The 57,671-nt window shown below is 64.7% G+C and carries 50 protein-coding genes, 1 tRNA gene and 3 rRNA genes (2 of these 54 only partly in view); 35 read left to right on the top strand and 19 right to left on the bottom strand.

From position 1 onward, the window contains the following. The 9 genes from atpB to ACZ46K_RS22510 all read left to right on the top strand — a co-directional run. Positions 1-130 carry the 3' end of a F0F1 ATP synthase subunit A gene (gene atpB / locus ACZ46K_RS22550; protein WP_464744880.1) on the top strand. The gene continues 719 nt to the left of window position 1, outside the view, so 130 of the gene's 849 nt are visible here — the last part of the coding sequence; its start codon lies beyond the left edge, outside the window; the stop codon is at positions 128-130. 90 nt (positions 131-220) lie between these two features. Continuing rightward, the gene (locus ACZ46K_RS22545; protein WP_054806060.1) at positions 221-472 is read left to right on the top strand and encodes an ATP synthase F0 subunit C; all 252 of its coding nucleotides are present in this window, start codon (positions 221-223) and stop codon (positions 470-472) included. A 13-nt stretch (positions 473-485) separates the two neighbouring features. After that, entirely contained in the window at positions 486-1,049 is a 564-nt protein-coding gene (locus ACZ46K_RS22540) for a F0F1 ATP synthase subunit B (RefSeq protein WP_464744878.1), read from the top strand. Positions 1,050-1,054: 5 nt separating this feature from the next. Continuing rightward, a complete protein-coding gene (locus ACZ46K_RS22535; protein WP_054810034.1) occupies positions 1,055-1,870 on the top strand; it encodes a F0F1 ATP synthase subunit delta in 816 nt (271 codons plus the stop codon). A gap of 60 nt (positions 1,871-1,930) precedes the next feature. Then, a complete protein-coding gene (gene atpA / locus ACZ46K_RS22530) occupies positions 1,931-3,574 on the top strand; it encodes a F0F1 ATP synthase subunit alpha (protein WP_464744876.1) in 1,644 nt (547 codons plus the stop codon). 48 nt (positions 3,575-3,622) lie between these two features. After that, the gene (locus ACZ46K_RS22525; protein WP_464744874.1) at positions 3,623-4,597 is read left to right on the top strand and encodes a F0F1 ATP synthase subunit gamma; all 975 of its coding nucleotides are present in this window, start codon (positions 3,623-3,625) and stop codon (positions 4,595-4,597) included. Positions 4,598-4,603: 6 nt separating this feature from the next. Continuing rightward, complete coding sequence (atpD, locus tag ACZ46K_RS22520; RefSeq protein WP_054810032.1) at positions 4,604-6,052, top strand: F0F1 ATP synthase subunit beta; 1,449 nt, start codon at positions 4,604-4,606, stop codon at positions 6,050-6,052. Positions 6,053-6,058: 6 nt separating this feature from the next. Beyond that, entirely contained in the window at positions 6,059-6,424 is a 366-nt protein-coding gene (locus ACZ46K_RS22515; protein WP_054806059.1) for a F0F1 ATP synthase subunit epsilon, read from the top strand. A 50-nt stretch (positions 6,425-6,474) separates the two neighbouring features. After that, positions 6,475-6,897: a DUF2550 domain-containing protein gene (locus ACZ46K_RS22510; RefSeq protein ID WP_464744872.1), complete on the top strand. Its 423-nt coding sequence runs from the start codon at positions 6,475-6,477 to the stop codon at positions 6,895-6,897. Positions 6,898-6,906: 9 nt separating this feature from the next. Here the strand turns inward: ACZ46K_RS22510 and ACZ46K_RS22505 are convergent, their stop codons facing one another. Next, positions 6,907-7,479 carry a cob(I)yrinic acid a,c-diamide adenosyltransferase gene (locus ACZ46K_RS22505; protein ID WP_054806058.1) on the bottom strand — a complete coding sequence of 191 codons (573 nt, stop codon included), beginning with the start codon at positions 7,477-7,479 and terminating at the stop codon, positions 6,907-6,909. Between the two features lie 57 nt (positions 7,480-7,536). Here ACZ46K_RS22505 and murA point away from each other — a divergent pair, with 57 nt between their 5' ends. The 8 genes from murA (at position 7,537) to ehuA (ending at position 18,032) form a co-directional block, all read left to right on the top strand. Beyond that, the gene (murA, locus tag ACZ46K_RS22500; RefSeq protein WP_054806057.1) at positions 7,537-8,799 is read left to right on the top strand and encodes a UDP-N-acetylglucosamine 1-carboxyvinyltransferase; all 1,263 of its coding nucleotides are present in this window, start codon (positions 7,537-7,539) and stop codon (positions 8,797-8,799) included. Between the two features lie 737 nt (positions 8,800-9,536). Next, positions 9,537-11,057, top strand: a 16S ribosomal RNA gene (locus ACZ46K_RS22495). A gap of 304 nt (positions 11,058-11,361) precedes the next feature. Next, a 23S ribosomal RNA gene (locus tag ACZ46K_RS22490) occupies positions 11,362-14,498 on the top strand. A 68-nt stretch (positions 14,499-14,566) separates the two neighbouring features. Next, positions 14,567-14,683, top strand: a 5S ribosomal RNA gene (rrf, locus tag ACZ46K_RS22485). The 16S, 23S and 5S rRNA genes sit together here, the layout of an rRNA operon. Positions 14,684-14,911: 228 nt before the next feature. Next, complete coding sequence (gene ehuB / locus ACZ46K_RS22480; RefSeq protein ID WP_464744870.1) at positions 14,912-15,814, top strand: ectoine/hydroxyectoine ABC transporter substrate-binding protein EhuB; 903 nt, start codon at positions 14,912-14,914, stop codon at positions 15,812-15,814. 16 nt (positions 15,815-15,830) lie between these two features. Further along, on the top strand, positions 15,831-16,565 hold the full coding sequence (gene ehuC, locus ACZ46K_RS22475; RefSeq protein WP_054807685.1) for an ectoine/hydroxyectoine ABC transporter permease subunit EhuC: 735 nt from the start codon (positions 15,831-15,833) through the stop codon (positions 16,563-16,565). After that, the gene (gene ehuD / locus ACZ46K_RS22470) at positions 16,562-17,206 is read left to right on the top strand and encodes an ectoine/hydroxyectoine ABC transporter permease subunit EhuD (RefSeq protein ID WP_054807684.1); all 645 of its coding nucleotides are present in this window, start codon (positions 16,562-16,564) and stop codon (positions 17,204-17,206) included. Before ehuC ends, ehuD begins: the two co-directional genes overlap by 4 nt. A 61-nt stretch (positions 17,207-17,267) precedes the next feature. Then, positions 17,268-18,032 (top strand): ectoine/hydroxyectoine ABC transporter ATP-binding protein EhuA, encoded by a 765-nt coding sequence (ehuA, locus tag ACZ46K_RS22465; protein ID WP_054807686.1) that lies wholly within the window; start codon positions 17,268-17,270, stop codon positions 18,030-18,032. Between the two features lie 10 nt (positions 18,033-18,042). Here the strand turns inward: ehuA and ACZ46K_RS22460 are convergent, their stop codons facing one another. After that, positions 18,043-19,587, bottom strand: a complete 1,545-nt coding sequence (locus tag ACZ46K_RS22460; protein WP_464744868.1) for an adenylate/guanylate cyclase domain-containing protein — start codon at positions 19,585-19,587, stop codon at positions 18,043-18,045. A gap of 43 nt (positions 19,588-19,630) precedes the next feature. On the opposite strand from ACZ46K_RS22460, the gene nucS reads away from it, so the two are divergent. Beyond that, on the top strand, positions 19,631-20,308 hold the full coding sequence (gene nucS, locus ACZ46K_RS22455; RefSeq protein ID WP_054807898.1) for an endonuclease NucS: 678 nt from the start codon (positions 19,631-19,633) through the stop codon (positions 20,306-20,308). Between the two features lie 3 nt (positions 20,309-20,311). Continuing rightward, positions 20,312-20,650, top strand: a complete 339-nt coding sequence (locus ACZ46K_RS22450) for an ATP/GTP-binding protein (RefSeq protein ID WP_464744866.1) — start codon at positions 20,312-20,314, stop codon at positions 20,648-20,650. Positions 20,651-20,667: 17 nt separating this feature from the next. Here the strand turns inward: ACZ46K_RS22450 and ACZ46K_RS22445 are convergent, their stop codons facing one another. Together ACZ46K_RS22445 and mce are read right to left on the bottom strand one after the other, a co-directional pair. Beyond that, positions 20,668-21,867, bottom strand: a complete 1,200-nt coding sequence (locus tag ACZ46K_RS22445) for a hypothetical protein (RefSeq protein ID WP_464744864.1) — start codon at positions 21,865-21,867, stop codon at positions 20,668-20,670. Positions 21,868-21,949: 82 nt separating this feature from the next. Then, positions 21,950-22,435 carry a methylmalonyl-CoA epimerase gene (gene mce / locus ACZ46K_RS22440; protein WP_054810814.1) on the bottom strand — a complete coding sequence of 162 codons (486 nt, stop codon included), beginning with the start codon at positions 22,433-22,435 and terminating at the stop codon, positions 21,950-21,952. Positions 22,436-22,531: 96 nt separating this feature from the next. On the opposite strand from mce, the gene ACZ46K_RS22435 reads away from it, so the two are divergent. The 3 genes from ACZ46K_RS22435 to ACZ46K_RS22425 all read left to right on the top strand — a co-directional run bounded on the left by ACZ46K_RS22435 (position 22,532) and on the right by ACZ46K_RS22425 (position 25,198). Then, complete coding sequence (locus ACZ46K_RS22435; RefSeq protein WP_054810813.1) at positions 22,532-23,722, top strand: acetyl-CoA C-acyltransferase; 1,191 nt, start codon at positions 22,532-22,534, stop codon at positions 23,720-23,722. Between the two features lie 134 nt (positions 23,723-23,856). Then, a complete protein-coding gene (locus tag ACZ46K_RS22430) occupies positions 23,857-24,216 on the top strand; it encodes a DUF3817 domain-containing protein (protein WP_054810812.1) in 360 nt (119 codons plus the stop codon). Between the two features lie 91 nt (positions 24,217-24,307). Next, positions 24,308-25,198, top strand: coding sequence for a thioredoxin family protein (locus ACZ46K_RS22425; protein ID WP_464749442.1), 891 nt, complete (start codon positions 24,308-24,310; stop codon positions 25,196-25,198). Positions 25,199-25,234: 36 nt separating this feature from the next. Here the strand turns inward: ACZ46K_RS22425 and ACZ46K_RS22420 are convergent, their stop codons facing one another. The 3 genes from ACZ46K_RS22420 to ACZ46K_RS22410 all read right to left on the bottom strand — a co-directional run bounded on the left by ACZ46K_RS22420 (position 25,235) and on the right by ACZ46K_RS22410 (position 30,993). Then, on the bottom strand, positions 25,235-26,686 hold the full coding sequence (locus tag ACZ46K_RS22420) for a neutral zinc metallopeptidase (RefSeq protein WP_464744862.1): 1,452 nt from the start codon (positions 26,684-26,686) through the stop codon (positions 25,235-25,237). Positions 26,687-26,719: 33 nt separating this feature from the next. Beyond that, positions 26,720-28,873 carry a 1,4-alpha-glucan branching protein GlgB gene (gene glgB / locus ACZ46K_RS22415; RefSeq protein WP_464749441.1) on the bottom strand — a complete coding sequence of 718 codons (2,154 nt, stop codon included), beginning with the start codon at positions 28,871-28,873 and terminating at the stop codon, positions 26,720-26,722. A 101-nt stretch (positions 28,874-28,974) separates the two neighbouring features. Continuing rightward, positions 28,975-30,993 carry a maltotransferase domain-containing protein gene (locus tag ACZ46K_RS22410; RefSeq protein WP_464744860.1) on the bottom strand — a complete coding sequence of 673 codons (2,019 nt, stop codon included), beginning with the start codon at positions 30,991-30,993 and terminating at the stop codon, positions 28,975-28,977. Positions 30,994-31,485: 492 nt separating this feature from the next. Here ACZ46K_RS22410 and glgP point away from each other — a divergent pair, with 492 nt between their 5' ends. Continuing rightward, a complete protein-coding gene (glgP, locus tag ACZ46K_RS22405) occupies positions 31,486-34,062 on the top strand; it encodes an alpha-glucan family phosphorylase (RefSeq protein WP_464744858.1) in 2,577 nt (858 codons plus the stop codon). A gap of 53 nt (positions 34,063-34,115) precedes the next feature. Here the strand turns inward: glgP and ACZ46K_RS22400 are convergent, their stop codons facing one another. Genes ACZ46K_RS22400 through ACZ46K_RS22390 form a run of 3 tightly spaced genes read right to left on the bottom strand, consistent with a single transcriptional unit; the run spans position 34,116 to position 38,090 of the window. Next, a complete protein-coding gene (locus tag ACZ46K_RS22400) occupies positions 34,116-36,146 on the bottom strand; it encodes an ATP-dependent DNA helicase (RefSeq protein ID WP_464744856.1) in 2,031 nt (676 codons plus the stop codon). Positions 36,147-36,171: 25 nt separating this feature from the next. Further along, the gene (locus ACZ46K_RS22395) at positions 36,172-36,747 is read right to left on the bottom strand and encodes an isochorismatase family protein (protein WP_054807606.1); all 576 of its coding nucleotides are present in this window, start codon (positions 36,745-36,747) and stop codon (positions 36,172-36,174) included. Between the two features lie 5 nt (positions 36,748-36,752). Beyond that, positions 36,753-38,090, bottom strand: coding sequence for a nicotinate phosphoribosyltransferase (locus ACZ46K_RS22390; RefSeq protein ID WP_464744854.1), 1,338 nt, complete (start codon positions 38,088-38,090; stop codon positions 36,753-36,755). Positions 38,091-38,158: 68 nt separating this feature from the next. Here ACZ46K_RS22390 and clpS point away from each other — a divergent pair, with 68 nt between their 5' ends. From clpS to rdgB, 7 genes are all read left to right on the top strand, one after another. Then, a complete protein-coding gene (gene clpS, locus ACZ46K_RS22385; RefSeq protein WP_054807605.1) occupies positions 38,159-38,494 on the top strand; it encodes an ATP-dependent Clp protease adapter ClpS in 336 nt (111 codons plus the stop codon). Positions 38,495-38,520: 26 nt separating this feature from the next. Next, the gene (gene aosR / locus ACZ46K_RS22380) at positions 38,521-39,099 is read left to right on the top strand and encodes an oxidative stress transcriptional regulator AosR (protein ID WP_464744852.1); all 579 of its coding nucleotides are present in this window, start codon (positions 38,521-38,523) and stop codon (positions 39,097-39,099) included. Next, complete coding sequence (locus ACZ46K_RS22375) at positions 39,060-40,175, top strand: P1 family peptidase (protein ID WP_464744850.1); 1,116 nt, start codon at positions 39,060-39,062, stop codon at positions 40,173-40,175. The genes aosR and ACZ46K_RS22375 overlap by 40 nt, the downstream gene beginning before the upstream one ends. A gap of 46 nt (positions 40,176-40,221) precedes the next feature. Then, positions 40,222-40,845, top strand: a complete 624-nt coding sequence (locus ACZ46K_RS22370) for a rhomboid family intramembrane serine protease (protein WP_054807885.1) — start codon at positions 40,222-40,224, stop codon at positions 40,843-40,845. A 129-nt stretch (positions 40,846-40,974) separates the two neighbouring features. Then, positions 40,975-41,736 carry a cyclic nucleotide-degrading phosphodiesterase gene (locus ACZ46K_RS22365; RefSeq protein ID WP_464744848.1) on the top strand — a complete coding sequence of 254 codons (762 nt, stop codon included), beginning with the start codon at positions 40,975-40,977 and terminating at the stop codon, positions 41,734-41,736. A 46-nt stretch (positions 41,737-41,782) separates the two neighbouring features. After that, the gene (gene rph, locus ACZ46K_RS22360; protein ID WP_464744846.1) at positions 41,783-42,571 is read left to right on the top strand and encodes a ribonuclease PH; all 789 of its coding nucleotides are present in this window, start codon (positions 41,783-41,785) and stop codon (positions 42,569-42,571) included. Between the two features lies 1 nt (position 42,572). Continuing rightward, positions 42,573-43,193 (top strand): RdgB/HAM1 family non-canonical purine NTP pyrophosphatase, encoded by a 621-nt coding sequence (rdgB, locus tag ACZ46K_RS22355; RefSeq protein ID WP_054806441.1) that lies wholly within the window; start codon positions 42,573-42,575, stop codon positions 43,191-43,193. A gap of 103 nt (positions 43,194-43,296) precedes the next feature. Here rdgB and ACZ46K_RS22350 read toward each other — a convergent pair whose 3' ends face one another. Next, complete coding sequence (locus ACZ46K_RS22350; RefSeq protein ID WP_054810199.1) at positions 43,297-43,866, bottom strand: TetR/AcrR family transcriptional regulator; 570 nt, start codon at positions 43,864-43,866, stop codon at positions 43,297-43,299. Positions 43,867-43,982: 116 nt separating this feature from the next. Between ACZ46K_RS22350 and ACZ46K_RS22345 the strand changes: the two genes are divergently transcribed. After that, on the top strand, positions 43,983-45,224 hold the full coding sequence (locus ACZ46K_RS22345; protein WP_464744844.1) for an oxygenase MpaB family protein: 1,242 nt from the start codon (positions 43,983-43,985) through the stop codon (positions 45,222-45,224). Here ACZ46K_RS22345 and ACZ46K_RS22340 read toward each other — a convergent pair whose 3' ends face one another. Together ACZ46K_RS22340 and ACZ46K_RS22335 are read right to left on the bottom strand one after the other, a co-directional pair. Further along, positions 45,225-45,656 (bottom strand): ATP-binding protein, encoded by a 432-nt coding sequence (locus tag ACZ46K_RS22340; protein ID WP_054806443.1) that lies wholly within the window; start codon positions 45,654-45,656, stop codon positions 45,225-45,227. Positions 45,657-45,686: 30 nt separating this feature from the next. Then, positions 45,687-46,037 (bottom strand): STAS domain-containing protein, encoded by a 351-nt coding sequence (locus ACZ46K_RS22335; RefSeq protein ID WP_464744842.1) that lies wholly within the window; start codon positions 46,035-46,037, stop codon positions 45,687-45,689. A gap of 196 nt (positions 46,038-46,233) precedes the next feature. On the opposite strand from ACZ46K_RS22335, the gene ACZ46K_RS22330 reads away from it, so the two are divergent. The 3 genes from ACZ46K_RS22330 to ACZ46K_RS22320 are packed head-to-tail and all read left to right on the top strand — an operon-like array spanning position 46,234 to position 49,504. Next, complete coding sequence (locus ACZ46K_RS22330; RefSeq protein ID WP_464744840.1) at positions 46,234-47,427, top strand: PP2C family protein-serine/threonine phosphatase; 1,194 nt, start codon at positions 46,234-46,236, stop codon at positions 47,425-47,427. Beyond that, positions 47,424-49,067, top strand: a complete 1,644-nt coding sequence (locus tag ACZ46K_RS22325) for a sensor histidine kinase (protein ID WP_464744838.1) — start codon at positions 47,424-47,426, stop codon at positions 49,065-49,067. The genes ACZ46K_RS22330 and ACZ46K_RS22325 overlap by 4 nt, the downstream gene beginning before the upstream one ends. Beyond that, positions 49,064-49,504: a response regulator gene (locus ACZ46K_RS22320; RefSeq protein WP_054806444.1), complete on the top strand. Its 441-nt coding sequence runs from the start codon at positions 49,064-49,066 to the stop codon at positions 49,502-49,504. Before ACZ46K_RS22325 ends, ACZ46K_RS22320 begins: the two co-directional genes overlap by 4 nt. 22 nt (positions 49,505-49,526) lie before the next feature. Here the strand turns inward: ACZ46K_RS22320 and ACZ46K_RS22315 are convergent, their stop codons facing one another. From ACZ46K_RS22315 to ACZ46K_RS22290, 6 genes are all read right to left on the bottom strand, one after another. Next, positions 49,527-49,904 (bottom strand): DUF3817 domain-containing protein, encoded by a 378-nt coding sequence (locus ACZ46K_RS22315; protein WP_054806445.1) that lies wholly within the window; start codon positions 49,902-49,904, stop codon positions 49,527-49,529. Beyond that, a complete protein-coding gene (locus ACZ46K_RS22310) occupies positions 49,901-50,314 on the bottom strand; it encodes a hypothetical protein (protein ID WP_054806448.1) in 414 nt (137 codons plus the stop codon). The genes ACZ46K_RS22315 and ACZ46K_RS22310 overlap by 4 nt, the downstream gene beginning before the upstream one ends. 114 nt (positions 50,315-50,428) lie before the next feature. After that, entirely contained in the window at positions 50,429-52,783 is a 2,355-nt protein-coding gene (locus tag ACZ46K_RS22305; RefSeq protein WP_464744836.1) for a sulfatase-like hydrolase/transferase, read from the bottom strand. 58 nt (positions 52,784-52,841) lie between these two features. After that, the gene (locus ACZ46K_RS22300; RefSeq protein WP_054810198.1) at positions 52,842-54,206 is read right to left on the bottom strand and encodes a hypothetical protein; all 1,365 of its coding nucleotides are present in this window, start codon (positions 54,204-54,206) and stop codon (positions 52,842-52,844) included. A gap of 223 nt (positions 54,207-54,429) precedes the next feature. Then, a tRNA-Leu gene (locus ACZ46K_RS22295) sits at positions 54,430-54,516 on the bottom strand. A gap of 17 nt (positions 54,517-54,533) precedes the next feature. After that, a complete protein-coding gene (locus tag ACZ46K_RS22290; RefSeq protein ID WP_464744834.1) occupies positions 54,534-55,031 on the bottom strand; it encodes an HNH endonuclease signature motif containing protein in 498 nt (165 codons plus the stop codon). A 402-nt stretch (positions 55,032-55,433) separates the two neighbouring features. Between ACZ46K_RS22290 and ACZ46K_RS22285 the strand changes: the two genes are divergently transcribed. Beyond that, positions 55,434-57,671, top strand: partial view of a fatty acid synthase subunit beta domain-containing protein gene (locus tag ACZ46K_RS22285; RefSeq protein WP_464744832.1) — the 5' end (the start) only. Its footprint extends 7,056 nt past the window's final position; 2,238 of the gene's 9,294 nt are visible here — the first part of the coding sequence; the start codon lies at positions 55,434-55,436; the stop codon falls past the right edge of the window.

The raw sequence follows: 57,671 nt of genomic DNA, 5'->3' as shown, positions 1-57,671 counted from the left end.
TATCGGCTCGCTGATCGGCGGCATCGCGTTCACCTTCTTCGAGCTTCTCGTGATCGTTCTGCAGGCCTACATCTTCGCGCTGCTCACGGCGGTGTACATCGATCTGGCTCTGCACGCAGAAGAGCATTAGCTCGCAGACCAGCACGACCGACAGAAACACACAGACTGACTCGGTTGCCGACCCCCGGGGCCGAGCCACAAGAAAGGGAATGGAACACCAATGAGCGTTGCGCTTCAGGCAGTCGATGTCCTCGCACAGGAAGAGACCGTCTTCAGCGGTCTCGGTGCAGTCGGCTACGGCCTCGCCGCCATCGGCCCCGGCATCGGCATCGGCATCGTCGTCGGCAAAGCGATCGAGGGCATGGCCCGTCAGCCCGAGATGGCCGGACAGCTGCGCACCACGATGTTCCTCGGTATCGCATTCACCGAGGCCCTGGCCCTGATCGGCATCGTCGCCGGCTTCATCTTCTGATTCGACGACAACCATGGCTGACAGCATCCTGATTCTCGCGGCAGAGGAAGGGGCGACTCCAAATCCCCTCCTGCCCGCGACGTACGACATCGTCTGGTCGCTGGTCGCCCTGATCGTCGTCGGTTTCGTCTTCTGGAAGTACGTACTTCCGATGTTCCAGAAGGTGCTCGACGAGCGTTCGGAGCTGATCGAAGGCGGCATCAAGAAGGCGGAAGAAGCCCAGGCAGAGGCGAAGGAGGCGCTCGAGCAGTACCGCGCTCAGCTCGCCGAAGCCCGCACCGAGGCTGCACAGATCCGCGAGGAGGCCCGCACCCAGGGCCAGCAGATCATCGCCGATATGAAGGTTCAGGCACAGGAGGAGAGCGACCGTATCGTCGCTGCGGGTCACAACCAGCTGCAGGCCCAGCGCCAGCAGATCGTGGCCGAACTCCGGAGCGACCTCGGTCGCAGCTCGGTGGATCTCGCCGAGAAGATCATCGGTGAGTCTCTCGCCGACGACGTCAAGCGTGCCGGATCGATCGATCGGTTCCTCAACGAACTCGACTCCCTCAGCGCTGACTCTGCATCCGGAAAGTGAGCACAATGTACGCAGCAAGCCGTGAGGCACTCGCTCATACGCGGTCCGCACTGCAGTCCGCTCTGGGCTCGGGTGCCGAGACTGCCGCTGCGGCTCAGGCCGGCTCGGAACTGCTCTCGGTGGTCGAGGCGCTCGACAGCCAGCGAACCCTTCGCGGTGCGCTGGCCGACGCCTCGGCCCCCGCGGCCGTTCGCGAGACGTTGGCCGAGCAGGTCTTCGGGAGCAAGGTTTCGACCCCAGCTCTCGCGACCGTGAAAGCCGCGGTTGGCCAGGACTGGTCGGCGCAATCCGACCTGACCAACTCGCTCGTGCAGCTCGGTCGTGAGTCCCTGCTCAAGGCAGCAGCGAACCAGGACCAGCTCGACACCGTCGAGGACGAGCTCTTCCGACTCGGCCGCATCGTTTCGGGAAACGGCGAACTCGAGCAGGCGCTTTCCGACAGGAACACGTCGGTGGAGGCCAAGCGCGAGCTTCTCTCGCGATTGCTCTACGGCAAGTCGACGGCAATCACGTCGACTCTCGCTGTGCACGCGGTGGGTCGCCTGAAGGCGTCCCCGGCCGACACGTTCGACGAGCTGTCGGCACTTGCCGCAACGCAGCGCGACCGGGCCGTGGCCCATGTGCGCAGCGCGGCCGCTCTCAACGAAGAGCAGTCGAGCCGGCTTGCCGCGACGCTGACCCGCGTCTACGGGAAGCCTGTGACGGTGCACGTCGAGGTCGATCCCGAGCTTCTCAGTGGATTGGTCGTCCGGGTGGGCGACGAGGTCATCGACGGCACGGCAGCGGGGCGACTCGCAGCAGTGCGTAAGAGCCTCACGTAGTCCACTTCCGAACACACACATAGATCTTTTCGAAGACCAGATACCGAGAGCAGGAAGAACATGGCGGAGCTGACGATCTCCTCCGACGAGATCCGTAGCGCGATTGACAATTACACCGCGAGCTACTCCCCGGAGGCCTCCCGCGAGGAGGTCGGCGTCGTCGTCGATACCAGTGACGGAATCGCGCACATCAGCGGTCTGCCGTCGGCGATGGCCAACGAGTTGCTGGAGTTCCCCGGCGGTGTGCTGGGCGTGGCCCTCAACCTCGAGGCAACCGAAATCGGTGCCGTGATCCTTGGTGACTACCAGGGCATCGCGGAGGGCCAGGAAGTCAAGCGGACCGGCGACGTTCTGTCGGTGCCGGTGAGCGACAACTTCCTCGGACGCGTCGTGAACCCGCTCGGTCAGCCGATCGACGGACTCGGCGACATCGAAGCCGACGAGACCCGCGCCCTCGAGCTGCAGGCCGCGTCCGTGCTGGAGCGCCAGCCCGTCGAGGAGCCGCTCCAGACCGGCATCAAGGCCATCGACGCGATGACCCCGATCGGCCGCGGACAGCGTCAGCTCGTCATCGGCGACCGCAAGACGGGCAAGACCGCCGTCTGCATCGACGCGATCCTGAACCAGAAGGCGAACTGGGAGTCGGGCGACCCGAAGCAGCAGGTCCGCTGCATCTACGTCGCAATCGGCCAGAAGGGTTCGACCATCGCGGGCGTCAAGCAGGCCCTCGAGGAGAACGGCGCGATGGAGTACACCACCATCGTCGCAGCTCCGGCCTCCGACTCCGCCGGCTTCAAGTGGCTCGCCCCCTACACCGGCTCGGCTCTCGGCCAGCACTGGATGTACCAGGGCAAGCACGTCCTGGTGGTGTTCGACGACCTCACCAAGCAGGCCGAGGCATACCGTGCCATCTCCCTGCTGCTGCGTCGCCCGCCGGGACGTGAGGCATACCCCGGCGACGTCTTCTACCTGCACTCGCGTCTGCTCGAACGCTCCGCCAAGCTGTCCGACGAACTCGGCGGCGGTTCGCTGACGGCTCTGCCGATCATCGAGACCAAGGCGAACGACGTCTCCGCATACATCCCGACCAACGTCATCTCCATCACCGACGGCCAGGTCTTCCTCGAGTCCGACCTCTTCAACAAGGGTGTCCGTCCGGCGATCAACGTCGGTATCTCGGTCTCCCGTGTCGGTGGTGCCGCACAGACCAAGGGCATGAAGAAGGTCTCCGGCTCTCTGCGTCTCGAGCTCGCGCAGTTCCGCGAACTCGAAGGCTTCGCAGCCTTCGCATCCGACCTCGACGCTGCCTCCAAGGCCCAGCTCGAGCGCGGCCAGCGTCTGGTCGAGCTGCTCAAGCAGGACCAGTACTCGCCGATCGCCGTCGAGGACCAGATCGTGTCGATCTACCTCGCCGGTGAAGGTGTCTTCGACTCCGTCCCGGTGGGCGACATCCGTCGCTTCGAGGCAGAGCTTCTCGAGGACCTGCACCGGAACGCTGCAGGCGCTTACGAGCAGATCTCCGGTGGCAAGGCGCTGACCGACGAGTCCGCCGATGCCTTCAAGGCCGCAACCGACAAGTTCAAGGAAGGCTTCATCGCCTCCGACGGCAGCCGCGTCGTGAACGACCCTGAGGCCGAGACTCTCGGAGCCGACGAGGTCGAGCAGGAGCAGGTCTCCGTCAAGCGCACCTCCGTTCGCAAGTGAGTGTGGAGACCATGACCCAGCGTCCAGTGAAGGGAGTGTGATCGACGAATGGCGAACTTGCGTGAGCTCCGCTCGCGGATCAAGTCGGTCAACTCGACCAAGAAGATCACCAAGGCGCAGGAACTGATCGCGACGTCGCGCATCACGAAGGCCCAGGCCCGAGTGGCAGCATCCAAGCCGTACGCCGAGGAGATCACCAAGGTCCTCTCGGAACTGGCGAGCGCGTCTGCGTCGTTGGATCACCCCCTGCTCAACGAGCGCGAGAACCCGAAGCGTGCCGCAGTGCTGGTCGTGACCAGCGACCGCGGTATGGCCGGTGGTTACAACTCCAACGTCCTCAAGGAGGCGGAGGAGCTTCGCCAGCTGCTGATCAGCGAGGGCAAAGAGCCCGTGCTGTACGTGCTGGGCGGTAAAGGTCTGGCGTTCTACACGTTCCGCGAACGTGCGGTCGCGGGTGCGTGGACCGGGTTCTCGCAGGAGCCCCGGTACACCGATGCCGCGAAGGCAAGCCGGCACCTGGTCGAGCTGTTCATGGCCGGGTCCGGTTCCGAGGTTCCCGCTCCCAACGGAGAAGGCACCATCGAGGGCGTCGACGAGCTCCACATCGTCTACACCCGGTTCGTGTCCATGCTGACCCAGACCCCCGAGGTGCGTCGCATGGCGCCTCTCGAGGTGAGCGTCACCGAGGACGAGATCGAACTGGGCGAAGACATGCTCAGCGACGGTCATCGGGGTTCCGGACCTCAGCCCGACTACAACTTCGAGCCCGAAGCCGGAACGCTCCTTGCCGCGCTTCTGCCGAAGTACATCAGCACGCGAATCTTCGCGTCGCTGTTGGACGCGGCAGCCTCCGAGTCGGCTGCCCGTCGTACCGCGATGAAGGCTGCAACCGATAACGCCACGGAACTGGTGAACACCCTCAGCCGTCAGGCGAACCAGGCCCGCCAGGCCCAGATCACCCAGGAAATCAGCGAGATCGTCGGCGGTGCCGGTGCGCTCGCCTCGAGTGCAGGAAGTGACTGAACCACAATGACCGCAGCAGTTACCGACAACAACGCCGGTGCGGCGTCGGCCCTGGCCGGGCGCGTCGTCCGCGTCATCGGCGCCGTCGTCGACGTGGAATTCCCGCGTGGCGCCGTACCCGCCCTCTTCAACGCCCTGACGTCCGAGGTCGCCCTCCCGTCGGTGGCCAAGACGCTGACCCTCGAGGTTGCGCAGCACCTCGGCGACAACCTGGTGCGCACCATCTCGATGCAGCCCACCGACGGGCTCACCCGTGGTGCCGCAGTCTTCGATTCGGGCAAGCCGATCTCGGTTCCCGTCGGTGATGTCGTCAAGGGCCACGTGTTCAACGCCCTCGGCGATTGCCTCGACACCCCGGGCCTCGGTCGCGATGGCGAGCAGTGGGGCATCCACCGCAAGCCCCCGGCCTTCGATCAGCTCGAGGGCAAGACCGAGATCCTCGAGACCGGCATCAAGGTCATCGACCTGCTGACCCCGTACGTCAAGGGCGGCAAGATCGGTCTGTTCGGTGGTGCCGGTGTCGGCAAGACCGTTCTGATCCAGGAGATGATCACCCGTATCGCGCGTGAGTTCTCCGGTACGTCGGTGTTCGCCGGCGTCGGTGAGCGCACCCGTGAGGGCACCGACCTTCACCTCGAGATGGAAGAGATGGGCGTCCTCCAGGACACCGCCCTTGTCTTCGGCCAGATGGACGAGCCGCCGGGAACGCGTATGCGCGTCGCTCTGTCCGCACTGACCATGGCGGAGTACTTCCGCGATGTTCAGGGCCAGGACGTCCTGCTGTTCATCGACAACATCTTCCGTTTCACCCAGGCCGGTTCCGAGGTGTCGACCCTTCTCGGTCGTATGCCTTCCGCCGTGGGTTACCAGCCGACGCTGGCGGACGAGATGGGTGAGCTCCAGGAGCGCATCACCTCGACCCGTGGACGCTCGATCACCTCGCTGCAGGCGATCTACGTCCCCGCCGACGACTACACCGACCCGGCGCCCGCGACCACGTTCGCGCACCTCGATGCGACCACCGAGCTCTCGCGTCCGATTTCGCAGATGGGTATCTACCCCGCTGTGGACCCGCTGACGTCGACCTCGCGCATCCTGGAGCCGGGCATCGTCGGTGCGGATCACTTCCGGGTCGCCAACGAGGTCAAGCGGATCCTGCAGAAGTACAAGGAACTGCAGGACATCATCGCCATCCTCGGTATGGACGAGCTCTCCGAAGAAGACAAGGTCACGGTCAACCGTGCACGTCGTCTTCAGAAGTTCCTCGGCCAGAACTTCATCGTCGCCGAGAAGTTCACCGGTCAGCCGGGCTCCGTCGTGCCGCTGGCCGACACCATCGAGGCATTCGACCGCGTCTGCAAGGGCGAGTTCGATCATCTGCCCGAGCAGGCGTTCAACAGCTGCGGTGGACTCGACGACGTCGAGGCCGCAGCCAAGAAGATCGCCGGGAAGTAGGCCGCTATGGCTGAAATGACCGTGGACGTCGTCGCTGTCGAGGAGCGCCTGTGGTCCGGCGCGGCGACGCTGGTCACCGCACAGACCACCGAAGGTGAGATCGGCGTCATGGCCGGTCACGAACCGGTTCTCGGCCAGCTCGTCGAGGGTGGCGTCGTGTCCGTCAAGACTGCGAACGGCGAGCGCATCGTCCTCGCGGTGCACGGTGGGTTCCTCTCGGTGACCGCGACGACCGTGACCGTGCTTGCGGAGTCCGCCGATCTCGTGGACTCGATCGACGTCGAGGCAGCCAAGGCGGTTCTGGCCGAGAGCCAGGACGAAGCCGAGATCGCGGTGGCCAAGGGCCGCCTGCGGGCCGTCGAGCGAGCCTGAGTCAGGCAACGGGAAAGCCGCGACGGAGCCGACGAGCAGTGTCAGTAGGAATGATCGTTCTCATTTTCCTGGTGGTGCTGCTCGCGGCCTCCGTCGCGGCTTTCCTCTTCCGTTTCACCAAACTTCGCGGCGGTGGCACCGCCGCCATCCTGCGGGTCATGCCTCGCGCCGTTGGTTCCGGTTGGAGACACGGCATCATCCGCTACGGCGACAACACGCTCGTCTTCTACAAACTGTCGAGCATCAAACCTGGCCCGGACTCACGAATGAGTCGTCAGGGCATCGATGTGCGATCCCGTCGCGCGCCGGCGGGTAGCGAATTCGACATCATGACCGACGACATCGTCATTCTCGAGATCGCCGACAACGGCAGCACCTACGAAGTGGCACTCGACAGCGGCGCACGCACAGCGTTCCTGTCCTGGCTCGAATCCAGGCCTGACGAACGTTCGCAGCGCCGCCGCCTCGGGTGATCCGACCTCTTATGCGCCGGCGCCGGGCTTCCAGAGGATGTCGCCGTCCGGGTTCGTGACACGGCTGAGGATGAACAGCAGATCCGACAACCGATTGAGGTACTTCGCAGGAAGAACGTTCGTGTCGTCGGGCGCAACCTCGACGGCCGCCCAGGCGGAGCGCTCCGCACGGCGAGCAACGGTGCGGGCCGTGTGCAGAAGCGCCGCGGCCGCAGTTCCGCCGGGCAGGATGAACGAATTGAGCGGCTCGAGCTCTTCATTGAATTCGTCGCACCAGCGTTCGAGCCGGTCGATGTACTCCTGTGTGATCCGCAGCGGCGGGTATTTGGGGTTCTCGACAACCGGAGTGGACAGGTCGGCTCCTGCGTCGAACAGATCATTCTGAATCTGCTGGATCACGGGGATCACACGGTCGGGAACCGACCCCAGCGCGAGCGCGACACCGAGCGCAGCATTCGTCTCGTCGCAGTCGGCGTACGCGACCAGCCGGGCATCGTTCTTCGACACTCGGGAAAAGTCGCTGAGGCCCGTAGTTCCGTCGTCGCCGGTGCGGGTATAGATCCTTGTGAGGTGGACAGCCATGGCCGCCACGGTACCGGCTCCGATGTTCTCCGAGAGACCTGGTTACGCTGTGTCGTTGTGAGTGAACGCTTTCTTGTGACCGGCGGTAGCCGGCTGGTCGGTGACGTCTCTGTCGGCGGTGCCAAGAACAGTGTGCTCAAACTGATGGCAGCGGCCCTCCTGGCCGAGGGCACCAGCACGATCACGAACTGCCCCGACATCCTCGACGTCCCGCTGATGGCAGAGGTGCTGCGCGGACTCGGCTGCGAGGTCGTGCTCGAGGGCGACGAAGTGAGCATCACGACGCCTGCGCAACCCGAGTACCACGCTGATTTTGCTGCGGTACGGCAGTTCCGTGCGTCCGTGTGTGTCCTCGGTCCGTTGGTCGCGCGCTGTAGGCGCGCGGTCGTCGCGCTTCCCGGTGGGGACGCGATCGGTTCCCGTCCCCTCGACATGCACCAGACCGGACTTCGGCTACTCGGGGCACACAGCACGATCGAGCACGGATGTGTGGTGGCCGAGGCCGACGATCTGCACGGCGCTGCGATCCGGTTGGCGTTCCCGTCGGTAGGCGCGACCGAGAACATCCTGATGGCCGCCGTTCTGGCCAAGGGTGAGACCACGATCGACAACGCGGCCCGTGAACCCGAGATCGTGGATCTGTGCAACATGCTCGTGCAGATGGGCGCACGAATCACCGGTGCCGGAAGCACGACCCTGCATATCGTCGGAGTGTCGTCACTCGAGCCCGCGACGCACCGATGCATCGGAGACCGCATCGTTGCGGCGACCTGGGGGATCGCCGCCGTGATGACCCGGGGCAACCTGATGGTCCGTGGAGTGAACCCGAAGCACCTCGCATTGGTACTCGAGAAGCTCCGCGGTGCCGGCGCCGAGGTGACGCCGCACGCCGACGGATTCCACGTGGTTCAGGAAGACCGGCCTCGCGCGGTCAACTTTGCGACCCTGCCGTACCCCGGGTTCCCGACCGACCTTCAGCCCATGGCGATCGGACTTGCCGCCGTCGCCGATGGAACATCGATGATCACCGAGAACGTCTTCGAAGCACGTTTCAGATTCGTCGAGGAAATGATCCGACTGGGTGCAGACGCACGCACCGACGGACACCACGCAGTGGTGCGGGGTGTCGAAGAGTTGTCGAGCGCCCCGGTGTGGGCATCCGATATCCGTGCTGGTGCAGGGCTCGTGCTTGCTGGTCTGTGTGCCGACGGGGTGACAGAGGTCCACGACGTCTACCACATCGATCGCGGATACCCGAGGTTCGTGGAGAACTTGACCGAGCTCGGCGGGACCATCGAGCGAGTCGGCAGCGAAGACTGATCTACCGCGACCCCGACGTCGACGACGTCGCGGCGACACAGCGGTTCCTGGGCCTACTTCGAGTCGAGGTGTGCTCCGTTCCGGAGTTGTCGCCGGCTCTTCTCGGGCTCTGATTTGCTTCGCCGAATGCGTCGACCGTCGAAACCCTTTGCTGTAGCGAGCAATTCCCTTGGTCGGCGCTTCTCCAGGGGCGCGTGCAGACCAGCTGTGCTGCGCGTCACGAATGATGATTTTGCGGTGATCCGTCAGGTTTCGCAGGCGTGACCTGCGGGAACGTTGCAGGAAAAGCGTCCGACCTGCGGGTTTGGCAGTCTGTTCACAGTCGCGTAACTTAATCCAGGTCAGAGCGACACGGACACCGACCCGGACCGCAAGGTCAGGGACACGAGGTTGGACGAAGGCGCCTGAAAGTTTCACGGCCGTCAATCTTCTGGTAAGGTTGGAAGCCGCACCACTTCCCAAAGTGGTTGCGATACCGAACAAGTAACCCCCGAGAAAGCGGACAATGGTCCGGGATCGACGGTGTGTGCGTGTTCTTTGAGAACTCAACAGTGTGCCGATGAATGTCAGTGCCAATATTATTTGGTGCGACCAACCGATTTTGTCGGTGGTCGATTGCTGATCATCACATTCTTCCGTCTGTGGTGGTCAGTGTTTTGCTAGTTTGAGTTTGAATGCTAGTGATTTGGCTCTTTTGTCTATGACCGATTAGCTCTTCGGAGTGAAATCAAGAGTCTTTTACGGAGAGTTTGATCCTGGCTCAGGACGAACGCTGGCGGCGTGCTTAACACATGCAAGTCGAACGATGATGCCCAGCTTGCTGGGTGGATTAGTGGCGAACGGGTGAGTAACACGTGGGTGATCTGCCCTGCACTTCGGGATAAGCCCGGGAAACTGGGTCTAATACCGGATACGACCACGGGATGCATGTCCTGTGGTGGAAAGGTTTACTGGTGCAGGATGAGCCCGCGGCCTATCAGCTTGTTGGTGGGGTAATGGCCTACCAAGGCGACGACGGGTAGCCGGCCTGAGAGGGCGACCGGCCACACTGGGACTGAGACACGGCCCAGACTCCTACGGGAGGCAGCAGTGGGGAATATTGCACAATGGGCGAAAGCCTGATGCAGCGACGCCGCGTGAGGGATGAAGGCCTTCGGGTTGTAAACCTCTTTCAGCAGGGACGAAGCGCAAGTGACTGTACCTGCAGAAGAAGCACCGGCTAACTACGTGCCAGCAGCCGCGGTAATACGTAGGGTGCGAGCGTTGTCCGGAATTACTGGGCGTAAAGAGTTCGTAGGCGGTTTGTCGCGTCGTGTGTGAAATCCCGCAGCTCAACTGCGGGCTTGCAGGCGATACGGGCAAACTTGAGTACTGCAGGGGAGACTGGAATTCCTGGTGTAGCGGTGAAATGCGCAGATATCAGGAGGAACACCGGTGGCGAAGGCGGGTCTCTGGGCAGTAACTGACGCTGAGGAACGAAAGCGTGGGTAGCGAACAGGATTAGATACCCTGGTAGTCCACGCCGTAAACGGTGGGCGCTAGGTGTGGGTTTCCTTCCACGGGATCCGTGCCGTAGCTAACGCATTAAGCGCCCCGCCTGGGGAGTACGGCCGCAAGGCTAAAACTCAAAGGAATTGACGGGGGCCCGCACAAGCGGCGGAGCATGTGGATTAATTCGATGCAACGCGAAGAACCTTACCTGGGTTTGACATATACCGGACGACTGCAGAGATGTGGTTTCCCTTGTGGTCGGTATACAGGTGGTGCATGGCTGTCGTCAGCTCGTGTCGTGAGATGTTGGGTTAAGTCCCGCAACGAGCGCAACCCTTGTCTTATGTTGCCAGCACGTAATGGTGGGGACTCGTAAGAGACTGCCGGGGTCAACTCGGAGGAAGGTGGGGACGACGTCAAGTCATCATGCCCCTTATGTCCAGGGCTTCACACATGCTACAATGGTCGGTACAGAGGGCTGCGATACCGTGAGGTGGAGCGAATCCCTTAAAGCCGGTCTCAGTTCGGATCGGGGTCTGCAACTCGACCCCGTGAAGTCGGAGTCGCTAGTAATCGCAGATCAGCAACGCTGCGGTGAATACGTTCCCGGGCCTTGTACACACCGCCCGTCACGTCATGAAAGTCGGTAACACCCGAAGCCGGTGGCCTAACCCTTGTGGAGGGAGCCGTCGAAGGTGGGATCGGCGATTGGGACGAAGTCGTAACAAGGTAGCCGTACCGGAAGGTGCGGCTGGATCACCTCCTTTCTAAGGAGCAACTTCCTGTCTCGGATCGACACGTTGGTGTCGGGGGAGCAGGCAGAGCCATTTCGGATTCATATGTAATCCGGTGGTGCTCATGGGTGGAACGCTGACAAGTATCACTGCAGTAGAAGCGGGCTCAGTCTTGTTTCGTGGTGGTTATATCGGTGCGCTGTTGGGTCCTGAGAGAACACGTTGTTCGTGTTTGATCAGCGACGATGATCTACGAAAGTTCTTCGCTTGTGGGCGGGTTCCGGTAGGGGTTGTTGTGTGTTGTTTGAGAACTGCACAGTGGACGCGAGCATCTTTGTTGTAAGTGTTTATGAGCGTACGGTGGATGTCTTGGCACCAGGAGCCGATGAAGGACGTGGGAGGCTGCGATATGCCTCGGGGAGCTGTCAACCGAGCTGTGATCCGAGGATTTCCGAATGGGGAAACCCAGCACGAGTGATGTCGTGTTACCCGCCGGTGAATATATAGCCGGTGTGGAGGGAACGTGGGGAAGTGAAACATCTCAGTACCCACAGGAAGAGAAAACAACATGTGATTCCGTCAGTAGTGGCGAGCGAACGCGGAAGAGGCTAAACCATGGGTGTGTGATACCTGGCAGGGGTTGCACTTGTGGGGTTGTGGGGTTCATTGTGTCGGCGCTGCTGAGCCGGCCAACAGTAAGAAATCATCGTGTTAGTCGAAGTGGTCTGGAACGGCCTGTCGTAGAGGGTGAGAGTCCCGTAGACGAAAACATGGTGACTGTTGATGTGAATACCCAAGTAGCACCGGGCCCGTGAAATCCGGTGTGAATCTGTCGGGACCACCCGATAAGCCTGAATACTCCCTGGTGACCGATAGCGGACAAGTACCGTGAGGGAAAGATGAAAAGTACCCCGGGAGGGGAGTGAAATAGTACCTGAAACCGTGCGCTTACAATCCGTCAAAGCCGTCGAGCAGTTTGGTCTGCTGGTGGTGATGGCGTGCCTTTTGAAGAATGAGCCTGCGAGTTAGCGGCATGTCGCGAGGTTAACCCGTGTGGGGTAGCCGTAGCGAAAGCGAGTCCGAATAGGGCGTTGCAGTGGCATGTTCTAGACCCGAAGCGGAGTGATCTACCCATGGCCAGGGTGAAGCGACGGTAAGACGTCGTGGAGGCCCGAACCCACTTAGGTTGAAAACTGAGGGGATGAGTTGTGGGTAGGGGTGAAAGGCCAATCAAACTCCGTGATAGCTGGTTCTCCCCGAAATGCATTTAGGTGCAGCGTCGCGTGTTTCACTCTGGAGGTAGAGCTACTGGATGGCCGATGGGCCCTACAAGGTTACTGACGTCAGCCAAACTCCGAATGCCAGGGTGTGAGAGCGCGGCAGTGAGACTGCGGGGGATAAGCTTCGTAGTCGAGAGGGAAACAGCCCAGATCGCCGGCTAAGGCCCCTAAGCGTGTACTAAGTGGAAAAGGATGTGGGATCGCTGAGACAACCAGGAGGTTGGCTTAGAAGCAGCCACCCTTGAAAGAGTGCGTAATAGCTCACTGGTCAAGTGGTCCTGCGCCGACAATGTAGCGGGGCTCAAGTACACCGCCGAAGCCGCGGCATTCGCATAACACACGCATTGTCCTGCGGGATGGTGTGCAGTGGTGTGGATGGGTAGGGGAGCGTCGTGTGGCCGTGGAAGCAGCAGTGTGAACTAGTTGTGGAGGCCACGCGAGTGAGAATGCAGGCATGAGTAGCGAAAGACGAGTGAGAAACTCGTCCGCCGAATGACCAAGGGTTCCTGGGCCAGGTTAATCCGCCCAGGGTGAGTCGGGACCTAAGGCGAGGCCGACAGGCGTAGTCGATGGACAACGGGTTGATATTCCCGTACCCGTGTGAACGCGCCCATGATGAATCACCGGTACTAACTGTCCTGAAGCAGGTCTGTTCCCTTCGGGGGATGGGGTTGTGGATGCATGGGACCTTCGGTGGTAGTAGTCAAGCGATGGGGTGACGCAGGAAGGTAGCTGGGCCGGCTGGTGGAGTAGCCGGTGTAAGCCTGTAGGGCGAGTGGTAGGCAAATCCGCCACTTGTGAAGCCTGAGAGGTGATGCGTAGCCGTTGTGGTGAATTCAGTGATCCTATGCTGCCGAGAAAAGCCTCTAGCGAGCTTTCACATGGCCCGTACCCCAAACCGACACAGGTGGTCAGGTAGAGAATACTAAGGCGATCGAGATAACTGTGGTTAAGGAACTCGGCAAAATGCCCCCGTAACTTCGGGAGAAGGGGGACCTTGTCTGGTGATGAGTCTTGCACTCTGAGCTGGGTGGGGTCGCAGAGACCAGAGAGAAGCGACTGTTTACTAAAAACACAGGTCCGTGCGAAGTCGTAAGACGATGTATACGGACTGACGCCTGCCCGGTGCTGGAAGGTTAAGAGGACCGGTTAGCTGCACTTGTGTGGCGAAGCTGAGAATTTAAGCCCCAGTAAACGGCGGTGGTAACTATAACCATCCTAAGGTAGCGAAATTCCTTGTCGGGTAAGTTCCGACCTGCACGAATGGCGTAACGACTTCTCTGCTGTCTCGACCACAGACTCGGCGAAATTGCATTACGAGTAAAGATGCTCGTTACGCGCGGCAGGACGAAAAGACCCCGGGACCTTCACTATAGCTTGGTATTGGTGTTCGGTTCGGTTTGTGTAGGATAGGTGGGAGACTGTGAAGCGGGCACGCCAGTGTTTGTGGAGTCGTTGTTGAAATACCACTCTGATCGTATTGGATGTCTAACCTCGGACCCTGATCGGGTTCAGGGACAGTGCCTGGTGGGTAGTTTAACTGGGGCGGTTGCCTCCTAAAATGTAACGGAGGCGCCCAAAGGTTCCCTCAGCCTGGTTGGCAATCAGGTGTTGAGTGTAAGTGCACAAGGGAGCTTGACTGTGAGACTGACAGGTCGAGCAGGGACGAAAGTCGGGACTAGTGATCCGGCACCGGCATGTGGAAGCGGTGTCGCTCAACGGATAAAAGGTACCCCGGGGATAACAGGCTGATCTTCCCCAAGAGTCCATATCGACGGGATGGTTTGGCACCTCGATGTCGGCTCGTCGCATCCTGGGGCTGGAGTAGGTCCCAAGGGTTGGGCTGTTCGCCCATTAAAGCGGCACGCGAGCTGGGTTTAGAACGTCGTGAGACAGTTCGGTCTCTATCCGCCGCGCGCGTAAGAAACTTGAGGAAGGCTGTCCCTAGTACGAGAGGACCGGGACGGACGAACCTCTGGTGTGCCAGTTGTCCCGCCAGGGGCATGGCTGGTTGGCTACGTTCGGAAGGGATAACCGCTGAAAGCATCTAAGCGGGAAGCCTGTTCCAAGATGAGGTTTCTCACCCCCTTTGTGGGGGTAAGGCCCCCGGCAGACCACCGGGTTGATAGGCCGGATCTGGAAGCACAGTAATGTGTGGAGGTGACTGGTACTAATAGGCCGAGGACTTACCATGAAGGTGCTACGCGTCCACTGTGCGGTTTCTGAAACAGCACCCGTTTCGTCGGGATAGTTTCATAGAGTTACGGTGGTTATAGCGATAGGGAAACGCCCGGTCCCATTTCGAACCCGGAAGCTAAGCCTGTCTGCGCCGATGGTACTGCACTCGTCAGGGTGTGGGAGAGTAGGTCGCCGCCGAACACCCGTTCCGGGAGGGGCTCACACTTTTGTGTGGGCCCCTTTCGTGTTTTCTATCGGTTTGTGTTGTGGAGCCGACCAATCAGGTTACGAGATGGTAACAACGCGGTTCTGGTTTCCGGTTTGACCCTTTCACTGGGTAACGTCCGCTGGGCAGATCCGTTGGGTCGTGCTGCAAAGCGGTGCGGATCCTCCCGGGTCGTTCCTAGTGACGACGAAAGGGATTGGACGATGAGGATGCGATTTGGCAAGAGCGCGACCGTGAGGTTCGCTGCAGGAATTGCCGGACTCGGGTTGGTCGGCGCATCGGTTGCCGGATGCACCAGTACCAACCCTGGAGGCGGTGCCGAAGGCGGAACGTCTCTCGAGAGCCTGAGGGAAGCGGGCACCGTGACGGTCGGGTTCGCCGGCGAGGCGCCCTACAGCTTCATGCAGGACGGTGACCTCACCGGAGCAACGGTTGCCTTGCACCGTGAGATCTTCAAGAACCTCGGTATCGACAATGTTGAAGGCGTGGCCACCGACTTCGGTGCGCTCATTCCAGGTCTGCAGGCCGGTCGGTTCGATGTTGTCAGCGCAGGCATGTCGATCCTGCCCCAGCGTTGCGAGCAAGCGTTGTTCAGCGAGCCCGAATTCAATTACACGACCGCGTTGATGGTGCCTGAGGGCAATCCTCAGAACCTGTCGGACATCCAGTCGATCAAAGACAGTGGCGCGAGCCTGGCGACCATGACCGGCGCGATCGAGTCGGACTACGCCGAGGAATCGGGTATCGATGCAACGCAGGTCGCATCAGCGCAGGACGGCATGGATGCCGTGATCAACGGACGTTCCGATGTATTCGCGTTGACCGGTATCTCACTCAACTGGATGAAGCAGAACAACGAGTCGGCTCCGGTCGATGTCACCGAGTCGTTCGTCGCCGAGATCAACGGTGTTCCTCAGGTCGGCGCCGGCGGCACTGTGTTCCGTCAGGGTGACGAGGAGCTGAGGGACGCATACAACGAGGAACTCGCAAAGATCACATCGGACAAGGACAAGTACCTGTCGATCGTGGGGGAGTTCGGTTTCACCGAGAACGAGTTGCCCGATCCTGAACTGACCACAGAGAGCCTCTGCGAGGGCGTGTCCTGAGAGCGGGTTCTCCAGAATGGATTTCGGTTCGAATATCGAGGCGCTGACAAGCGCGTTTCCTCGAATACTCGATGGAATCCTGGTCACTCTGTACCTCACGATCGGTAGTGCGTTCTTCGCATTTCTGCTCGCCGTCAGTCTCGGATTGGCGGCGGGTGCGAAGAACTTGATCCTGAGGGGGAGTTCCCGGGTTGTCATCGAGTTCTTCAGGGGCACTTCGCTCCTGGTGCAGTTGTTCTGGTTCTTCTATGTGATGCCGTTGTTCGGTTATCGACTCGAGCCGATCGTGTGCGGCATCCTCGCGCTGTCGTTGAACTACGGCGCCTACGGCGCGGAAGTTGTACGCGGTGCCATAGCGTCGGTTCCTCGTCCTCAATGGGAAGCTGCGACCGCATTGAACTTCAGCTACTGGCAGCGTCTCAGGCGGGTGATCTTTCCTCAGGCATGGGCAGAGATGATCCCGCCGTTGACGAACCTGTTGATCCAGTTGCTCAAGGGCACCGCGCTCGCGAGCTATATCCTTTTGCACGACTTGACATTCGAGATCGAGCAGTTGCGTCGTAGTACCGGTGACACCCTCTTCGCCTTCGGTGTGGGGCTCGTTCTGTACTTCATCGTGGGATATGTGCTGACGCTGTTGATGAATGCACTCGAAGTGCGAGCCAAGAGCAGGCTGGGCACAGGGCCGTCGATGCGTGAGATCTTCGGTCTCGCACCGGTGCTCGACAAGCCCGAGGAGGTGAAGACATGAGCGTCGACTGGAGTTGGCAACGCGCCTGGGACGCGCTCCCGGTGTTGCTCGACGGGTTCAAGATCACGCTGCTCGCCACCGTCCTCGGTTTCGTCCTCGCCGCTGTACTGGGCCTGGTCGTGGCGATCGCTCGACGCACGTTGCCGCGACCGTTCGCGATGGTGCTCGGCGGCGTCGTGGAGTTCATCCGTCTGACACCGTTGGTTGTGCAGCTTCTCTTCGTGTACTACATGCTTCCCCAGTTCTCTGCATTGCAGATCGGTATCGCGGTCTTGGGCATCCATTACTCGACCTACATGGCCGAGGTGTACCGAGCAGGAATCGAAGCGGTACCCGTGGGTCAGTGGGAGGCGGCCCGGGCGCTGTCGTTGCCGAACACTCGCACGTGGCGGGCGGTGATCCTCCCGCAGGCCGTGCGCCGGGTGATCCCGGCCCTCGGAAACTACGCAGTCTCGATGTTCAAGGACACGCCGTTCCTCTTCACCATCACGGTGGTCGAGATGGTGACCGCAGCTCAGCAGTTCGGTGCCAGGAATTTCCAGTATCTCGAGCCGCTGACGTTGGCCGGACTGATCTTCCTGATCGCGAGCTACCCGACCTCATTGCTGATTCGCCGATTGGAGCGTCGTCTTGCCTACTGACCTGACCAAAGACACCGGGGGAACTGCGGGTCCGTCCGACGGCGGGGCGTCGGGCGATCCGATGATCCGCTTCGAATCCGTGGTGAAGCAGTTCGGCGACAACGTCGTGCTCGATCACCTCGACTTCGAGGTTGCAGCCGGCGACCGTGTGACCTTGATCGGCCCGAGCGGCTCGGGAAAGACCACGATCCTGCGGTTGCTCATGACCCTGGAGAAGATCGACGGGGGCGTGGTGTGGGTCAAGGGGGAGCCTTTGAGTCATGAGCGCAAAGGTTCGAAGCTCGTTCCCGCGTCGGAGAAGCATCTGCGAAAGGTGCGGCAGAGCATCGGCATGGTGTTCCAGCACTTCAACCTGTTTCCGAACATGAACGTCATGGAGAACCTCACCGAGGCTCCCATCCACGTATTGGGTCGGAAGAAGGCCGACGCCGAAGCGCGTGCACGGGAACTGCTCGCGATGGTCGGCCTGTCCGACAAGGAGAAGGCGCACCCCACTCAGCTGTCGGGTGGTCAGCAGCAGCGCGTGGCCATCGCCCGCGCGCTCGCGATGGACCCGGACATCCTGCTGCTGGACGAGGTGACATCGGCGCTCGACCCGGAACTGGTTGCCGATGTGCTCGACGTTCTGCGCCGGATCGCGGACACCACCGACATCACAATGTTGATCGTCACGCACGAGATGAACTTCGCCCGCGACGTCTCCAACCGTGTCCTGATGTTCGACAAGGGGCGGATCATCGAACAGGGACCGCCCGACGTCATCTTCACGAACCCGAAAGAGGAACGTACCCGCAAGTTCCTCGACGCAGTCCTCGCAGGGGAGTGAGGGAGCGAGGTCACTCGGCGGGTACTGCCAGCCGAGTGACCTCCGACCTTCCGCGCAATGTGATTTCGTCGCGCACGGTCCATTCGGATGCTTCGTCGCTCGTTGCGGTGTCGACGGCGCGACCCGATGCCACCACGTAGCCCGGTGCGGTCTTCGCGACATCGGACAGGCGCGCCGCCTCGTTCACCGGATCTCCGATGACGGTGTACTCGAAACGTTCTGCGGCGCCGATGTTTCCTGCCACCACCCGACCCGCGGCAACCCCGATTCCGGCGCGGCAGTCGGGGACCTCGACCGCGAGGCGCTGCGCCATCGTGCGTGCGGTCCGCAAGGCGCGACCGGATGCGTCGTCGACCCGGACGGGCGCACCGAAGATCGCCAGCGCCGCGTCACCCTCGAACTTGTTGACCGACCCGCCGGCGCGGTGGACCTCCTCGACGACCACCGCGAAGAATCGATTGAGCAAGGCGACGACCTCGACGGGCGGTCTCTCGGCCGCGAGCGTCGTAGACCCGACGATGTCGATGAACAGCACCGCGACGTCGCGTTCCTCGCCGCCGAGGATATCGGCGTTGGCGAGAGCTTCGGCCGCGACATCCCGGCCGACGTGCCTGCCGAATACCTCTCTGATGCGCTCCCGTTCCCGCAAACCTTCGGCCATGCGGTTGAATCCGGCCTGGAGTTCGCCGAGTTCGGTGCCGTCGTACACCACGACTTTGGTGTTCAGGTCGCCCTTCTCTATCTGTGACATGCCGTACTGCACCGATTCGATCGGCGCGATGCTCGAGCGCACGCTGAGAAACAGAAGCAACGAACCGACGAGCAGGGTGATGCTGCCGAGCGCGAGGATGGTCACTGCGAACCGGACCGGGGTGACCGGCCGGATGAAGCTGAACACGGCGATCAACATCAGCCCGATCACGGGGATGCTGCTGCCGAGTGTCCACGCGAGCATCACACGCCCGGTGGTCCCGGCGAAGCGATGACGGCGGGGTGCACCTGCCTCGAGCGCTCGTGCCGCGATCGGGCGCAGTGCGAATTCGGTGAAGGCGTAGACGAATCCGCACACGGTGGTGCCCGCGAGCAGGATCGTGATCGACACCTTGGGAATGGTGTCGGGATCGATGATCCCGAGACACGTGGTGAACAGGACGAGCCCGATGATCCAGAGGAAACCCTGCTGCAGGGTCATGCGCAAGGGAAGGTTCAGGGCCGTGCGTTGCTCTTCGGGGGTGGGGCGACGGCCATCGAGAGCCCAACCCAATCGATCCACGCCGTAGCGGGTACCGAGGACGGTGCCGACGACGATCGCCACCACCACATACGCCGGTGCCAGGACAGCAGTCACGATGAGGAACTCGGAGGTGAGCAGTGACGGTCCTGGAATCACCACATTGATGAGGGTCGCCGCGATCAATGCTCCGATGATGTGGGTGCCGGCGAGCGAGAATGTCAGCAACGACTGGACCCGAATTCGGAGTCGGCGGACCGGTTCCTCCGGTTGCCCCAGGATCGCGGAACCGAGCGGCGAGGTGCGGCTGTTGCGTGCTGACATGGTCGTTCGAGAGTAGACGAGGTCATCCTTTAGGGTGGGCTGTGTGCGCCTAGTGATTGCTCGTTGCCGTGTCGACTACATCGGACGTCTGACTGCACATCTTCCCACCGCACGCCGATTGTTGTTGGTGAAAGCGGATGGGTCGGTGAGTGTTCATGCCGACGACCGTGCCTACAAACCCCTCAACTGGATGAGCCCGCCGTGCTGGCTCTCGGAAGAGGCGCCCGAGGAGGGGGTAGAGGCGCTCTGGGTGGTCATGAACAAGGCAGGGGAGCAGTTGCGCATCACCCTCGAAGAGATCGAGCACGACTCGAGCCATGAACTCGGGATCGACCCGGGCCTGATCAAGGACGGTGTCGAAGCGCACCTGCAGGAACTGCTTGCCGAACATGTAGAAACACTCGGCGCAGGATACAGCCTGGTTCGCCGCGAATTTCCCACGGCCATCGGGCCTGTCGACCTGCTGTGCCGCGACGCCGACGGTGCCACGGTCGCGGTCGAGATCAAGCGGCGCGGCGAGATCGACGGCGTGGAACAGCTCACCCGCTATCTCGAACTGCTCAATCGTGATCCGCTTCTCGCACCCGTCACCGGAGTGTTTGCCGCCCAGCAGATCAAGCCGCAGGCCAAGACCCTCGCGACCGACCGCGGTATCCGCTGCCTCGTGCTCGATTACGAGGCGCTGCGCGGAACCGAGAGCACTGAATTCCGGTTGTTCTGAGCCATGCCACGACGGAATCGTCCCCAGGCGTCGCGCACACGCGCGAAAGCGGACGCCGATTCGTCGGGCACTGGGTCCTCGTCCTTCGGCTGGGGGACCACGCGGAGCGAGTCGGGACCTACCGGCGCGGAATCCGAACAGTTCACAGTGCGCACAGTGCCAGGATCGCGAGCGACCAAACCGTACCGGTGTCCCGGATGCGACCACGAGATCGCTCCGGGGACGCCTCACATCGTGGCTTGGTCGATCGATGTCCCCGGGGGCGCCGACGATCGTCGGCACTGGCACAACGGGTGCTGGGCGGCCCGCGCGAAGCGGGGACCGACCCGAAGGCGGTCCTGACCGGCGCGGGGTTGAGGCTACCGTCGAACCCTGCTCGCCACCGCCGGTGAACGACCGCTGCCACCGGGGCGGGGAGTCTCGCCGCGGGGCGGAGTGGGCGGCTGGGTCTGCTTCGGCGCCTGCGGGGCAGCGCTTCGGCTGGCCTCGCTCGAGCCGGTAGCGTCGGAGTCCTTACTGTTGCGCGCAGATTCGCCGACGCCCGCCCCGGACTTCTCGGACCCTGTTCCCGTGCTTGTGGTGCCGGAGTCGTCGGTCTTGCCTCCGCGCCGGGTGCTGTCGGTCGAGGCCCTTTCTGCACGCTGGTCGGACAAGTCGTTCTCGGAGTCCGATGATGGGGGCGTCGTGTCGTCCGAGAGGTCGCGCGCGAGGAGGTCGGTTTCGTCGGTCACGGCCGCGAGCATGTCGGGCACGCCGTCGAGCTGTTCACGTACGCCGTCGAGCTGACCGAGGATGCGTCCGCGCAGGACGAGAAGTTCCTCGGTGAGTCCCTTGGCGCTCGCGATCTTGCGTTCGGAGGCTTCAGTGGCCACCGAGAGGCGCCGCGCCGCTTCGGAAGTGGCCTGTTCGAGGCGACGTTCTGCTTCACCCTTGCTTGAACGTTCGAGTTCGTCGAGCGAACCCAGCAGCTTCGACCGGCGCTCGGACATCGTGATCTCGAAGTCCTGCTGCACCTGCTCGCGCTTGCTCTCCGCCTCGGCGGCGCGGCGGTCGGACTCGGCGCGCGCGGCAGCGATTATCCGGTCGGATTCGGCACGAGCAGCGGCCATCGTGCGCGCGTGTTCTTCCTCGCAGGCGAGGCGCCGGTTCTCGAGGTCCTTGAGGCGCTTCTCGAAATCGCCGCGGAGGCGGAGGCCTTCCTGTTCGGCGAGGGAGACCATCTCTGCGGCATCGGTCTCGGCCCGGGCCCGCAGTTCCGACGCTTCGTCGGACGCCAGCCGGAGCATTCGGGAGATGCGGTCGCTCATGCCTTCCGCGGTGGTCGGAGGAACCGAGAGGCGATCGACGTCCTTACGCAGGTCGTCGATCTCGTTCCGGGCATTCTCCAGCTGGCGCGCGAGGTCGCGGGCCTGTGCCGATGCCGCGTCGCGGTCGGTTGCCGTCACGCGGAGCTCGGCCTCGAAACGGGCGAAGTAGTTGGTCACCTCGTCGCGGTCGAAGCCCTTCCGCACGATGGAGAACGGCAGGTGGCTGGGGGCGCGATCACGATCGAAGACCATGAAGACAATCTACCCGCTCGAATGCGGGATCACTTGGGCAGCTCCAGTACCACAGGTACCGGAGCTGCTCTCACCGCCCGCGTCAGTGAGCGGAGTCTGCGGCGGGCTCGACGAGCTCGACCAGAACACCACCTGCATCCTTCGGATGGAGGAAGTTGATCCGTGAGTCTGCGGTGCCGCGGCGCGGTGCGTCGTACAGAAGCCGGACGCCTTGTTCACGCAGGTGCGTGGAGATCGCATCGAGGTCGGTGACCCGGTAGGCGAGCTGCTGCAGGCCGGGGCCGCTGCGGTCGATGAACTTCGCGATCGTCGAGTTCTCGTTCAGCGGAGCGAGCAGCTGGATCTGGGTGGCACCGTCGGGGCTGCCGGGAACGGAGAGCATGGCCTCCCGGACGCCCTGCTCCTCGTTGATCTCCTCGTGCGTGGACACGAGCCCGACATTCTCGGCGTACCACGTGAGTGCGGCGTCGAGATCGGGCACGGCGATGCCGACGTGATCGATCGCCGTGACGAGCCCGGAGGACAGAGCTGCCGCGACGGGCGACGATGTGGGAGAGGTCTCGGTCATGCCTCTGACGGTAGCGGTACCGTTGGTCAAGCTCATATCGGGTCCCAGGTATCCACAGTGTGAGCGTCCGCGTTGTCTATTCGGAGGACATTTCCCGTGAGCAGTTCTGTGATAGTCGCTGGAGCCCGTACGCCAATGGGTCGCCTGCAGGGTTCGTTGAAGGACTTCTCCGGATCCGATCTCGGTGGGGTTGCCATCAAAGGTGCCCTGGACAAGGCCGGGGTCGCGCCGGAGAAGGTCGACTACGTGATCATGGGTCAGGTGCTCACCGCCGGTGCCGGCCAGATCCCCGCACGTCAGGCTGCCGTCGCCGCCGGCATTCCGATGGATGTGCCCGCCCTCACGATCAACAAGGTGTGTCTGTCGGGCATCAACGCCATCGCCCTGGCCGACCAGCTGATCCGCGCCGGAGAATTCGATATCGTCGTCGCGGGCGGTCAGGAATCGATGAGCCAGGCCCCGCACATGCTCGAGAAGAGCCGCGCCGGATTCAAGTACGGCGATGTCACCCTGCGCGACCACATGGCCTACGACGGCCTGCACGACATCTTCACCGACGAGGCGATGGGTCTGTTGACCGAATCGGCGAACAAGGACTCGGACTTCGTCTCCCGTGAGGAGCAGGACACCTTCGCTGCGGCCTCGCACCAGAACGCGGCGCGTGCCTGGAAGGACGGTCTGTTCGACGACGAGGTCGTGCCCGTGTCGATCCCGCAGCGCAAGGGCGATCCGATCGTGTTCGCCGCCGACGAAGGCATCCGCGCCGACACCACCGTCGAATCGCTCGGCAAGCTGCGTCCGGCGTTCGCGAAGGACGGCACCGTCACTGCCGGTTCGGCGTCGCAGATCTCAGACGGTGCCGCCGCGGTGGTCGTGATGAGCAAGGCGAAGGCCGAGGAGCTCGGGTTGACCTGGATCGCGGAGATCGGTGCATCCGGTGTCGTCGCCGGGCCCGACTCGACGCTGCAGCAGCAGCCGGCCCGCGCGATCGCCAAGGCTTGTGAGCGTGAGGGCATCGATCCGAAGGATCTCGACCTCGTCGAGATCAACGAGGCGTTCGCCGCGGTCGGTATCGCGTCGGCCCGCGAGCTCGGTATCGATGCCGCCAAGGTCAACGTCAACGGTGGTGCGATCGCTCTCGGCCACCCGCTTGGTATGTCCGGCGCCCGGATCGCACTGCACCTCGCGCTCGAGCTGAAGCGTCGCGGCGGCGGTGTCGGTGCTGCTGCACTGTGCGGTGGCGGCGGACAGGGCGACGCCCTGATCGTGCGCGTGCCGAAGGGATAGTCGTCGAACGGGCACCGACCGGGGCCCGATCGTCGAACTCGATAATCATCACGGCCCTCGACGTCCAGCGTCGGGGGCCGTGATGTCTCTCACTGCACTACAGGTCGTCGTAGATTCATGGGCACAATGGCCTCATGACGACGATCTTCGACCTGTCCACTCCCGCGAAGAGGTTCCGCCTCGTGGCCATTTGGGAGGCAGTGACCTGGCTGGCCCTACTGATCGCGATGTTCTTCAAATGGGTTCTCGGCTACGAGGAAGCCATCCGCATCCCCGGCATGGTGCACGGTATCGCCGGGTTCATGCTGTTCGTCGTCGTCACGTTCATCACCGCGTGGGCGCTGAAGTGGGACATCAAGACCACGTTCCTTGCGCTCGTCTCGAGCATCCCGCCCTTCGGCACCATCGTCTTCGAGCGCTGGGCCGTCAAGACCGGCCGTCTCGCAGAACTCTCCGAGCCCGGTAGCCGCGAGGATGCACCCGCTACCGTCTGACCGTCCGCAACGTCCGCGGCCGTGGCGTGCCAGACTGGAGGACGTGACTCGACCCGGTTCCCGTCCTGCACGTTCCGCCGCGGCCGCGGCGCTGTCCGGCGCGGTGGATCTCGCGCCCCTCAAGGAGCGGGCTGCCACGCCGCCCCCTCCGCCCCCGTCCGGTGACGGCACGCACGGCGCATTCGCGTCGATCGTGGACGTCACCGAGGCCACTTTCGAAACCGAAGTGCTCCAGCGCTCCACCCAGGTCCCCGTCATCGTGGACCTGTGGGCCACCTGGTGCGAACCCTGCAAGCAGCTCTCGCCTCTTCTCGAGAAGCTCGCCACCGAAGCCGACGGCGCGTGGGTGCTCGCCAAGGTCGACGTCGATGCCAATCCCCGGATCGCCCAGGCCTTCGGCGTGCAATCGGTGCCGACCGTCGTCGCGATCGCCGCGGGACAGCCGCTTGCCGACTTCCAGGGCATCCAGCCCGAACCGGCGCTGCGGCAGTGGCTCGACGCGATCGCGCAGGCCGTCGAAGGCAAGTTGTCGGGCCCGCCCGCTGCTGACGGCGAGCCGACCGAGCAGCCGGCGGATCCGCGACTCGTCGCGGCCGAGCAGGCCCTCGAACAGGGCGACTTCGAGGGCGCTGAAGCCGCCTACAACCTGATCCTCGCCTCCGAGCCGAACAATGCCGATGCCAAGGCCGCGCTGCGGCAGGTCAAGTTCCTGGCACGAGCCCAGGACGTTCCCGCGGACGCGGTCGCGGTCGCGGACGCTGCTCCCACCGATCTCGACGCGCAACTCGCTGCGGCCGATGCCGAGCTGTTCGCGCAGAACCCCGAAGCCGCCTTCGAGCGGATCATCGCGTTCGTCAAGCGAAGCGCCGGCGACGACCGCACGGTGGCCCGCACCCGGCTGCTGGAACTGTTCGAGCTGTTCGACACGGCGGAGCCGTTCGTGATCGCCGCACGTCGCAAGCTTGCGGCCGCACTCTACTGACGCATCGCTCCCGAAGAAGGCCCACCGGCCGTTGCCTCAGCGGTAACGGCCGGTGCATGCATCTTCGCCGCCCAGCACCCCGGTCCGGAAGGCGTCCACGCGCGAGAATCCGCTCGGCACGGTGTTGCCGTTGACATCGCTCGCAGCGAGCCCGTCGCGGAGCAACCCGGAGACGGCCTCGTCGAGGTCGCCGGGGGAGAGCCACACCATTTCCGCGTCGGGGTCGAGCCCCGAAGCGACGGCGCTCGACGGACTCAGGGCTGCGCTGATCACACCCGACAGGCAGGCAGCGCGTAAGGCCGTGCGGGCATCTGTGAGGCCCTGGCCGGCGTCCTGCTGCACCGCAAGTGCGTAGCGGGACGCGACGAGGACGTACGCGTTGTAGTCACCGCGCACATCGGCGCTGAAACCGTCGCGTCGCGAACGGTCTGGGGTGCCGACCGCGGCGAGTTCCTCGAGGTCGACGCCCACGGTGTTGGTCGACGGGCAATAGGACACCGGAGTCGTCGTCTTCGCGTCGGAGCAGCCGAGATCCGAGCCGGACAGATCCAAAGCCGGCGGCGACTCGAGGTCGAACACGTGGTTGAACGACTCGAAGATCGTCTCCACGGAATCCGCAGTGACAGGAAGCTCGCCGTCGTCGCTGCTGTCGAAATACTGTGGCAGATCCGCGCGCCGCGATTCGATCTCCGCGGCGTCGATCCGCGGGCAGGTCGCGGCGCCGTCCGTGAACCCGATCTGCACCGCCGTCACGCGTTCGAACGCGGAACCGTGGATGGAATCCGGATCGTTCGGGTCGCTGTCGCGGAACAGCACCATCGACGCCAGCACATTGTTGAGGCCGTCCGCAGTGTTGAGTTCGAAGTGTTCGGAGTTGCCCTCGGCGACGTGCCGCATGAAGGCACCGGCGAAGCAGTCGGCCTGCTGCTCGAACACGATACCGGGATCGTCGTCGGCGACGATCCCGGTCGAGTACTGGATGGCGTGCCCGTATTCGTGGGCGAGCACGGTGACCGCCGACATCGGCCCGAAGTCCTCGACGAGCTGTGGCAGCAGATAGGTACGGTCCCAGCCGATGACGTCCCCGCCACTGCAGTAGGCGGCGTTGATGAAGTCGTAGGTGGATTCGCCGCAGAAGCGCGGGCCGCGGCGCTCGGAGGGATCCCACGAGATGATCGTGCCGACCGGTTCGAAGTCGCCGCGCGCGATCGAGCTGTACTCCTGCCTCCAGTACTCCTCGATGTCGGCGATCGCGTTACCCGCAAGGGCGTCGATATCGCCGCCGTCGGTGTTCTCGATCGTCACGTCGGCATCGGGGACACCGCTGCGCGGCCCCGTCGGACCCGACACCACAGGTAGACCTGCGACGGTGAACGGGTTGTCGTAGATCGACACCGCCGTCCCGGAGATCTCCTGCGCGCAACCGGCCACCAGCACAACCGCGAGAGCAGGGAGAAGCGGGGCGAACCATCGGTGTCGTCGTGTCACGTCGATCCACTCTCCACTCGTCGCTGTCGACGCTCACCGCCGCGGCGACAGCCAGATCGCGCCGTGCGCAGGGAGCGTCACCCGGGCCGAAGCCGGGCGACCGTGCCACGAATGAGCCGTGGCGATCACCGCGCCGAGATTACCGGTGCCGTTTCCCTGATACACGATCGCGTCCGTGTTGAGCACCTCCTCCCAGGTGCCCGGTTCGGGCAACCCGACACGATAGTCGGCGTGGACACTGCCCGAGAAGTTGTACAGGCACGCGATCACCGAACCGTCACTGCCGTAGCGGAGAAAACTGAGCACATTGTTGTGGGCGTCGTTGGCATCGATCCACGAATACCCGCCGGGCGTCGTGTCGAGCGTGTACAGCGCCGGGTGCTCGCGATACGTGCGGTTCAGATCGGCGACCAGTGCGCGGATACCCGTGTGCAGCGCGCCGGTGTGCGGATCGTCGAGCTGCCACCAGTCGAGACCGCGCTCCTCCGACCACTCTCCGACCTGCCCGAATTCCTGTCCCATGAACAGCAACTGCTTACCGGGATGCGACCACATGTACGCGAGCATCGCGCGCAACCCCGCGGCCTTGGTGTGGTCGTCGCCGGGCATTCGCGTCCACAACGTGCCCTTGCCGTGGACCACCTCGTCGTGGCTGATCGGCAACACGAAATGCTCGCTCCACGCATACATCAGCGAGAACGTGATCTCGTGGTGGTGGAACGTGCGGTGCACCGGGTCGTGCATCAGATACCCGAGGGTGTCGTGCATCCAGCCCATGTTCCATTTCATCGAGAAGCCCAGGCCGCCGACGTTCGTCGGGCGCGTCACCCCCGGCCACGCGGTGGACTCTTCGGCGATCGTCACGACACCGGGATGGTGCTTGTGCACGGTCGCGTTGAGCTCCTGCAGGAATGCCACGGCATCGAGATTCTCGCGGCCACCGAACTCGTTCGGGGTCCACTCACCCTCGGGTCGCGAATAGTCCAGGTAGAGCATCGACGCCACCGCGTCGACACGCAGCCCGTCGATGTGGAACTCGTCGATCCAGAACAACGCATTCGCCACCAGGAAGTTGCGTACTTCCTTGCGTCCGTAGTCGAACACATAGGTGCCCCAGTCGAGTTGCTCACCGCGCCGGGGGTCGGCGTGCTCGTACAGGGGGCTGCCGTCGAACCGGGCGAGGGCCCAGCTGTCCTTCGGGAAGTGCGCGGGCACCCAATCCATGATCACGCCGATTCCGGCGGCGTGCAGACGACCGACGAACTCACGGAACTCGTCGGGAGTGCCGAACCGTGCGGTCGGCGCGTAATACGAGGTCACCTGATAGCCCCACGACCCGCCGAAAGGATGCTCGGCGACGGGCATGAGCTCCACGTGCGTGAACCCGGTTTCGTGCACATATTCGACCAGTTGGTCGGCGAGCTCCGGATAGGTCAGTCCCGGTCGCCACGAACCGAGATGTACCTCGTACACGCTCATCGGTTCCTGCCACGGTTGCGCTTCGGCGCGCGCGGCCAGCCACTGTTCGTCGTGCCACTCGTGCGTGCTGCGCGTGACGACAGAGGCGGTGGCCGGTGGAACCTCGGTGGCGAACGCCATCGGATCGGCCTTGTCGCGCACCGAACCGTCGTGCCCGTGGACCCTGAACTTGTAGAGCTGGCCCGGTTCGACACCCGGAACGAACAGCTCCCACACACCACTCGATCCCAGGACACGCATCGGTGCGGTGGTCCCGCCCCACAGATCGAACTCGCCGAGCACCGTCACGCCACGCGCACCGGGCGCCCACACCGCGAACGACGTTCCCGTCACCATGCCGTCGGGCGTGTCGTACGAACGGGGATGGGCACCGAGCACATCCCACAGCCGCTCGTGCCGACCCTCACTGATCAGATGACGATCGAGCTCACCGAGGGTGGGTAGGAACCGGTAACCGTCGGCGACGACGACGGTGTGGTCGAACGGATACCGCACGACCAAGCGATAGTCAGCGGGGTCGTGCACCGGCAGCAACGCGCTGAACACGTCGTGCCCCACGGGCTCGAGCGGGTGATCCGTTCCACCGATACGTACCGCCACCGCCTCGGCGCCCGGACGCAACGCCCGGAACACGGTGCCTTCGGGGTGCGGATGTGCCCCGAGGACCGAATGGGGATCGTGGTGTTCACCGGCCGCGAGGCGTGCCAGATCGTCGGGGTTCGGCGCATGACGCGGGGCGGATGCACTCGACCGGCTGCGCGGAGGTGTCGTTCCCTCCGGCTCGCGCCCCGGTGACGACGACGGCACGGTCACGGCTGGCTCCTGTACGTGAGGGTCGTGCGGGCGGGAATGCCGATCCGGGGCAGGACAAGAATGTGCGCGACCGCGCGCCACGGTTCGAGCCGCACGAAATTGGCCTGACCCCAGTGGTATTGCTCGCCGCTGACTTCGTCGTAGACCTGCAGGTGGTCGTGCCAGTCGTGCCCGATCGCCGGCATGTCGAGCCAGATCGTGCCCTGCTCTGCGGCATACGGATCGAGATTGACGATGGTGAGTACCGTGTCTCCCGTCGTCGGGTCGAACTTCGAGTATCCGATCAACGCATCGTTGTCGATGTGGTGGAACGTGATGTTGCGGAGCTGCTGGAGCGCCGGATGCGCCCGCCGGATCCGGTTCAGCTCGGTCAGCCACGGTTCGAGGGACTCACCGCGACGCCGGGCATCGTCGAACCGCCGTGGACGCAGTTGGTACTTCTCGGAGTCGAGATACTCCTCGCTGCCCGGTCGGAGCGGAACATGCTCGTACAGTTCGTAGCCCGAGTACACACCCCACGTCGGGGCCAGCGTCGCGGCCAAGGCTGCACGCAGCGCGAACATTCCGGGCCCGCCGTGCTGCAGCGACTCGTGGAGAATGTCCGGGGTGTTGACGAACAGGTTGGGGCGCGCCTCGTCGGCCTTGCCCGCAATCTCCAACCCGAACTCGGTGAGTTCCCACTTCGCGATCCGCCACGTGAAATACGTGTACGACTGCGCGAATCCGCGGCGCGCGAGACCGTACATCCGTGCGGGCCGGGTGAACGCCTCGGCGAGGAACACCACGTCGGGGTCGGTCTTGTGTACCTCCTCGATCAACCACTCCCAGAAATCCGGTGGCTTGGTGTGCGGATTGTCGACTCGGAAGATTCGCACCCCAGCGGCCATCCAGTGCCGGACCACCCGCAGCACCTCGGTGTAGATGCCGTCGCGGTCCAGATCGAAATTGATCGGGTAGATGTCCTGGTACTTCTTGGGCGGGTTCTCCGCGTATGCGATCGTTCCGTCGGGCAGCACCGTGAACCATTCGGGATGCGACTGCGCCCACGGGTGATCCGGTGCGCATTGCAGCGCGAGGTCGAGGGCGACCTCGAGATCGAGTTCCCGGGCGCGCGTGACGAAGTCGCGGAAATCCTCGTCGGTGCCCAGATCGGGGTGGATGGCGTCGTGGCCACCCTCGTCCGACCCGATCGCCCAGGGGGACCCGACGTCGTCGGGTCCCGCGACCAACGCGTTGTTCGGACCCTTCCGGTTGATCTTGCCGATCGGGTGGATCGGCGGCAGATACACCACGTCGAATCCCATGGCGGCGATGCGCGGAAGGTCGGCCGCGGCCGTCGCGAAGGTGCCGTGTCGCGGGGTGCCGTCGTCGTTCCAGCCGCCCGTCGAGCGGGGGAAGAACTCGTACCACGAACCGAACAGCGCGCGGCGTCGCTCGGCGATCGTGGTGTAGGCGCGACCGCGCGTGACGAGTTCGCGCAGTGGATGCGCGCGGAGGATCTCGGTGACATCGGGGGAGTAGGCGGGCGCGACACGTTCGGGAAGTGTGCGGTGCGACCGTAGTGCTGCGGACACAGCCAGAAGAGAAGGTCGGCTGCCTCGGGGAGCCGCCTTGGCAGTACGTTCGAACAGGCGGGCGCCGATCTCCAGGTCGTTGGCCAGATCCTCCGGGCCCTGTCCCGCATCGATCTTCGCTTCGACGGCATGTCGCCATGTGGCGATCGGATCGCTCCAGGCTTCGATCCGGTAGATCCAATTGCCCGCGCTGGTCGGGGTGAACACCGCGTTGAACGTGTCGGGTTCGTAACCCGGTGTCATGGGAATCCGCACGAGCTTGCCCATGGTCTCGGGGTCCGCGGCCGGACCGCGCACCGCCAGAGTCGCCGCGAGTGCGTCGTGGCCCTCGCGCCACACCACGGCCGAGACGGGAACGACCTCGCCGACGACAGCTTTGGTCGGATATCTCCCGCCGTCGATCGCGGGCCGAACGTCGTCGATGGCGAGACGACCTGTCACGTGTTCTCCGTTCGCTGGGGCAGGCGGGTGGCCCGTGCCGAAAATGAACCGTGGGTGTGCGACCACAACCCTATTCCAGGCGGCAGCAGAGTTCCCGGTCATGCATTCGGAAAGGGCGAAACGCACCCTTTGCTATGACTGCCCGTATCCGTTACTCACGGGTTACGTCAGTTGACCGGACTGCAATACGTCGCCACCTAACGTCGATTTCGTAATGCACACAGACGTCCGACAGGGCGCAAACGGAGGGATCGACATCATGGGTCTGGTTGCCGGATTGATCGGGGTTGTCGGGGACTTGCTGCACCTTCTGCTCGGCGGACTCTGACCCGTCGGCCGACCGTGCGCGGTCGGCCGTAGAAGTACCGACGGCCCCGTGGCGTGTGCGTCGCGGGGCCGTCGCACGTGTCGGACGGCCCCCCGGCAGTGAGCTCGAAGGCTCTAAGTTCCGCACCCGTCGCATATGAAGAGAACCTGGGTAGGATTCGCGGGGTGAAAGCCTTGCGTCGGTTCACCGTCCGAGCCCATCTGCCCGAGCCGCTCGCAGCGCTGGAGGCACTGACAACCAATCTGCGCTGGTCGTGGCACCCACAGACACAGGATCTGTTCGCATCCATCGACCCCGAGTTGTGGGCGAAGGTCGACGAGGACCCGGTCCGCCTGCTCGGCGAGATCGCCCCCTCGCGCCTCGATGCACTGGCGACCGACAGCGAATTCCTCGCCCGACTCGAAGCCTCTGCCGCAGATCTCGACCACTACCTGACGCGCCCCGCCTGGTATCAGATCCGACGGGAACGCGACGCCGCACTGCCCGAGGGCATCGCCTACTTCTCCATGGAATTCGGCGTCACCGAGGTCCTTCCGAACTACTCGGGCGGACTCGGCATCCTCGCCGGCGACCACCTCAAGGCAGCCTCCGATCTGGGTCTGCCGCTCATCGGCGTCGGATTGCTGTATCGCTCCGGCTACTTCAAACAGTCGCTCAGCGCGGACGGATGGCAGCTCGAGCACTATCCGTCGTACGACCCGCAAGGCCTGCCGCTGCGCCTGCTCACGGAGTCCGACGGTGCGCCCGCGCTCGTCCGCGTCGATGTGCCCGGCGCCCGCACCCTCGATGCGCGGGTATGGATCGCGCAGGTGGGTCGCGTGCCGCTGCTGCTGCTCGACTCCGACATCGCGAGCAACGATGAGGACATGTGCAAGGTCACCGACCGCCTGTACGGTGGCGGTCAGGACCACCGCATCAAACAGGAGATCCTCGCGGGCATCGGCGGGGTGCGGGCCGTGCGCGCCTACACTCGCATCCACGGTCTGCCCGACCCCGAGGTGTTCCACATGAACGAGGGGCATGCAGGATTCCTCGGTGCGGAACGAATCCGCGAACTCGTCACCACCACCGGCCTGGATTTCGACGAGGCCCTCGCTGCGGTGCGGGCCGGAACGGTGTTCACCACCCACACGCCGGTGCCCGCAGGCATCGACCGTTTCCCGATCGACCTCGTCCGGCACTACTTCGCAGGTCCCAACGGCGAGAACGAGTCGGCTCTGCTACCCGGCCTGACCGTCGACCGGATCCTCGCGCTCGGCCGTGAGGACGACCCCCACGTGTTCAACATGGCCCACCTGGGTCTGCGCCTCGGGCAACGATCCAACGGCGTGTCCAAACTGCACGGTGAGGTCAGCCGCGGGATGTTCGAGCGGCTGTGGCCCGCATTCGATGCCAACGAGGTGCCGATCGGGTCGGTGACCAACGGCGTCCACGCCCCCACATGGGCGGCCCGAGAATGGATCACACTTGCGAACCGGCTCGCAGGACCTGACCACGTCGAGGAGGCCCGCGGCTGGGAACTGTTGCAGACCGTCGACCCGGCCGAACTGTGGTCCACCCGCAACGTGCTGCGCGGACAACTCGTCGACGAGGTTCGGCGTCGCCTGCGCAACTCCTGGCTCGAACGCGGCGCCACCGAGGCCGAGCTCGGCTGGGTCGGCACCGTCTTCGACCCCGACGTACTCACGGTCGGCTTCGCGCGACGCGTGCCCACCTACAAGCGGTTGACGCTGATGCTGCGAGACCCCGAACGGTTGCGCGCCCTGCTGCTCGACGAGAAGCGCCCGGTGCAACTCGTCGTCGCGGGCAAAAGCCACCCCGCCGACGACGGTGGCAAGGGCCTGATCCAGCAGATCGTGCGGTTCGCCGACGATCACGACGTGCGGCACCGCATTGTGTTCCTGCCCGACTACGACATGTCGATGGCGCGCTTCCTCTACTGGGGATGCGATGTCTGGCTCAACAACCCGCTGAGGCCGCTCGAAGCATGCGGGACATCGGGCATGAAGTCGGCGCTCAACGGTGGCCTCAACCTGTCCATCCGCGACGGATGGTGGGACGAGATGTTCGACGGCGAGAACGGGTGGGCCATCCCCACCGCCGACGGTGTCGACGACGTGCGACGCGACGACCTCGAGGCCGGAGCGCTGTACGAACTGCTCGAACGTTCGGTACTGCCGCGCTTCTACGATCGTGACGATCGCGACGTGCCCACCCGATGGATCGAGATGGTGCGTCATACCCTCGAGAACCTCGGGCCCAAAGTTCTCGCGTCCCGCATGGTCCGTGACTACACGGTCGACTACTACACACCCGCTGCGGAAGCGGCGCGAGTGATCGTCGCCGACGGCTTCGCGGGAGCCAAGGCGCTTGCCGACTACCGGCACCGCATCGACTCGGCGTGGCCGGCGGTTCGGGTCGCGCAGGTCGACAGTCACGGACTGCCGGAAAGCCCGGTGATCGGCTCGAGTCTCGGACTGATCGCACATGTCCAACTCGGCGGCCTGACTCCCGAAGATGTGCAGGTGCAGGCGGTGTTCGGCAAGGTCGGATCGGACGACACTCTCAGCGACACGGTGACAGTGCCGATGAAGCACGCGGGGTCGGATCCCCTCGGCGAGGAGTTCACCGTCGACGTGCCGCTTCCGCTGTCCGGCGCGGTCGGATATACCGTTCGGGTACTCCCACATCACGACCTGATGGCATCCCCCGCGGAGTTCGGCATGGTCGCGCTGCCGTAAGCCGAAAAAGTGTGTATCCGAGCCCGGAATCCGGGCTCGGATACACACTTTCGTCAGCCGGTGAGCCGGGAGAGTGCCTTCCGTGCGACGGCTGGATCGGCGGTCTCCCAGAACGGTGGGAGCGACGCACGCAGATAACCGCCGTAGCGGGCCGTGGCCAGACGCGAGTCGAGCACGGCGACGACCCCCCGATCGTCGGTCGCCCGCAGCAATCTGCCGACACCCTGGGCGAGGAGCAGCGCCGCATGATTCGCGGCGACGGCCATGAAACCGTTGCCACCGCGGGACTCGACGGCGCGCTGCCGGGCAACCAACAGCGGATCGTCGGGGCGGGGGAACGGGATCCGGTCGATGAGGACGAGCGAGAGCGACCTACCCGGCACGTCGACGCCCTGCCACAGCGACAAGGTACCGAACAGCGACGTCGCTTCGTCGGCGGCGAACTTGTCGACCAGCGCACCCGTGGCGTCGTCGCCCTGGCACAGGATCGGGGTGTCGAGCCGGTCGCGCAGAGCTTCGGCCGCGGCCTTCGCAGCGCGCATCGACGAGAACAGACCCAGTGTGCGACCACCCGCCGCGGTGACCAGCTCGGCGATCTCGTCGAGATGCGACGACGCGAGTCCGTCGCGGCCGGGCGGCGTGAGGTGTTTCGCGATGTACAGGATCCCGGATTTCGCGTGGTCGAACGGCGACCCGACATCGACGGCGTTCCACTTCAGATCACTCTTGTCGGCGGGCGGTTCGGCACCCGAGGCGGCGGTGGTCTCGCTGCGTGACGATGCCTGCTGGGGGAGACCCCAGTTGACGGCCAGACCGTCGAACGACCCGCCGACCGTGAGCGTTGCCGAGGTGAGGATCACCGTCGACTCACCGAACAACCGCGACCTGAGCAGGCCACCGACCGACAGCGGTGCGATCCGCACCGCGCGGCGCACATTGCCGCGGAACTCATCGGCCGCCAGCCACACGACATCCTGACGCTGCGCGGGATCGGGCTGCTCGAATGTCGTCAGCGCCCTGACCGCGCAGTCGTGCACGTCGTCGATCTCGGCGAGAGCCTGGCTGCGGGCGGCCGCGGCCTCCGGGTCGGTGCCGGGCTTGGCCGGCCCGATGGCGGTGTGCACGGCCCACGCGGCGTCGCGGATCGACGCGAGCGCGGCCGCCGCACCCTCGGGCATCGAATCCCACCGAGCGGCCGGAAGTTCCTCGAGCAGCGACTCCCAGTTCTCGGCAGCGCCCTCGAGCCGGTCGACGTCCTCGTCCTCGGCGAGCTTGACGCAGCGCCGCGCGGCTGCCGAGATCGTGCTGCCCGACAATTCGGCGGTGGCGACACCCGTGACCCGGTCGACGAGCTCGTGGGCTTCGTCGATGACCACCACGTCGTGCTCGGGCAGGATCGCGATCCCCGTGATGGCGTCGATCGCGAGGAGCGCGTGGTTGGTGACGACCACGTCGACCTGCGACGCCTGGGCCCGTGCGATCTCGGCGAAACAGTCGTCGCCGACCGGGCAGCGCGCCTTGCCGAGGCATTCGCGTGCCGTGACGCTGAGCTGACGCCACGCCTGGTCGGAGACGCCGGGGGAGAGGTCGTCGCGGTCGCCCGTCTCGGTGCTCGACGACCATTCCGTCACCCGCCGCACCTCGCGGCCGATGCGTGAGAGTGTGAACGCATCGAAGAGCTGGGCCTCGGCGGGTGCCTCCTCCGCGAGACCGGTGTGAATCTTGTTCAGGCAGAGGTAATTTCCGCGGCCCTTGAGGATCGCGAAGCGCGGCCGCCGACCCAGGGTCTCCTCGAGTGCCTCGGCGAGACGCGGGAGATCGCGGTCGACGAGCTGGCGCTGCAGAGCGATGGTCGCGGTGGACACCACCACGGTCCGGCCGGTCTGCACCGCGTACCGGATGCTCGGCACGAGGTACGCGAGCGACTTACCGGTGCCGGTGCCGGCCTGCACCGCAAGGTGCTCGCCGGTGTCGATGCTGTGCGCCACCGCGGACGCCATGGTCAGCTGAGTGCGCCGCTCCTTGCCGCCCAGAGCGTGCACAGCAGTACGCAGCAATTCGGGGACATTGGGGAGTTCGGGCACCGAGCCAGGGTAGCGGGACCCACCGTCAGGTTTCGGCGCCGACCCGTTCGACCAGGTCGACACCTGCGCTGCGCATCCGATCGAGCGCGGACACGACGGTCGCGTCGGCGACGCCGGCCGTGTAAGGCAGCAGCACCCGGGTCCCGAAGCCCGCCTCGACGGCATCCAATGCGGTCGCACGCACACAGTGATCGGTCGCGATCCCGACGACATCGACGTCCGTCACTCCGCGCTCGCGCAACCACTGCTCGAGGGAGTGCCCCGACTCGTCGACGCCCTCGAAACCGGAGTACGCGGCCTCGTAGGCCCCCTTCGAGAACACCGCCTCGACCCGCGACAGTTCCAGATCCGGATGGAACCGGGCCCCGACGGAATCAGCGCGACAGTGCGGCGGCCATGTATCGACGAAGTCGGGATCGTCCGAGAAGTGCTCACCCGGATCGACATGATGGTCGCGTGTCGCGATCACATGGGAATAGTCGTCGCCCCGCTCGGCGAGGAAACCTGTGATGGCAGAAGCAACTGCGTTGCCGCCGGTCACTGCGAGAGCGCCGCCCTCGCAGAAATCGTTCTGCACATCGACCACAAGTAGTGCTCGCATCGACCTCACCTCCCGTTCGCCGCAGTCACGAACCGGGTGGGAATCGCCGGATCGCCGGCCGATATCGTCAGCCCTTCCCACGGCAGACTCACCATCGACTTCTTCAGGTATGCCCTGCTGTCCTCCAGGGTAGGGAGGCCTGGGACCGGCTCGCCACCGCGCACCAGCGGGACCGTCAGTTCCGTCGCAGTCCGCCCGTCACCCGTCGGCACCTCCAGGTGTTCGGGGTGGACGACCTCCTCGACGACGGTGCCGGTGCGGCGTGCGTAGCGCACCGCGCGCTTCGCACCGCCACGGGATTCCTTGGCAGTGCTGCGCTTCTCGACCGAAATGCCGTCGACCTCGACGAGCTTGTAGACCATGCCTGCAGTCGGTGCCCCCGAACCCGTGACCACCGAGGTCCCGACCCCGTACGCGTCGACCGGTTCGGCCCGCAGACCCGCGATCGCGTATTCGTCCAGGTCGCCGGACATCACGATCTTCGTCCGCCGAGCACCGAGGCCGTCGAGCTGCCTACGCACCTGACGGGCGAGCACTCCGAGGTCGCCGGAGTCGATCCGAACGCCCCCGAGTTCGGGGCCCGCCACCTCGATGGCCGTGGCCACACCCGAAGTGATGTCGTAGGTGTCCACGAGCAGAGTCGTGTCGACACCGAGCGTCTCGATCTGACTGCGGAACGCCGACGCCTCGTCGCGGCCGTGCGCGGTGGTGTGCAGCAGGGTGAAGGCGTGTGCGGCCGTCCCGGCCGCGGGAACCCCGTAGCGTCGGGCCGCTTCGAGGTTCGACGTCGAATCGAATCCTGCGATGTAAGCCGCGCGGGCGGCGGCCACCGCTGCTTCCTCGTGCGCGCGGCGCGAGCCCATCTCGATCATGGTGCGTCCGTCGGCCACGCTCACCATGCGTGCCGCGGCAGATGCGATTGCGCTGTCGTGATTGAAGATCGACAGGGCCAGCGTCTCGAGCAGGACACATTCGGCGAACGTGCCGTGGACGGACAGGATCGGCGAACCGGGGAAGTAGAAGTCACCCTCACGGTAGCCGTCGATGTCGCCGCTGAACCGGAAGTTGCGCAACCATTCGACGGTCGAGGGTTCGAGGAATTCCGCCGCCACGGCAAGTTCGGCGTCGCCGAACCGGAACGCGGGGAGCGCGTCGAGCAGACGCCCGGTGCCCGCGACCACCCCGTACCGGCGACCGGCCGGAAGCTTGCGGGCGAACAGTTCGAAGACGCAGGGGCGATCGCCGGTGCCGTCGGCGAGCGCGGCCTCGAGCATCGTCAGCTCGTATTTGTCCGTGAACAGTGCAGTGCTCGCCGGCTTCGTACCGGCGGATGAGACGGCCATCCGCTCACTCTAGAGCGAGCACAGGACGGTGGGTTTTTCGAGTCGCGAGAACGCCGTACCCTGGATGCATGGCGCCGTGTTCCCCGACAACCACCCTCGACGTCCACGTGATCACCGCGGGTCGGGCCATGCCTGCCGAAGCGGAAGTCGTCGAAGAAGTCGAGGCGGTCGACCGGCCTTGGGTGACGGTCGTGTGGGACGACCCCGTCAACCTCATGCACTACGTGACGTTCATCTTCCAGAAGCTGTTCGGCTACAGCAAGGCCAAGGCGACCGAACTCATGCTCAAAGTGCACAACGAAGGCAGAGCCGTTGTGTCGAGCGGGTCCCGTGACAAGATGGAACACGACGTGCAGCGTCTACATGCCGCAGGGCTGTGGGCCACGATGCAACGGGACGAATAAGGCGCCTACAGGAGGATCCGACCGACGTGCGGCAGTGGACCCGGAAGAACTCGCTGAGCGGCCCCAAACTTCGTTCGGAGATGGACGGCCACGAGGCCTCCGTCCTGCGCTCCCTCGTCGCCTCGGTGCTCGGGATGCTCGAAGACCGCTCCGCACAGGCACCTCAGGACGATCTCGCGGAACTCACCGGGTTGCGCACCGGTAACTCGACCCCGCCGGAGATTCCCGCCCTCGAACGGCTGCTGCCCGATTTCCACCGACCCGACGCTGACGCCACCGTCAACCCCGACGACGAAGCCGGCGACCTCAACGGCGCGCTCCGCAGCCTCCACGAACCGAGCATCATCGACGCGAAGTTGGCTGCCGGCACCGTCATCCTGCGGACCGTTCCCGAGGATGGCGGAAAAGTGGTCCTCAACCCGGAGCAGGCCGAAGCCTGGCTGTACGGGCTCAACGACGTGCGGCTCGCGCTCGGCACCACCCTCGGCATCGATTCCGACACCCCCGAGACCCTCGACGACGACGATCCCCGCGCGCCGCATCTCGACGTCTACCACTGGTTGACGTGGATGCAGGACTCGCTCGTCCAGGCGTTGCTGCCGTGACACCCGGCCCCACCGATTCCCTGCTCGACGTCGCGGGTCTGCGGGTCGGTCACTGGCAGCAACTCGACGACCACGTCACCGTCGCCGGTGGAGAACCCGGCGTCGGTGCGGCAGCCGGATGCACTGTGATCATCGCGGACCGGCCCGCGGTCGGCGCGGTCGATGTGCGCGGCGGCGGACCGGGCACTCGCGAAACCGACCTGCTCGATCCGAGCCACTCGGTCCGGCGCGTCGATGCGGTCCTGCTCACCGGCGGAAGCGCGTTCGGTCTGGCCGCCGCCGACGGTGTGATGCGGTATCTCGAGGAACACGGCCGCGGTATCCCGATGGGCGCGCCCGGCGCCGTCGTGCCGATCGTGCCCGGCGCGGTGATCTTCGATCTGCCCGTCGGCCACTGGCACACCCGACCCACAGCAGACAGTGGATACGCCGCCGCGGCGGCCGCCACCGACGAGACACTGCCACGAGGATCCGTCGGCGCAGGCACCGCCGCCCGCGCGGGTGTCCTCAAAGGGGGAATCGGAACCGCCAGCATCCGCCTGACGGACGGACCGGCGGCAGGCGCCACCGTCGCGGCCCTGGTCGTCGCCAATCCCGTCGGGTCGGTATTCGACCCCCAGACCGGGCTGCCATGGGGGACGAGCACCGCGTGCGCAGCCGACTTCGGCCTGGCCGTCCCGTCCGCCGAAGAACTCGCCGCAGCCAACGCGCTCGGCGACAAAGGCACCGTGTTGAACACGACCATCGGTGTCGTCGCGACCGACGCGCTGCTGTCGAAATCTGCGTGTCGCCGGGTCGCGGTGGCCGGACACGACGGTCTGGCCCGCGCGATCCGACCCGCACACTCACCCCTCGACGGCGACACGCTGTTCGCCCTGTCCACCGGCACCGCCGAGCTCCCCTCACCGGAGGGCGTGCCCGATGCGTTCCCCACTGATCTGCCGATTCTCGCGGCCGTCTGCGTGGCCGCGGCCGACGTGGTCGAACGCGCCATCGTCGACGCGGTGCTCGCCGCCGAGTCCATCGCCGGAATCCCGTCCTATTTCGACACCTTCCCGTCCGCCCGGACACTCTGACCACGACATACCCACACACCACCCGGACAGACGTCACAATGGACGCATGACCATCCCGACAGGTACACCACCGACCGAACGGCCGACGTGGCTGCGTTCCGGGCTGTGGATCGGTGGCTTCGTAGCGTTCCTCTACGTAGTCGAGATCGTCGACCGGATCCTGCCCGCGAACTTCGAGAACGCCGGAATCGAACCGCGAACCGGCGACGGCCTGTGGGGGATCCTGTTCGCGCCCATCTTGCACGGCGACTGGACCCACCTGACCGCCAACACAGTGCCCGCGCTCGTCCTGGGTTTCCTGGTCCTGCTGTCGTCCGGCATCACCCGCGGCATCGCCGCGACCGTCGTCATCTGGGTGGTCGCAGGCGTCGGAACCTGGTTGTTCGCCGGCTCCGGCGAGAACCACATCGGCGCGTCCTCGCTCATCTTCGGGTGGCTGACGTACCTGATCATCCGAGGGATCTTCACCCGCAAGGGTGGGCAGATCGTCCTCGGACTCGTCGTGCTGTTCGTCTACGGCGGCATGCTGTGGGGTGTCCTCCCCAGCGACCCGTTCGTGTCGTGGCAGGGTCACCTCTTCGGGGCAATCGGAGGTGTCGTCGCGGCATGGCTGGTCTCGTCCGACGCGCGCCGCGCCCGGACGGTCCGAACAGCCGATCCGCTGCGCTGAACTCAGCGACCGGCGTCACGTCCGGACGGGGTGCGGATCCGTGCGTCACAGCATTGTTGTAATTGTGAGTCCACCACGAAAACGGGTGTTGACTTCATCAGGACTCTTCGGCATGGCAGCATGACCTTTATGCGCATGACCGTTCTGGGGTGCTCGGGCAGTGTGGCCGGGCCGGATTCTCCCGCATCCGGGTACCTGCTCACCGCGCCCGATACTCCGCCCCTGGTCATCGACTTCGGTCCGGGAGTGCTCGGAGCCCTGCAACGCCACGCCGATCCCGGCGAGGTGTCCGTGCTCCTGTCGCATCTCCACGCCGACCACTGCCTCGACATTCCCGGCCTCCTCGTGTGGCGCCGCTACTCTCCGAACGCCCCCACCGGTCGGGTACCCGTCTACGGTCCTGCCGGCACCGCGCAGCGTCTCGGTGTCGCCTCGGCCGAGGTGGCAGGAGAGGTCGACGACGTCTCCGACACCCTCGACATACGACCCCTGAGCGACGGCGGAACGTTCCGCTTCGGTGCCCTCACCATCAGCCCCTCGAAGGTCGACCATCCCCCCGAAGCCTACGGATTCCGCATCACCAGCGACTCCGGTCGCACGCTCGTCTACACGGGCGACACCGGCATGTGCGACCAGGTGATCGAACTGGCGCGCGGCGCCGACGTCCTACTGTCCGAAGCATCCTGGACCCACGCACCCGGGGTGCGACCCGACGGCATCCATCTGTCGGGAACCGAGGCGGGACAGGTTGCTGCCCGCGCAGGCGTCGGTGAACTGTTGCTCACCCACATCCCGCCGTGGACATCGCGCGAAGACGTCATCGCGGAGGCGAAGGCCGAGTTCCACGGTCCGGTCCACGCAGTGACCTCCGGAGACGTCTACCGCATCTGACCGGTCCTCCGAGGTGTTTCGGGGCGCATCCCCTAGGCTCGTTCGGGTGACGACACGAGTAGACGGCAGGGAAGACGACCAACTCCGCGACATCAAGATCACCCGAGGGTTCACCAACCACCCCGCGGGTTCGGTCCTCGTCGAATTCGGACAGACCCGCGTGATGTGCACCGCGAGCGTCGAAGAAGGCGTACCGCGGTGGCGTCGGGGATCGGGCCTGGGCTGGCTCACCGCCGAATACGCAATGTTGCCCGCCGCAACCCACACCCGCAGCGGACGCGAATCCGTCAAGGGCAAGGTCGGCGGCCGCACCCAGGAGATCAGCCGACTCGTCGGCCGCTCGCTGCGCGCGTGCATCGACCTCGCGGCCATCGGTGAGAACACCATCGCGCTCGACTGCGATGTCATCCAGGCCGACGGCGGAACCCGAACCGCAGCGATCACCGGGGCCTACGTGGCACTCGCCGACGCCGTGACCTGGCTGCGCGCAGCGGGTCGCCTCGCCGACCCGCAGCCGCTCTCGTGCCAGATCGCTGCGATCAGCGTCGGTGTCGTCGACGGCCGGGTCCGGCTGGACCTCCCGTACGAGGAGGATTCGCGCGCCGAGGTCGACATGAACGTCATCGCCACCGACACCGGCACCCTCGTCGAGATCCAGGGCACCGGCGAAGGCGCCACGTTCCCACGCACGACGCTCGACAAACTGCTCGACTCGGCGCTTGCCGGGATCGAGGACCTGTGCCGCATCCAACGTGAGGTCCTCGAACAGCCGTACCCCGGTGTCCTGCCGGTACCCGTCGTGGCCGAGCCGGCGAAGAAGAAGTTCGGTGCCTGACGTGGCCACACGAGTACTCGTCGCAAGCCGGAATGCGAAGAAACTCCGGGAGTTGCAGCGAGTCCTCGACGCGGCGGACATCGGCGGAATCGAACTGGTCGGCCTCGACGCCGTCCCGCCGTATCCCGAAGCACCCGAAACCGGTGCGACGTTCGAGGACAATGCCGCCGCGAAGGCACGCGACGGGGCTCTCGCGACCGGGATGGCCTGTATCGCGGACGACTCCGGCCTCGAGATCGACGCACTTCGGGGAATGCCCGGTGTGCTGTCGGCGCGATGGAGTGGCACCCATGGAGACGATGCGGCGAACACCGCGCTCGTGCTCGCGCAGATGAGTGATGTGCCCGATGAACGTCGCGGCGCTGCCTTCGTGTCCGCCTGTGCATTTGCGGTCCCCGACGGCGACACTGTCGCCGTCACCGTGGTGCGAGGCGAGTGGCGTGGCGCGATCGCCCGTGCTCCTCGGGGCGAGAACGGATTCGGTTACGACCCCGTTTTCGTGCCCGAAGGGGACGGCCGCACCGCCGCCGAGCTCAGCGCCGACGAGAAGGACGCCGCGTCGCACCGTGGTCGCGCACTCGCTCAGCTGGTGTCTGCGCTCGCTGCATACGCGGGGAGCTGACCCGAGGGCGGCACAGTACGCAAACGCAGAAGGCAGACACACGCCGCAGACGCAGGGTGTCTGCCTTCTTGCTTCCCGGTTGCGTGAGTTCGACGACGACCAGCTACCCGAGGGACGTCATCTCACGCAGATACGCCGTGACCATCGAGGTGAGCTCGTCGGCCACCTGCTCCCGTGTGATGTCCGGCTGGTCGAGAACGTACGATATCGCGACGTTCTCGACCGTCCGCACGAGCATCCACGCGATCGCGTCGACCGGGCGTCCACCACGATCAGTGAGGTGGAACCGCAACCACATGCCGAGAAGCGCGTCGATGCGCTTCTCGAAATCGGAGAGACGACTGTCCGGGGTCTTGGGCAGTTCTTCTATCAGGACGCGGAGCAGCCGCGGATTCTCACCGAGCGCGTCCAATAGTTCGAGCAACGTGCCGCGCACCGACAACTCTTCCGCGGGTCCTTCGAGGGCTGTGGTGAACACGCGTGAAATGCGAGTGTGCAACTCCGAGGTCCACCTGTCGACGACCTCGGCGACGATCGCGTCCTTGTTCGGGAAGTATTGATACAACGACCCGGGGCTGATGTGTGCCTTCTCTGCGATCCGGTTGGTGGACGCCCCGTCATAGCCGCGTTCGAGCAGGACAGCGCGGCCTGCGTCGACGATGCGTTCGACCATCGCACGCGAGCGATCCTGCTGTGGTGCGCGTCGGGTCCGACGTCGTTCCGGCGAGGTCATCGTGGGTGCCGAAATGCGAATTGAACGCGAGTAATCACTCGTGTGAGCATAGCCACATGACTACACAGGAGCTGGGCCGGGACCTCGACGCATCCCCGTACCCGAGCCGCTACGAGGGCAACCGGCCTCGCAACGAAGCCATCGGCAAGCCTCTGGTGTACTTCGGGAAGGTCCGTGAGGTCGACAATGACCTGCTCGATCGGATCGGTCGGCGCATGTATGCCCGCGACGAAGTGGGTGCCGCCCTCGTGCGGGCCATGCGCCTCGACCGCGACGACCCCGAGCGCGTCACCATGCGGCAGTTCCATCAGGCGCTCGAGCACGGGGTCGACACCCTTCCGGACGCCCCCGAGGCGCTCCGCACATTCTTCGCCCACGTGGAACAGGTCCCGGACTGGGTGGACTGGGATCTCCTCGAGAAGGGCGCACGCGCATTCCGCCGGATGGGACGCACTCGCAACGACGTGCTGCTGCAGCTCGCGCTCATCGGCGGCTACCGATTCGGCGGTCCACCCGATCTCCTGGTCGAAACCGGGGGCCTGACCGGAGCCACCGCGATGCGCCGCCTCGGTGAAACCCAGAAGTGGGGAACAGCGGTGGGGGAGCCGGGCGCCATGCGCCGTGACGGCGACGGATTCAAGCTCACCGTGCACGTGCGTGCCATGCACGCCCTCGTCAACCATCAGTTCGAGACGAACGGCCGCTGGGACGTCGCGCACTGGGGCCTGCCCATCAACCAGACCGATCAGGCCGGAACGCTCGGGTTGTTCAACGGCACGCTACTGATCGGTGCACGCGCCCTCGGCTACTTCGTGACCCGCGAAGAATCCCTCGCGATCATGCACATGTGGAAGTACGTCGGATGGCTCATGGGCGTCGACGACGACTTCCTGTTCGACACGGAACGCGAGCAACACCGTTTCAACTATCACGTGGTGCTGGTACAGGACGACGTCACACCCGCGGGTGCTGCCCTCTCGCGGGCACTCGTCGACGGCCAGCGGACCCTCGACTACGGAAAGCTCTCGGGTCTGATCGGGCGGTACGAACGATTGCGCCTGCTCAGCATGCTGCGGTACTTCCTCGGCACGAAGGGCCTGAAGGATCTCGGGCTGCCCGCGGTCCCGCCGGTGGCGGTGGCACCCGTCGTGGTGACGAACATCGTCAAATCGAAGCTGATCAAGCGAACAGCAGAGGGACGACGCTTCCTCGAATACCTCGGCGACCGGGCCGCGCGCCGAGAACTGAAGCTGAAGTTCGGCGGCGATCGCGCCGACGTCGGCAAGCTCGAGGTCTGATCAGAGCGACCAGCGCATGGCCACATGAGTTCCGTCCATGCCCGGCGTCACCACCATCTCCGTCGAGAGGCTGCGCATCAGGCTGAGACCGTGTCCGCGAGATCCGTACCCGGTCCGATCCATGACATCGCGCCACCTGCCGTGATCCGCGACCGTCACCTCGAGGTGGCGGTCGGATGGCCTGTAGACGGCCTCGAGATCCACCGTGGCCTGGGGATCGTTCGCGGCGTAGGCATGTTCGACGGCGTTCGCCAGGGCCTCGTAGCTTGCCAGCACCACGTCCTGCTCGTGTTCGGGTCCGAGATGCAGATTGCCCAGCCACTGCTGCATGGAGCGGCGTATATCGGCGATATCGGACGGATCCGCACGCACCCCGTGGAAGAAGATTCCACCGGACGCGAACGACGCGGACCCTGATATATGAGTCGGCATGGCTCCCTCTGTTCGTCGAGGCGGACAGCGTTATTCCGGCGGTGCTGCCGGATCGCCGCTCAACGCCGAAAGAGCATCGTCGAGTTCCGGATGGATCGCAAGGACGTCTCCCAGGCCGAGTAGCTCGAGTGGTCGTGCGGTGGCATTTCCGTTCGCCACCACTGCGAATTCGACACTGCCTGCCGTGCGCTTCGACAAATCGACCAGTAAGGCCATACCCATCGACGCGAGGAAATTCACGTCGGTGAGATCGACAATCAAGCCGGACGGGTTGTCGGTGAGCAGGCCGAGAGCCTGCTCTTCCAGCATCGGTGCACTGGACAGATCCACGTCCCCGCTCACAGACAACACCGTGATGGACCCGGACTGTGTCGTAGACATGCCCATATGGGGGTGCTCCGTTGATCGCTCATTCACAATGCCCATCATGCAAGAACACCTCGGATGATGCGAGCGCGCCCGGCCGCGATGTCGTGGAGTGCGCAGCAGAACACACCTGTGGGTATTGTTCCGCGAGGGTGTCGGCATGAAATGCCGATTTCCCGGGGGCCGCCGTGATCAGGGAGGGACGACCGCCGTGGATGCGCATCGACCAGGGGAAGTGGCGCATGCGCCGTTGCTGTTGCTGATCGAGGACGATGCCGGCGACGCCCTGCTCGTCGAAGAACTCGTCGCCGACAGCGCCCCCGATATGAAGGTCGTGTGGGTGCAATCGCTCGCGGAGGCCCGCGACGCGCTGACCACGACGGATCCCGACTGTCTGCTGCTCGACCTCCATCTGCCCGATGCGCACGGTCTGGAAGCTGTCGCGCGGGTACAGGAATACGCCGAGAACGTACCGATCGTCGTGCTCACCGGCCTCGCGGAGGAGCAGACCGGACTGGCCGCAGTTGCCGTCGGTGCCCAGGACTATCTCGTCAAAGGCCGGGTCGAACCCGAGCTGTTCGGTCGTGCTGTGCGCTACGCGATCCAACGTAAACAAGCAGAACAACACGCTGCGGCGCTACAGGCGAGCGAACTCCACGCCCAAGAGAATGCGCGACTCGAACGAGGACTGTTGCCGTCGCCACTCGTGAGCACGAACGACGTCGAAGTCGTTGCGCGGTATCGGCCGGGCCGAGCGGCGGCGCTGCTCGGCGGAGATTTCTACGACGTGGTCCAGACCGCAGACGGTGCGGTACACGCACTCATCGGGGACGTCTCCGGACACGGCCCCGACGAGGCTGCCGTCGGTGTCGCACTGCGCATCGCCTGGCGCACACTCGTCCTGGCCGGCATCGTCGGCGAACTCCAGATGCAGAAGCTCGAGGAGATCCTTCTCGCGGAACGAGCGGCGGATCGCGTCTTCGCCACTGTGACGACCATGGTCATGGCGCCAGACCGGGTCGCCGTGTCGGTGATGCGCGCGGGGCACCCCGGATTGCTCCTGCGTACCGGGCACGCGGTCGAGTGGGTCGAAGCACCCGGCGGCCCCGCACTCGGGCTGATCCCGGGTGCCGCCAACTGGCCCATCCACACCTTCGGCCTACCGCCGGAAGGTGCTGTCGTGCTCTTCACGGACGGGTTGTTCGAAGGGCATACCGGCGGTGGCCACGAACGCCTGGGGGAGTCGGGCCTTCTGGAACTCGCGCGCAACGGCGGGCGCCTCGGATCCGACGAGTTCGCCGATGCGCTCATACGTGATGCCGAGGAACTCGCCGAGGCCCACGGCGGTCTGTCCGACGACGTCGCGGTGGTGCATGTGCGATGGAAAAGGGACTCGAACGAATGACGAATCGAGGTTCCGCCGAACTGCCCAAGCGAGATCGGCCCCCAGTCTGGTCGCGACTCACGGTGCGAGGGTGGGTGGTCCTGGTCCTGGGTTTGATGATTGCGTGGGTGATTGTCGCGAGCATCGTCGGCGCCCGCTCGCTGGGTCGCACCGCGGAAGTATCGAACTACCTGCGGGACGTGATCCAGCCCGCAGAGATCGAGGCGCAGCGCCTGCAGGGCGCGCTCCTGAACCAGGAGACCGGCGCACGCGGATACATCATTGCAGCCGATCCGTCCCTGTTGGAGCCCTATGAAGCAGGCCGCAAGGAAGAGACTCGCGCATCTGATGCGCTCCGGGCACTGATCGCGCAGCAGGAAGCAGTGCCCGGCGTCCGGGAACAGCTACTCGCCGATCTCGATGCGATCGACGACGCGGCGAACGAATGGCGCAGGGTGTACACACTTCCACTGGTGGACGTCGTCGTACCGGGGGAGCCACGCCCCGTCGATGTTGCCGTTGTCGAAGCAGGCGGGGTGGCGTTCGACCGGCTGCGAGATCTGTTCGAGATCCAGCGAGTCGACCTCACGGAAGCGCGGGATGATGCGGTTGCTGCACTCGACGACGCCCGTGTCACAAGAGATCGCCTGTTCGCGACGATGATCGTGGTCTTCCTTCTGAGTGGCGTGGGTGCGGCTTACCTCATCCTGCGCCTCATCGTCCGGCCGCTGACCCGGCTGAGAGAGGAGACGCGCAAGGTCGCCGGAGGCAACTTTCGCCAACGCATCAACGTAGACGGACCCAGTGATATCCGTGCCCTCGCAATCGATGTCGACGGAATGCGTGCACGCCTCGCTCATGAACTCGAAGTCTCCAAGATGCACCGGGATCAGCTGGAAGCGCAGGCCGAGGAACTGCGCCGTTCCAACGCCGAACTCGAGCAGTTCGCGTACGTCGCGTCGCACGACCTCCAGGAGCCACTCCGCAAGGTCGCCTCGTTCTGTCAGCTGCTCGAGAAGCGGTACGGCGACAAGCTCGACGACAGGGGACACCAGTACATCGAATTCGCGGTGGACGGTGCCAAACGAATGCAGGTCCTCATCAACGATCTGCTCACGTTCTCCCGCGTCGGCCGGGTAGGTGACACACACGTCGCCGTCGAACTCGACCGATCGCTCGACTCGGCACTTGCCAACCTCTCCGAATCCATCGACGAAACCGGCGCGCGGATCGAGCGACCCGAGAGGTTGCCGGAGATCACCGGCGACCCCACGTTGATGACCATGCTGTGGCAGAACCTGGTGGGTAACGCCATCAAATTCCGGAAGCCGAACCGGACGCCTGTCGTGCGGATCGAGTATCAGCAGTTCGGTGAGGATGCCGACACGAAGTGGCAGATCAGCGTCAGCGACAATGGCATCGGTATCGCCGAAGAATTCGCCGAGAAGGTCTTCGTGATCTTCCAGCGCCTCCACGTCCGGGAGGCGTACAGCGGCACCGGTATCGGGCTCGCCCTGTGCCGCAAGATCGTCGAATACCACGGCGGCGAGATCTGGATCGACCACGAGTACACGGACGGTTGCCGCTTCTGTTTCACAATTCCCGTGTCGCGGGAACCCGAACCCACGATCGATGACGCTTCAGAAGGAGCCCAGGTATGACCGCGACCGGAAAACCGATCGACGTACTTCTGGTCGAAGACGACCCCGGCGATGAGTTGATGACGCGGGAAGCATTCGAAGACAACAAGATCAGGAACACCCTGCACGTCGTCCGCGACGGTGAGCAAGCACTCGACTTCCTGTACCAGCGTGGTGATCACACCGATTCGCCGCGACCGGACCTGATCCTGCTCGATCTGAACCTGCCGAAATACGACGGACGCCAGGTGCTGGAGAAGATCAAATCCGATCCGGAGCTTTCACACATCCCGGTGGTCGTGCTCACGACATCGTCCGCGGAGGAAGACATTCTGCGAAGCTACCGGCTACATGCCAACGCGTACGTCACGAAGCCCGTCGACCTGGATCAATTCATTCGGGCCGTCAAGCAGATCGACGAATTCTTCGTGCAGGTAGTGCGGCTGCCCACCCGCTGAGCCGCGCGGCGGCCCAGGGAGATCAGACTCCGAAGTCGGCCTTGACCTGCTTGGTGCGCTGGTGCTCGACGTAGAACGACAGGAACGGGATGGTGCCTGCGAGCAAGGTGCCGATCGTGCGCGAGACCGGCCAGCGCACCTTGATCGACAGGTCGAAGGTGAGTACGAGGTAGACCGCGTACACCCAGCCGTGCACGATCGCGATCCACGACGGCACGTTCTCGATGCCGATGATGTACTTCGCGATCATCTCGGCGGTGAGGACGAGCAGCCAGACACCGGTGGCATACGCGAGGACGCGGTACCGCAGCAGCGCAGAGCCGATCTTCTTGCGATCTGCATCGCTGACGTTGTGGGGAGTCGCGGCTGCCTGATCGGATGCCTCGGGGGTGGTGCTCACTGACCGCTCCTATCGGACCCGCGCGCGAGTTGCGCGAGGTATTCGTTGTACTCCTGGACCTGCTTCGCCTCGAGATCGCTCGCGGTGTCGGACTCGTCGATCGCGACCTTCGGGCGGCTCGGCAGAAGATCCGCCGGGACCTCTGTGGGCTCCGCGGGCTTCGATGCTCTGGAGCCGTCCGAGGCGTCGGCAAGAGTCTCCTCTGCCTCGAGCTTGACGAATCGCCGGTACGCGTAGATGCAGAAGAACGCGAAGGCCGGCCACTGGAACGCGTAGCCGAGATTCTGTCCGTTACCGCCGACCGCTTCGAAGCGGGTCCATTGCCAATAGCCGAGGGCAAGGCACCCGCCCGCGGCGACGATCACCAACACGATCAGAGCCACACGGCGCGGGGGACGGTATTCGGACACGTCCTCGACGGTACCTGAGCGCCGCACCGACCTGCCAAGACCGATCCGGCGCAGTGTTCGAGGTCACGTGGTATGGCAGGGTGGCAGTGCGTCGTCTGTCCGAGGGCGAACTCTCTACTGCCGTGAGGTCGCGACCCGGGCGACTTCTGCGGGGTCGATGAGGTGCGAGTGGTCATCGTCCCCGACGTCGATCTGCACGACGTCGATGCGTCCGTTGAACTTGCTCCGGCCCGCGTAATCGTCGCTGACAGGCATGCCGAAATCGTCGCCGATGTCCGTCGTCTCGTCCGCGGAGAAGACCATCGGTTGGGTCCCGTCGACACGGCCTGTACCGACACTGCGGCCATCGATGTAGAGCGTGACGTCTCCGCCCTTCGCAAGGCCACCCCCGTCGTAATCGAAGCGGGCGCGGATCTGGTGCGTCCCCGAGGGAAGGTCTTCGGTGGCGCCGATGACGAATTCGCTCATGCCGAGCAGGTTGTAGACGAACTTCACGCAGTTCTCCCGGACGTAGAGCGCCCAGCCGCCGAAGCGACCACCCTGCGCGATCACCACACCGTCGGTCGGGTCGTTCTTCGGTGTCTCGAGTGCCGCGGTCACGGAGAACGACCGGTTCTTGATGTCGATGACGCTGTGTTCGCTCAGCCGTTTCATCCCGGGGAAGAGCACCTGCTTGGTGCCGGTGACCAACTGGGGCCTGCCCGCAATGGTGGGGTTGAGTCGTTCGAATCTGCGGTCGTCGATGGGGAGCACGTTGTATTTCACGGCCTCGATCAACCAGAGGCGTTGCAGCGACGCCAGCAGTTCGGGTTTCTCGGCTGCGAGATCATGGGCCTGCGACCAGTCGGTGGTGCCGTCGTAGAGTTCCCAGACGTCGTCGTCGAGGGCGGGAAGTTCTTCGTTCGGCAGCCACGGTGTGCTGTGCTGGGTGACCGCACTCCAGCCCTTGTAGTAGATCCCCCGATTGCCTGCCATCTCGAAATACTGCAGGTCGTGCCGCTCCGGCGCGTCGGGGTCGTCGAACGTGTACATCATGCTCGGACCTTCGAACGGTGACTGTTGCACGCCGTTGACGAAAGTCGGCTCCGGCAATCCGGCTGCCTCGAGCACGGTCGCTGCCACATCGATGACGTGGGTGAACTGCGACCGGATCTCGCCCTTGCAACGTATTCGCGCAGGCCAATGCACGATCGTGCCGTTGCGGGTACCGCCCCAATGCGACGCGACCTGCTTGGTCCACTGGAAGGGCGAGCACATCGCCCACGCCCACCCGACCGAATAGTGGTTGTAGGCCTCGGGTGTGCCGAGTTTCTCCTTCATCGCAGCCATGAATTCCGGTGTCTCGATTGCTGCGAGGCCGTTGAAGTTCGCCATCTCATTGAACGCCCCGTTGACGGTTCCTTCGGCGGAGGCGCCGTTGTCGCCGATGATGTAGTAGACGAGGGTGTTGTCGAGAGCGCCGAGCGCCTCGATCGCGTCGACCACGCGACCGACGTGGAAATCGGTGTGCTCCAGGAAGCCGGCGTAGACCTCCATCTGGCGTTCGAGGACCGGTCTGAGTGCCTCGTCCATCTCGTCCCACGCCGGGATCGCGTCCGGTCGCGCAGTCAGTTCCGTGTCCGGCGGTACGACACCGCGCTGCTTCTGCTGTTCGAGAATCGATTCGCGTTGCGCATCCCAGCCGTCGGCGAACCGGCCGGCGTACTTGTCGGCCCACTCGGTAGGAACATGGTGCGGAGCGTGGGTCGCGCCCGGCGCGAAATAGACGAAGAACGGCTTGTTCGGGGCGAGTGACTTCTGGGTGCGGATCCAGTCGATGGCGTGGTCTGCGAGGTCTTCGGTGAGGTGGTAGCCCTCTTCGGGACTCTTGTCCGCTTCCACGGGGACGACCCCGTCGTACAGGGCGGGATAGTACTGATTGTTCTCGCCGCCGATGAAGCCGTAGAAATGCTCGAATCCGCCGCCGCCGGTCGGCCAGGCATCGAACGGACCGACAGGAGATGTCTGCCACGGCGGAACTTCGTGGCACTTGCCGAACTGGGCGGTCGAATAGCCGTTGAGCTTCAACGTCATCGGGAGAGCGGCCTTGGTGTTCGGCCGTAGCCCCGACGATCCGGGCGCCGAGGTTGCCGTCTCGGTGATCATGCCCATCCCCACCGAATGATGGTTGCGGCCGCTGAGCAGTGCGGCGCGGGTCGGTGCGCACAACGCGGTGGTATGGAACCGGTTGTACGTGAGGCCGTCGCGCTGCAGCCGTTCCGCCGTCGGGTTGTGCACCGGACCGCCGAAGGCACTACTGGCCCCGAAGCCCACGTCGTCGAGCAGGACCACCAGGATATTCGGCGCGCCCTCCGGGGGAAGCAGGGGCTCGATCGGGGGGAAGGCGGTGTCCGGGTCCTTCGCGTCGTATGTGACCAGTCCGAGGTGTTGCCGATCGGGAATCGGGAGGACTTCACGCTTCTTCGCCATGACGAGATGTGTCCCTTCTTCGAATGAAGTGTGTGTGCGACAACGAAATTCGTGATGATCATGCGGAGTCTGCGGGCTGCTGCCCTGTGCGTGCTTCGACAGGCCGGACAACGATTTCGAGCAGGAACAGTGCGAGCACGGCGATCACCACGGTCCATCCGACGACCGCACCCGTCGGGTAATTCCAGAACACGATCACCAACACGGCCACGGCGATGATCGCCGCCCGGACAGGAACGCGGGCGTGCGCCAACCACACCTCGACGGTGCCCGGAGTGCGGGTGCTGTCCGGGTTCCTCAGCTTGTTCATCCCGTAACCGAACCCGCGACGTACCGCCATCGCCGACGACGAACCACCCACCAGGTAGGCGCCGACCGCCACGACGAGACCCACGACGAAGACCGCTCGCAGCGTGGAGCGCAGTGGCGTGGCTACGGCGTCGAACAGTGCGGCCGCCGCGGCCGGTGAACGGATCTCCGATGGCAGATTGTCGAGATACAACGACCGCCCGATGAGGAGTGCGAGCGCGAGTACCACCATGGCAACGACGAAGCTTGCACCCACGGCGGACAGTGCCCGAAGCCGGGAACCCCGGGGGGCCGCCCAGATCGCGCCTGCGGCCGCGAGCAGAGTCAGCCACGGAAGGATTCCTGACGCTTTGTCGAGAGCGTTGACAGCGTTCTGCGCCTTGACGAGTTCAGGGGACTCGAACAGCACGAACTGTTTGTCGATCTCCGGGATCTTGTCGGCGAACGCGAACCCTCGATCGACCAGGAGTCCCTTTGCCCTCTCGATGATCGGGGCGAGGTTGAGGCTCACGGTTCCGCTGTCGTCGATCTCGATGGCAGCGACCTGCGTGTCGCCGGTCAACACCGCGGCGAGCCTGTCGTGTGCGGTGCGGTTCGCCTGGATCCACAGGGTCTCGAACTGGTCCGACGCAACCAGGCTGCCGACGGTGTCGTGCACGAAGTTCTCTGCCTGGCCGGCGATGACAGGCGCCAACCCCACTACCGGTTCCAGCCGCGGCCTGTCTTCGGTCAGCGCCGTCAAGGCATCCGTGGTGAGCCCCTCGACGTCGACCTGCGCGAAGATTTCCTCGGTCACCCGGTTCGTGATCGCTTCCTGGATCGCCGGATCCGAGGCGAGCGGCGTCACCATGGTCACGTAGCGGTCGGTGTCGAGGATCTCGCTGCGCGCGAAACGGGCGACCACCGAGCTGATAGCGAGCAGACCCACGAGCACCACCAGCACAGCGACGGCGGTCCAGCGGAGGGTGTGTCGGCGTGGACGGGTCTCGGCGGTGGTCGGCGCTGCCGGACGTTGACCACGCAGTTCGATGACTTCGACGCGGAGGCGTTCGAGTTCGTCTCGTTCGTCCGCACTCAGCGGTGTGTTCTGGGAGGAGTCGTCGGAGCCTGCCATGACAGGACCTGCCTCTGCATGCGGCCCCGGAGTGCTCTGCTTGCGCCCCGCAAGAGAGCCGTTCCAAGCGTGCCACTTCGGTCGGATGCGCGCTTCACCCGTCGAGGGTGAAGCGGGGAACCGGATGGGTGGAGCAACCCGGTGAGGTGAGAGAACGAGTGAACCCCGTCCAGGAAGACCCGGGACGGGGTTCACTCGTTCGAGTTGGTACGTGAAGTACCCGTGGTGCGCGAGGGGGGACTCGAACCCCCACGCCCGTAAGGGCACAGCGTCCTAAGCGCTGCGCGGCTGCCGATTACGCCACTCGCGCGTCACGGACACAATACGTCATGACTCTGACGGATCCGAGTTGAAGCTGAAGCGTCGCCTTCCGGCCCAGGTCGGCGTCTGGCTGTGACAGTTGGGGCACAGGAATCGCACGTTCTCAGGTCGGGAGTCGTTCGGGTTTCCGTCGATGTGGTCGACATGGAAGACCAGGTCGCCTCCATTCCAGATGGGATCGATGCCGCAACCGCCGCACAGATGGTCACGGCCTGCCTCGATCAAGGCCCTGCGCAATAGGTGGGGTTTGACGCGAGATGAGCCGACAGGGCGCTCGGTGAGGATGGTCGTCCAGTGGCGCCGGACGGCAGATCCGCCGAGAACACGTGGTCGACCGGTGAAGTGCGACGTATCGATGTCGAGTGCCCTGATCCTGCGACTCAGGTGAGTGTGATGGCCACCGTTCGGTTTGAGTCCGAAGTACCTGATCACCTCTGCAAAGTTGGTGCATTGCCGCACGGCCTCTTCGAGCATTTCCTTCGTGTACTTGACCGCCCTGCTCATACCGCCCCCTTGTCGAATGAATGTTCGAGCAAGGGGAAATTATCGGAACGGTCCGACAAGTTCCGGCAGCGGTGACGCACGACTGTGCCCCGCGGTCAATAGGTAACAATTTGGTCACAAAAAAACGTGAGGGTTCCTCGGGTTCGTGGACGTCCACGCATCCGTGCGGCCTGCGTGAATTCGGGTTACCCGTCGGTCACTTCTCGTGTTGGTGTGAGTGAAGTCACTGGTAGGTGCGTCGTGCTGCAAACTGGCCGAAACAAAACATGAGGAACTCCTCATGATTTTGTGCGAACCTTGGCGTGCCCGTAAGAGCACACAGTCCATGCAACACACCGGCGCGGGCAGCGCTGCAACACGAAATGCCTCCACGCAGGGGTGTTCAGGAGAGGAACCACACGCGTGACGATCGACGAGACCACACCAGGCGACAACGGACGGAACTCGAAGGCATCACGACGCACCGGCCAGCGGGCGGCAACCGCCCCGAACGGTGCACTGGTCGACAAGCTTCTCGCGGGTGAGCCCTACGCGCTCGCCTTCGGCGGTCAGGGTGCACCCTGGCTCAGCTCCCTCGAAGAACTCAGCCGCGACAATGGCCTCGAGCCGGTCCTGACCGAGCTGGTCAACACCGCGGCCACCCACCTCGCACCTGTTGCCGGCGACCTCATGGTCGTGCGCCCGGCCGGGTTCGACCCCATCGCATGGATCCTCGAGCAGGAGCTCGTGGACGACGAGGACGAAACCCCCGCGGCCGGTCCGTCCGAGGCGACCCTCACGTCCGCTGCGGTGTCCAAGCCCGGCGTCTTCCTCACCCAGATCGCCGCGCTGCGCGCGCTCGCGAACCAGGGTCTCGACGTTGCAACCCACGCCCCGAGCGCCGTGATCGGCCACTCGCAGGGCGTTCTCGCCGTCGAGGCCGTCGCCGCCGGTGGCCGCAAGGACGCCGAGATCCTCGCGATCGCCCAGCTCATCGGTGCTGCCGCGTCCCTCGTCGGCCGTCGCCGCGGGCTGATCGCCGGTGCCGGTAAGTTCCCGATGCTCGCGGTGTCGGGTGCTGATGCCGACCGCATCGGCGCCATCGTCGCCGAGGTGTTCGAGGGCCAGGATCCCGAGCGCAGCGCTGTTGTCGCCATCCGCAACGGCCGTCGCCGCGTCGTGCTGTCCGGCCCGCCGGCCGCACTCGAGCGCGTGCAGCAGCGTTGCGAGCAGATCTCTGCGACCGAGACCCGTGAGCGTGATTCGAAGAAGCGTGGCGGCGCCGTGTTCGCGCCCACTTTCGAAGCAGTTCCGGCCGAGGTCGGCTTCCATCACCCCGCGTTCGCCGATGCCGTCGAGCAGGTCGCGGACTGGGCGTCGCGCTGCGGCCTGGACGCCGATCTGGCTCGCACGCTGGCCGCGTCCATCCTGGTCACCCCGGTCGACTGGGTCGAGCAGGTCGACGGTGCTGTCGCGTCCGGGGCCTCCTGGATCCTCGATCTGGGGCCGGGCGAGCTGCTCACCCGTCTCACCCAGTCCGGCCTGCGTGGCCAGGGCGTCGGAATCATTGCCGCCGCGACCCGCGGTGGCCAGCGGAACCTGCTGACCCCGGGTGCGGAGCCCGAGGTGCCGCGCGCATGGTCGGAGTTCGCACCGAAGCCGGTGGCGCTGCCCGACGGTCGCGTCGGTGTCGAGACGTCCTTCACCCGTCTGACGGGCCGGTCGCCGATCCTGCTGGCAGGCATGACACCCACCACGGTCGATCCGAAGATCGTCGCTGCCGCTGCGAACGCCGGCCACTGGGCCGAGCTCGCCGGTGGTGGCCAGGTCACCGAGCAGATCTTCGCCGACAACGTCGCGGAATTGACCGAGCTTCTCGAGCCGGGTCGCGCCGCACAGTTCAACTCGATGTTCCTCGATCCGTACCTGTGGAAACTGCATGTGGGCGGCAAGCGCCTCGTGCCCAAGGCTCGTGCTGCGGGTGCGCCGTTCGACGGCGTCGTCGTCACCGCGGGTATCCCGGAGCTCGAGGAGGCCGTGCAGATCATCTCCGATCTGCGTGACGCCGGCATCGAGCATGTTGCGTTCAAGCCGGGCACGGTCGCGCAGATCCGTTCGGTGGTCCGCATCGCGAGCGAGGTTCCGAGCTACCCGATCATCGTCCACATCGAGGGTGGCCGCGCCGGTGGTCACCACTCGTGGGAAGACCTGGACGATCTGCTCCTCGACACCTACGCCGAGCTGCGCACCCGCTCGAATCTGGTGCTGTGCGTCGGTGGTGGTATCGGCACACCGGAGAAGGCCGCCGATTACCTTACGGGCCGTTGGTCGACCGAATACGGCTTCCCGGCGATGCCGCTCGACGGCATCCTCGTCGGTACCGCCGCGATGGCGGCCCTCGAGGCCACCACGGCTCCCGAGGTCAAGCAGCTGCTCGTCGACACGCCCGGTACACCCGACTGGGTCGGCGCGGGTACCGCGAACGGCGGTATGGCGTCGGGCCGTAGCCAGCTCGGTGCCGATATCCACGAGATCGACAACGCTGCGTCGCGTACGGGCCGTCTCCTCGACGAGGTCGCCGGCGACGCCGACGCTGTGGCCGCACGCCGCGACGAGATCATCGCCGCCCTCGACATCACTGCGAAGCCGTATTTCGGTGAC

This window comes from Rhodococcus sp. JCM 9793 (assembly GCF_055380405.1).
Note: the sequence above shows the minus strand (reverse complement) of the source record. Positions and strands in the feature narration are given on the sequence as shown.

What these genes read in the sequence shown, in the direction of transcription:
- ACZ46K_RS22545 (WP_054806060.1), top strand. Translation starts at nt 221, where the DNA reads ATGAGCGTTGCGCTTCAGGCAGTCGATGTCCTCGCACAGGAAGAGACC.
- ACZ46K_RS22540 (WP_464744878.1), top strand. Translation starts at nt 486, where the DNA reads ATGGCTGACAGCATCCTGATTCTCGCGGCAGAGGAAGGGGCGACTCCA.
- ACZ46K_RS22535 (WP_054810034.1), top strand. Translation starts at nt 1,055, where the DNA reads ATGTACGCAGCAAGCCGTGAGGCACTCGCTCATACGCGGTCCGCACTG.
- atpA (WP_464744876.1), top strand. Translation starts at nt 1,931, where the DNA reads ATGGCGGAGCTGACGATCTCCTCCGACGAGATCCGTAGCGCGATTGAC.
- ACZ46K_RS22525 (WP_464744874.1), top strand. Translation starts at nt 3,623, where the DNA reads ATGGCGAACTTGCGTGAGCTCCGCTCGCGGATCAAGTCGGTCAACTCG.
- atpD (WP_054810032.1), top strand. Translation starts at nt 4,604, where the DNA reads ATGACCGCAGCAGTTACCGACAACAACGCCGGTGCGGCGTCGGCCCTG.
- ACZ46K_RS22515 (WP_054806059.1), top strand. Translation starts at nt 6,059, where the DNA reads ATGGCTGAAATGACCGTGGACGTCGTCGCTGTCGAGGAGCGCCTGTGG.
- ACZ46K_RS22510 (WP_464744872.1), top strand. Translation starts at nt 6,475, where the DNA reads ATGATCGTTCTCATTTTCCTGGTGGTGCTGCTCGCGGCCTCCGTCGCG.
- ACZ46K_RS22505 (WP_054806058.1), bottom strand. Translation starts at nt 7,479, where the DNA reads ATGGCTGTCCACCTCACAAGGATCTATACCCGCACCGGCGACGACGGA.
- ehuB (WP_464744870.1), top strand. Translation starts at nt 14,912, where the DNA reads ATGAGGATGCGATTTGGCAAGAGCGCGACCGTGAGGTTCGCTGCAGGA.
- ehuC (WP_054807685.1), top strand. Translation starts at nt 15,831, where the DNA reads ATGGATTTCGGTTCGAATATCGAGGCGCTGACAAGCGCGTTTCCTCGA.
- ehuD (WP_054807684.1), top strand. Translation starts at nt 16,562, where the DNA reads ATGAGCGTCGACTGGAGTTGGCAACGCGCCTGGGACGCGCTCCCGGTG.
- ehuA (WP_054807686.1), top strand. Translation starts at nt 17,268, where the DNA reads ATGATCCGCTTCGAATCCGTGGTGAAGCAGTTCGGCGACAACGTCGTG.
- ACZ46K_RS22460 (WP_464744868.1), bottom strand. Translation starts at nt 19,587, where the DNA reads ATGTCAGCACGCAACAGCCGCACCTCGCCGCTCGGTTCCGCGATCCTG.
- ACZ46K_RS22450 (WP_464744866.1), top strand. Translation starts at nt 20,312, where the DNA reads ATGCCACGACGGAATCGTCCCCAGGCGTCGCGCACACGCGCGAAAGCG.
- ACZ46K_RS22445 (WP_464744864.1), bottom strand. Translation starts at nt 21,867, where the DNA reads ATGGTCTTCGATCGTGATCGCGCCCCCAGCCACCTGCCGTTCTCCATC.
- mce (WP_054810814.1), bottom strand. Translation starts at nt 22,435, where the DNA reads ATGACCGAGACCTCTCCCACATCGTCGCCCGTCGCGGCAGCTCTGTCC.
- ACZ46K_RS22430 (WP_054810812.1), top strand. Translation starts at nt 23,857, where the DNA reads ATGACGACGATCTTCGACCTGTCCACTCCCGCGAAGAGGTTCCGCCTC.
- ACZ46K_RS22395 (WP_054807606.1), bottom strand. Translation starts at nt 36,747, where the DNA reads ATGCGAGCACTACTTGTGGTCGATGTGCAGAACGATTTCTGCGAGGGC.
- ACZ46K_RS22390 (WP_464744854.1), bottom strand. Translation starts at nt 38,090, where the DNA reads ATGGCCGTCTCATCCGCCGGTACGAAGCCGGCGAGCACTGCACTGTTC.
- clpS (WP_054807605.1), top strand. Translation starts at nt 38,159, where the DNA reads ATGGCGCCGTGTTCCCCGACAACCACCCTCGACGTCCACGTGATCACC.
- ACZ46K_RS22370 (WP_054807885.1), top strand. Translation starts at nt 40,222, where the DNA reads ATGACCATCCCGACAGGTACACCACCGACCGAACGGCCGACGTGGCTG.
- ACZ46K_RS22365 (WP_464744848.1), top strand. Translation starts at nt 40,975, where the DNA reads ATGCGCATGACCGTTCTGGGGTGCTCGGGCAGTGTGGCCGGGCCGGAT.
- ACZ46K_RS22350 (WP_054810199.1), bottom strand. Translation starts at nt 43,866, where the DNA reads ATGGTCGAACGCATCGTCGACGCAGGCCGCGCTGTCCTGCTCGAACGC.
- ACZ46K_RS22345 (WP_464744844.1), top strand. Translation starts at nt 43,983, where the DNA reads ATGACTACACAGGAGCTGGGCCGGGACCTCGACGCATCCCCGTACCCG.
- ACZ46K_RS22340 (WP_054806443.1), bottom strand. Translation starts at nt 45,656, where the DNA reads ATGCCGACTCATATATCAGGGTCCGCGTCGTTCGCGTCCGGTGGAATC.
- ACZ46K_RS22335 (WP_464744842.1), bottom strand. Translation starts at nt 46,037, where the DNA reads ATGTCTACGACACAGTCCGGGTCCATCACGGTGTTGTCTGTGAGCGGG.
- ACZ46K_RS22325 (WP_464744838.1), top strand. Translation starts at nt 47,424, where the DNA reads ATGACGAATCGAGGTTCCGCCGAACTGCCCAAGCGAGATCGGCCCCCA.
- ACZ46K_RS22320 (WP_054806444.1), top strand. Translation starts at nt 49,064, where the DNA reads ATGACCGCGACCGGAAAACCGATCGACGTACTTCTGGTCGAAGACGAC.
- ACZ46K_RS22305 (WP_464744836.1), bottom strand. Translation starts at nt 52,783, where the DNA reads ATGGCGAAGAAGCGTGAAGTCCTCCCGATTCCCGATCGGCAACACCTC.
- ACZ46K_RS22300 (WP_054810198.1), bottom strand. Translation starts at nt 54,206, where the DNA reads ATGGCAGGCTCCGACGACTCCTCCCAGAACACACCGCTGAGTGCGGAC.
- ACZ46K_RS22290 (WP_464744834.1), bottom strand. Translation starts at nt 55,031, where the DNA reads ATGAGCAGGGCGGTCAAGTACACGAAGGAAATGCTCGAAGAGGCCGTG.